Source organism: Corallococcus sp. AB032C (assembly GCF_003668935.1).
Lineage (GTDB): Bacteria > Myxococcota > Myxococcia > Myxococcales > Myxococcaceae > Corallococcus > Corallococcus exiguus.
The window spans coordinates 1-57,671 of the sequence record NZ_RAWP01000013.1; the positions used below are offsets into that span (position 1 = coordinate 1).

A 57,671-nucleotide genomic window follows, 5' to 3' on the forward strand; every position below is an offset into this window, starting at 1 on the left:
GCCCCACCCCGCTCACCCCGCGCCCGTCACGTCCACCGCCTGATCGAAGGCGAGCCCGCTCGACGCCTCGCCCCGTCCCGCCTGCTTCCGGATGCCCAGCCACACCCAGGCGCTTCCATCCGTCCAGCGCGTACGCTGGAAGCCCTGGGTGACACGGGCGCCCGCGCGGGGCACCTCCTCCTCGTGCACGAAGTACGACCGCGCGGGGGTCGCATCCAGCCCCTCGCGCATCAACGCCGTGCGCGGCTCCACCTTGAGGGGCTTCCTTGGGTCGCCTTGAAGGATGCGCGGCAGCGCCGCCCGTTGGAGCTGGACCTGCCGCACGTCGTCCGGCAGGTGCACCGGGATGAAGGGGATCCACTGCTCCGGCACCGTGTTCATCACCTGGTAGCGGAGCTTCACGCCGTCAGCCACGGGCGGAGGCGGCGGAAGCGCGCCGCCCAGCACGCGCAGGAGGTCCTGCTCCAGGAACGCCCGCAGCTCCGTGGCGGCCTCCGCGCCGGGCTTCGCGCTCCCGTCCGGCAGCCACACCGTCTTCTCCACCGCCCAGGCGGAGTTCGCCAGCTCGTCGCGCACCAGCAGGACCTCCTCCTTCGGCGCGCCCTCCTGCACCTTGTAGGCGGTGGGGAGCAGCAGCAGGCTCCTGTCCACTGCCCGGCGCGCCTGTCCCAGCGGGCTGGCGTTGAACATCGCCCAGCGCCGCCAGTCATCGCCCGCGCCGCTCCCCGTCGCCTCCACCCACGTCCGCTCGCCAAAGACGTTCGTCACCGCGAGCCCGCGCACGGACGCCACGCAGCCCACCGGGAGCGTGCACGGCACGATGAACCAGTCATTCGCATACACCAGGCCGAACTCCATCAGGAGCAGCTTGGGCAGGTCCGTGGTGTCAGGCTTGATGCCGCCGAAGTTCGTCTTCCCGTCCTCGAACGCCCACCACCGCGTGTTCGGCATGCCCTGGAAGGACACCGGGGTCGGCACCATCGAGCGCGTCTCTCCCGTGGACAACCCAACCTGCGGCGTGGCCCCGTCGGCGTCGTCCAGGGCGTACCAGTCCAGGTGCCCGTCCGCGTATGCCTCGGCGCGCAGCGTCTTCTCCCCCGCGGCAGTAGGAGCGGAGACGGCGAACTGGTACTCCAGCCGGTTCGCGACCCAGGCGTCCTCCTCCGGGGAACCGGGCTGCGTGACGAGCGCGGCGAACCAGGCCACGAAGCGCCCCGCCAGCGCGTCCGCCTCCGTCTCACGCCCCGCGAGCGCCGCGATGCCATCCGACGCCCGGCCCGGCGGAGAGGACGTCAGGTGCGCGTGCAGCGCTCCGCCGTCCAGCTTCCGGCCCGCGACCGCGGCGAACGCGGCCCACACCTCCGGGTGCGCGCAGGTGGTGGCGTCCGCCGGATTCGCGGGGTCCGGCGCCCGCACCGGGTAGCGCGCCAGGAACTGCGCCGTCGCCGCGGTCACGTCCAGTCCCGGCAGCGTGCCCAGGAGCTTGAGCCAGTAGCGTCCCAGCAGCAGGCGCACGTCCAGCGCCAGCACCTGCGCGCCCCGCGAAAGCGGCACGGGGCGCCGCTCCACCCGGGCCTCCAGGGGAACCGTCGCGTCGAACGGCTCCGCGGCGCCTCCCGCCGCCTGGTAGCCCGTCAGCGGCGACGTCTCCACGCGGAGCTTCGCGAAGATGGGCGAGCCCGCGTCGTCGCCCTGGAGCTCGCCCATCTGCCACTGCCGGGTGATCAGCCACAGCGCGTCGCGCACCTCGGCGCGCAGGGCGCGGTCGAAGCGCTCGGCGCGGGGGCGCCCCTCCAGCCGGTTCCACAGCGTGAGCGTGGGCGACTCCCGCCGCTGGAGCACGCCCACCAGGTCGGGCGTGATGAAGGGAGCCGTCACCGTCCACCTCCGTTCGCCAGCGAGAGCACACCGTTGTTGAGGGCCCACGTCGCGGAGATGGTGAGCTGATTGACCGTGGAGGCCGTCACCGTCGCGGGCAGCAGCTGCGCGTATGCAGTGCCGTCCAGGTGCACCGGCTCCACCGCGCGGCAGCGCGCCAGGTCCAGGGTGTCGTTCAGCGCGTCCACCAGGTCCGCGAACTGCCATGCCCCCCGGAACTGGGACGGGGTGACGAGCAGGAAGGACTGCGGCGCCTCGTTGTCCGGCCGGTCGAAGTGGAACGCCAGCCCCGTCGTCGCCTCCGTCGCCGGGATGACCTCCGCCCATTCATCCAGGAGCAGGCCGCACTGAGGACGGGCCTTCGCGAAGGGCGTGGAGAACCGCGCCGTGTAGAGCAGGCGATCCTGGTCCTTCGAAAGGTCGGGGGGCACCTCCAGCGCCGCCCAGCGGTCGCCCACCGACACCGGCAACTGGAGCGCCGTCAGCTCCGGCTCCGGCCGGCCGAAGGCATCCGCCAACAGCGTCACCTGTTCGAACACGCGGAGCTTCTCGCGCACGCGCGCCGCGCCGTGGAACCAGGTGTCCAGGGGGAAGTCCACCTTCACCGTGTCGGTGAGGTAGCGGAAGAGCTCCCCGCTTGCGCTGTACGCGACGGCGCGCTCCAGCTCCTCACCCTGCGCTGGCGTGAGGGTGAACTCCGGCACCACGACGAACTCCTCCCCCAGGAGCGCCTTGCCTGCCTGCACCAGCGCCTGGACGCGCGCCACGGGGTCTCCGGACGCGTCGTACGTGTCGAGCAGTGTCTGGCTTTGCGCCAGCCGCGTGTCGGCCTGGGCGATATTCACCTCGCACACCCGCACCGCGTCCGTGACGAAGCGGATGACGCGGTCGACCTCCGTGTCGAAGCTCAGCGCCGTCACGTCGAACGAGGACAGGGGAAGCAGCGCCTGCGCGTCCGCGAGCAGTGGCGCGACCTGCGTGCGCGTCGTCCGCTGGAGCGCGTCCATCGCGTTCCTCCGGTCGAAGAAGGCCGTGCGCCTCGCCGCCAATTGCGTGCGGAAGACGTCAGGTGAGCCGGGCACGGCCGCCGTCACGTCCGCGGACACGCGCCAGAAGGCCTCCCGCAGCTTCGCCAGCCGGTCCGCGTCGGAGGTTCCCGGCGGCAGGTTCGCCTCCGCCACCATCAGCGCGTCGAACTCCGCGAGCTTCGCGTCCCAGGCCGTCACGCGCTCCGCCACCTTGCCCAGGACGGCCTGGAACACCTCCGTGCGGAACGCCTGCACGAAGCCCCAGCCCGCTTGCGGAAGCGCGAACCGCGCCGCCTGGGACAGGTCCGGCACCAGCTGCTCCGCCCACCCGTCCACCGCCGCCAGGATTGCGGGGCGCTGGGCCGGCAGGTCCGCCAGGGGCGCCGCCATCGTGGCCCGCAGGCCATCCAGCGCGACGCGGGTCTCCTGCAACGCGGCGCGCGGAAGCCCGATGCGCTCCCGGGCCACCGCCGAGGCCGCGTCGTCCTGCGCCGCCGTCGCCTCGTTGGCGAGCGCCGCGTCGCTCGCGCGCAGCGGCCGGGACAGCGTCACCAGCCTGCGCAGGGCCTTCAGTTGCGGCAGCACCTCGAAGACGCTGTACGCGGCGGTCCCCTTCTCCCGGTAGCGGATGACCATGGACGTGTCGGGACGGGGCGCGAAGTGATCCGTGGCGTAGGCCAGCACGCGGTCGTCCAGCTCCGCCATCGCCTGGGAGCCATCAGCGCGCACCACCAGCACCCAGTCCAGCGGCTGCAAGCCGAGCGCATGCAGCGTCACCGGGCGCGCGACCTGGGCGCTCGTGGCCGCCTCGCGCAGCACCACCGTGCAGCCCACCTGCGCCAGGTCCGGCAGGAGCGACGCCAGCCACTGGTTCAGCGCGGGCTCCGCCTGCGACCGCGGCGTCATCGTGAGGCCCGGCACGGGCGAGGCCGAAGAATCCAGCCCGCTCTCCAGGTGGAGGCCCACGCGGTGAGTGAGGCCCAGGCCGCTCACCGGCGTCTTCACCACGTCGGGGTCCGGCGTGGCGCCTCCGGCGCTGAACGCATCGCTCGCCGCGGCCGCGCGCTCCGGATTGCCGAGCACCGTCTGGTACACGCTCTCCGCGAGCCCCAGGTCCGCCACCGCGTCCTGACTCTCCAACAAGCGCTGCACCTCCGCGGCGATGGCGGCGGTCTGCGCGGGGCTCGCGGCGGGCAGCGGCAGTCCGAACGGGTAGCTCGCGTTCCCAGTTTGCTGGACGTGCTGGACCAGCGCGAGCCCGTCCACGACGTTGCGCGCCTCCACCGCGTCGATGGGGACGTCCGGCGGCGTGGCGGTGGAGGCCAGCCGATCCGCGACCAACGGGAACGCCTTGCGCAGCGTGAAGATGAACGCGTCCACCTCCGCCAGCCCGTACCGGTCATGCAGTCCGCGCTCCAACTGGTAGCCCAGGAGGGCGCCCAGGCCCTGGCCCTCGCGCAGCCCGTCCAGCAGCGTGAGCGCCGTGCGCACGCGCTCGGAGGTGAGGTTCACCGCCAGGGCCTGCCGGTTCGTCGCGGTGGCGTTGGACAGGTCGCCGTTGCGCAGCACCGCCGCGGCGACGGCCTGGTTCTGCGAGGGCGCGTGGATGAAGCCATGGTTCGTGCTGTCACGCAGGAGCGGCGCGTCGCCCGGCCGCTGGAAGATGGCCGCGAGGTCGGGCTCCAGCTCCACCTCCGTGAGCACCTGTCCCTTGGGCCTCACGTCCTCCAGCCAGGCGTACGCGCCCAGGTAGAGGCCCTGGCGCGGGCCTGCCTTGGAGGCCAGCCCCCGCATCGTCTCCAACTGCACGTGGACCAGCCCCAGCATCCACGCATCCAGCCGGTACGTGCACAGGTCCAGGTGCTCCACGAAGGCCCGCTCCAGGCGGGAGGTGGACGCGTCGAACAGGCGCTCCAGCGCCGCGAGCTGTTCGGCGAGCTGCGCGGTGGAGGACACCTGTCCCAGCTTCGCCGTGAGCCAGTCGGTGATCAGCGCCGTGTTGCTGCCAGTCACCGCGGGCGCTGTCTTGTAGAGCATCGCGTACCGGCTCTCGCTGGCGAGCGCGGGCGCCTGGTGCACGTGGATGAAGGCGGCGTCGTTCCGGGCCGCCATCGCGGTGGTGTCGTCCAGCAGACCGGCCGCCACCTGCGCGCGCACGCTGCCGTCGTGGTAGCCCAACTGCAACGCATGGCGCAGCATCAGGTACAGGAGCGCGGCGGGCGGACTCCCATCGCTGAAGCCGTCCTGGAGGTAGAGCGCGTCCAGTGACGTGCGCGCCGCGTCGCGCAGCCACCGCAGGTAGTTCCTCCCATCCGGCGTGTAGGCCCGCACCGGGTCCTGCTCGGAGAGGGGGCGGTCGTCGATGAGGGGCCCCGTGAGCAACTCGTGGTGCCCCTTGAAGACCTTCTCCAGGAGCGGCGGGGGCGTCGTCCCGGTGTAGCCCAGCCGGGACAGCAGCGCGGGGGCGCCCCCTTGCAGCGGCGCCTGCATCACCGCCGGCAGCAGGAAGGCCGCGTCCAGGAACACCAGCTGGTTGCGCAGCTGCGTGACGCTCTGCGCGTAGCGCGTGGAGAGCTCCGCGGACGTCGGGTGCAGCCCGACGATGTCCAGCAGCGTGGCCTGTGGATCCGCGCCCGGCCGCCCGGTGAACGACACGCCCTGCGCGAGCAACGCCCAGTCCCCCTCCATCTTGCGCAGCACCGAATAGAGGCCCGGGAGGATGCGCTGCCAGCCCTCCGCCTGCCCCCACCACGCCATGCGGGAGAACGCGGTCGCCGGCAGGATGCCGTAGGGCTGCTTGCCAATGCGCAGCGCGGGCACGGCGCCCCGGCCACTCACGTAGCGCGTGAAGAACGTCCGCAGCGGATCCACCGTGGCGTCCGGAATCACGGGCTGCATCATCGTCCGCATCCAGTAGCCGAGCGTCGCCGGCCACAGCGCCACGTTCATCGCGCGCGCGTCGGACTGGTCGCGCCCCGCGGAATTCAGGGTGCGGGTGAACAGCGAGGGTGACACGCCCAGATACTCCGCGAGCCACTGTCCATCGCGCTTCTCCAGCGGATCCGTTTCGAGGGGAAAGCCCTCGCTCCCCTTGAAGAGGACGTCGAAGGTCGCATCCGCGTCGTCCACGAGCGAAGGCACGGCAGACGCATCGTCCGTGTTGTTCGTCGCCGCTCCCTGCGGCAGGAGCGACAGGCCGCTCCGGCCCAGCCGGTGGTGTTCCAGCAGCGACTCCAGCTCCGCCTGGGCCTGGGCCGGGTCCGCGCTCGAACGCAGGCCCAGCACGAGGACGCGGTCGAAGCCCCGGGAGGCCTGGGCCGGCGTGAGGGGGACGCGCAGCCCCATGCCCACCTCCACCGCGCTGGGGAAGTCCACCATCCAGCGCAGGCCCGGGGGGACCTGCATCTCGCCCCCGTCCTGCCGGAGCTGCTCGTCGGGGAGCGCATAGGGATCCGGGCCGGTCATCAGGGGCGAAGACACCGGAGCGCCCACGGCGATGACGTCCGCCTCCCCGGTGGACTGGCCGATGAAGATGAACCGGTCCGGCAACACCGTGGCCACCGGCGCGCGCGACCAGGCCGTGGGCTTCGTCGGCACCCCGTCCGCTGGAGGCAGGGCCAGCTGCACCACCGTGCAGACGACGTCCCGCCGGTCCCGGGAGCTGCCCGGCTCGGCGTCCAGGTTGAAGGGGACATAGGCCGCGACCAGCGACCGCGCTCGCACCTCACCGCCCACCGCCGCTTCCAGTTGGATCCACGCCGACCCGAGCGCCGCCGCGTCCCCTTGCGCGAGCCACACCGCGCGCCAGTAGCCCGCGAGCGCGACCTGCACCGCGCCCGCGAGCGGAACCTCCGTGGGGATGACCAGGAGGACGTCGTCGGGTGAAGCCTTGGAGGGCGCCGCGCCCACCGGACGGTACTGCTGGAGGATCCACTCCGCGCGCCCCGCGCCATGGCTGGCGACCAGGTTGCGCCAGGCCGCGCGCAGCGCCCCCTCCACGCCCCCCGCCGCCCACACCGCGCACCAGTAGCGCCGGGCGCTCACCAGCTCCCCGTCGGAGAGCGTGGGCTCGAAGGTGTCGATGTTCGCGTCGTCGGGATAGATGCGGACCCACAGCTCCGGCGGCGCGGACTCGCCCGGAGCGGCCGCCGTCTTGAAGCGCGTCTCCAGCCGCACCGGGAAGAGCAGGATGGGCAGCCCGTCATCCCACTGTCCCGCCGCGCTGCGCGGATCCGAAACCGCGCCGAAGCGGCCGACCGCCGCGGCCTCCCGCGCTTGCGCCTGCCCGAGCCCGGCCCGCGCGTCCTCCAGGTCCTTCGCCGCCCGGGCGCGCTCCGACTCCGGGTCGCGCCCACGCGACACACCCTGCCCGTCTCCAGCGCGCTGGACGCGGGCCCGTCGCGCCTCCAACCGCGCCAGCCGGTCACGCGCGTTGGCGACCGCCGCCTGTCCCGTCTCCCGCTCCGCGCGCGCTGTTCGCAGCCTGACTCGAAGCTCGTCGAACTCAGCCATGGTGGGTCCTGCCTCGTCATCATCCCGGCGCACGCCCTCGCGGGTGCGCGTCAGGACTCGCGGTTGAGCATCTCGCTCGCGTGCACTGCGACCAGCACGGGCGTCTGGAAGAGGATGTAGGCCACGTCCGCCGCGCTCATGTCGCCGCTCCACGACACGTGCAGGTCGTCCGAGTACTGCGGCAGCTTCTCCGCGGCATCGGGCCCGGTGGGTGGCACCAGCGTGAGCGTGGGCGTCGTGGAGGACACGTCGATGAAGCTGCCGGTTGGGCCCGGCTGGACGTCCTGCCACGACAGGTCGTTCCAGACGTTGAGCACCGGCTCCGCGTCCGTGTCCAACCCGAAGCGCGGGTCCCCCGGCCGCTCCTTGATGACGAAGAACCAACCCGGGTCATCGTTGGGGTTCTCTCCCGTGCCGCCCTCCGCCTCGGCCACCGTGAGGTCGAACCCGAAGAAGTAGATGTCCGGGTCCACCCGCGCGTCGTACAGCGGCGTGCGCACCTTGGTGCGCGGCGGGTTCGCAGCCTCCTCGTCGGTCAGGGTCGCCAGCTGCCGCTCCTGGCTCGGGTCGATGGAGCCGTCCGGCTTGAGCTGCCACACGGCGCGGTGCGCGTAGATGACGGCCGTGGGGTAGCGCTTGAGCAGCTCTCCCCGGATGACGAGCACGGCCTGAGCCGAGTTGTTCCCCGGAGGCGCGCGCGCGTCGTGCTCCCCCAGCTTCGACGCCAGGGGCCACAGGTTCAGCGGGGGGATGTCGCGCAGCTGCTCCCGGAGCGCCGCGTCGTCTGTCTGCTGGGGGTCGAAGTAGCTGGACACATCCCAGAACTGACGGAACGGGCTGCCGCGCTGATCCGTGGGGTACTCGCGCCACAGAAGCTCCCGGGCGAACTCGTGGTTCAGCCCCACCATGTACGCCTCGATGAAGACCTGGTTCGTCTCCAGCAGCGTGATGCTGTTGGGCGCGATGAAATTGACGTTGGGCAGGAACAGCTCGGAGGAGAGCGCCGCGAGCGGCTTGTACATGGGCGCGTCGATGACCGGATAGGCCATGACCTCGGTGAACGGATCCACCTGCTCCACGGTGATGCGCGGAGGAAGGAACACCCCCGCGAGGACTCGCCGGGGCACCGTGAGCGACGGGTCCAGCTTCGTCAGCATGCCCCGGGTGAGCGTCACCAGGTCCAACGCCGCGCGCACCGGAACGGGCCCCGCGCCGGTGCTGACCTGCATGAGCGCGAAGCCATCCCGCAGGGCCGTCTTGAAGCGCACCGCCTCCGGGTTGTCCACGCCTCCGACCGTCGCCGTCAGCGGCGCGCCCGGCTCCGTCAGCACGAAGTCCGCGCTGCCCGGGAGCCGGGCCACCGACTCAGGCGTCTGCCCAGCCTCACTGAGCGCGCCCGCGGCACGGGCAGCCCCGGCCCACCGGGCGAACACCGAACGGAGCACGACCCCCGCGACGATGAGGAGTCCCCCCAGCAACACCCCGAGCACGGGCGAGAGCGCGAACAGCAGCAACGCCAGCAGCAGCGCGAGCACCAGCGGCCCCCACTCCAGCCACGGCCACCGCACCAGCAGCGCGAGCAGCCACGCGGGGACGCCCGCCGGGCTCGCGGACGCCGCCACCTGGTCCACCGTCGTCACGCCGGGTGGCGCGACCTTGGGCGGCGCCGCGCTCACCTCCCCCGCGTTCACGCGCTCGACGAGCGCATCCAGCGGGCGCTCCGCGTCGAACGGCAGCGACCGGATGAGCCGCCCCCGGGGCCGGGCCACCCGGCGCAGGGCGGCGGAGGTCATCGTGGGCTGCACGCGGCTTCCCGCCAGCACGGCGTTGACGGTGGTGGGGCTGGCCAGCACGCGCTTCGCCAGCGGGGCCATGAGCAGGAGCGTGCGCTCGTGGCTCTCCCCCAGCAGCGGCGTCAGCTGCCGGTCGAACCAGACGAGGCCCTGCTGCAGGGCGAGGTGTCCCAGGCGGATGCGGCGGTTGGCCTCCAGCACCTGGCCCACCTGGTCCCAGGCGGCCTCCATGTACGTCTCCTGGCCCTGCTGGATGACGCTCGTGCCGAAGCCCGCGGTGACGCGGTGACGCGGATCCAGGTTGAGGCCGTGCACCCAGTTGTCCACCGGCGTCACCGGCGTACCGTCGCGGTTCGTGAGCAGCCGCTTCGTCAGCGCGTGCCACATGCCGTACAGCGGCGGCGTCACCAGCGGATCCGGGTTGTCCTCCACGCCCTCCCCCAGGCCGGTGCCCGCGTTCGCGTCCGCCGCGGCCGCCGCCGCGTAGTCGTCCGCCAGATCCACCAGCGCGGCCAGGTCCTGCTGGATGGGACGAGGAAACGGCGTGGCCCAGTTCTCGTACCGGTCCAGCTCCGCCAACTCCTCCGGCGTGTAGTCCTCGCGCGGCACGCGCAGCGCTCCGCCCAGCTTGAGCACGCTGCCCAACGTGGGGTCCACCTGTCCCCGCACGTTCGAGCCGGGGTCGGACACATCCAGGTCGCGGCGGCCCACGCGGATGTCCACCGGCCGGGCCTTGAGCAGGCGCACCAGCGTTTCGAAGTCACCGTCGGCGGCGGTGCGGAAGTACCAGCGGTAGAAATAGGGGAACAGCGTGGGCGCCTGACGCGTGCCGCTGGGATAGGCGGGGTCCCACGCGGAGAACGTCGCGTGCGGGCTCTGGGCGGGATCCAACCCCAGGCCCGTCAGCCGCCCCGACTCGAACACCGGCACGAGGAACGCGTGGTAGCCCGAGTTGCCCGACAGCTTCCGCGGACACACGATGCGCGAACAGGCCAGGTCCGGGTTCTCATCCAGCACCGCCTGGAGCCGGGGCAGCACCGCGCTCATGTCGTTCGACGTGAACTCGCCGTCGCTCCCCGCGAGCGAGCGGTTCACGTGGACATGCGCCCAGGCCCACAGCTGATCCGCGGGCGGGAAGACGGAGAAGTCCTCCACGTCGATGTAGGGCAGCGGCTTGCCCGCGACGTCCGCGCCGTCCTGGAACTCCGCCTCCGTGAGCACCACGAGCATCAACCACGGCCGCAGCCGCCCCCGCGCGGCGTCCGGGGCCGCGGGCGTGTACCGCCAGGGAAAGTCCTCGTCGTAGAACTCCACCAGCGGCAGGTGGTTGGGTTCGAAGTTGGTGATCCACGGGCGCGGGTCCGTGCGCACGATGGCGCGCGTGTCGACGCCCTGGATGTCGCCCGGACCGAACAACGCCACGTCGCGCGACAGCGGCTGCGTGACCGTCGTGCCATCCGGCCGGGTCCCCACCAGCGCCAGCCGCACCTGGACCTGGACGCGCAGCTTCTGGTTCGGGTCCTGGTCCGCGCTGGTGATTTCATTCGCCAACCCGCTGCGCAACCAGGGCAGGAACGAGTACGTCGCGAGGGGTGGGCTCATACGGCCTTCTCGAAGGTGGGGATGACGTGCACCTGGTCCGCGAGGCTCGGATCCAACGCCACCTTGCGCGCCATCCAGTCGCGCGCGCTCGCCTCGCTCTGGAAGCTCGCGGACTCGGTGGACACCGCGCGGTTGTCCAGCTGGAAGGCCACCGTGTACGTCTCCGCCTGCACGGTGATGGTGTCCGCGAACGGCCGCAGCTGGGTCCGGGTGGCCTGGGACAGCGCGGAGCGCGCCGTGCTGGAGCCGCGCAGGAAGAAGGTGAACAGCCGCGCCGTGTAGTCGAAGAACTTCCGCGCGAAGCGCTTGGAGTTCGAGTCCAGGATGATGAGCTCGTAGCGCACCACGCGCTTGACCATCCGGCTGGAGCTGAGCACCTGCCCCGCGCCCGACAGCTCCACGCCGCCCGGCTCCGGAGCGAAGGCCGGCCGCGACAGCTTGTCCGCGTCCGTCATGTCCTGGAACTGCGCGGGTGCGAACGACTCCAGCGCGTCCGCGGTCTTCGCCAGTCCACCGGAGGCCACGCTCAGCTCCACGCGGTTCACGTCCGCTGGCGTCTGGGCGCCCACCCGGTCCAGCGTCAGCGCCAGGGGTGCCAGCCGCTGGGACACCCGCAGCACGCCCACCGGGTGGAGCACCAGCCCGTCCTCGGGAGGCAGCGTGCGCAGGGAGACACGCAGGGATTTGCCGGAAGGCGGCAGCGCGCGCCAGCTGTCCACCTTGTTCAGCTCCGCCAGGAGCAGCGGCAAGAGCAGGATGGGCGGCAGGAGCGTGTCCTCGGAGCCGCCCCAGACGACCTCGACATCCACGGAGATGTCGAAGAAGAGCATCGAGATGGAAGCGCTCCCCTTCGCGCGGTAGGGATTCGGCCCCTCCAGCGAGCCCGTCAGCCGCGCGCTGAGCAGATCCAACCCCGCCACGCTGATGGAGAACGTGGCGGAGATGTCGATGGTGAAGAAGAACGGGGAGCGCTGGAACAGGGCGTCGAAGGTGATCTGCCCCTGCACCTTCGCGGAGTCCACGCCGAAGAAGAGGTCCGCCCGCGCGCCGAACTGGACCGTGTTCGGCGTGACGGCGAAGTAGCCCTGGATCTGTACCCGCGCGGTGGACGTGTTGATGAGCGTGACGGCGACGCGCTGGGGCGTGGGAAAGGGCAGCGGCGGCGGGGTGTAGCTCGGGTGGAAGCCGCCCACGCTCACGACCACGTTCCCGTCGTCGCCGTACGCGACCAGCACCCCCATCTGCCCTTCCAGGGTCACGTAGAGGATGCGGGACTCGAACAGCGACGCGAAGAAGTAGAGCCGCTGCTTGTCGAACTCGATGGCGCCCGCGAAGTTGGCCTGGAGCACCAGGAGCGGCAGGTCCTCGTGCGGCAGCGCGACCTTCAACACGCCCAGGATGGCGACGTCGCCGGGAATCTCCACGAAGACGCCCAGCGAGACGCGCAGGAGCGCGGGCGTGCCCCAGGCCAGCTCCACCATGGGCCCCACGAGGAGCGTCCCCTGCTTCTGGGGGAACAGCGTCCGCAGGTCGCTGAGGATGCGCGGCGCGTTGGCCACCACGTCCTGGGGGAACATCACGCTGTCGATGGCGCCGGACCGCACGCCCTCCATCAGCGCCTCCAGGTTCATCGTCCGGTTGAGCCCGAGCAGGCCGCCCACGCGCAGCAGCGTGAAGCCCAGGCCCAGCTGGATGCCGCTGCCGAAGTCCGCCGTCAGCAGGATGAGCAGTGAGAACCCCGGCGTGCCATCCGGGTTCTGCGTGGTGATGAGCCCGATGGCGTTCACGCCGAACAGGTCCGCGAACACCAGCTCCAGCGCGCCCGAGTACTCCCCTCGCGCCGGGTCGAAGAAGAGGGCGCCGCCGCCCTTCACCATCCCCGCGTCCACCACCAGTCCCAGGCCGTCGGGAGGCTTGAAGGCGAACGCCAGGTCCGCCGGGCCCAGGTTCCCTCCGCCATCCGGAAACGTGAACGTCGCCAGCAGGCCCATCCGGTCCACGGACACGGTCAACGGGCCCAACGTCGCCATGAACCCGGCGGACAGCTCCACCGGGATGGCGCCGTCGGAGCGCAGCGTCGCCACCAGGTAGAGGTTGAAGATCTCCAGGGGGCCCAGCGAGACGTGCGCGGGGAGCGCGACCTCCAGCGCCGCGCTGCCCGTGAACGCCACGCCCTTCGAGGGGCTCCACGACATGCCCACGTCGAAGTTCGACTCCAGCGTCCGGCCCGACAGCAGCGTCGACAGGAAGCCGTCACCGCCCTCGCCGCTGATGACCAGCTTCCCCGCGTGCAGCATCACCGCGATGCCGGGATCCACCGTGACCGGCCCCGAGGCCGCGTCCACGTGGACGTCCACCGACACGGTCGCCTGAGGCCCCTGCACCTCCAGGCGTGAGCCACCGGCCTCGCCCAGGAGGAGGAAGGGGTCGGCCCCCGGCGCGCGCGTGAAGGACAGCGCCGTGTGGACGTCCACGGTGCCGGGGTCGTCCACCGACAGGTCGAACAGGGGCCGCAGCGTGAGCGTGAAGTCCTGCGGGGACTGCACCTGCGCGTCCAGGGACAACTGCCAGTCCCCGGCGGTGGCCGTCTCCGAGCGGCTCAGCGCGCCCGGGACTCGCACGCTCAAATCCAACCCTGGTGGGCTGAGGGCGGGGTTCACCTCCGCGCTGAAGGCGAAGGCCTCCAGCATGGCCGGCTGTCCGGGCGGCTGGAGCAACTGCGCGGGAATGCCGAACTGCGTCTCCAGCAGCGCCTGAAGCGCACCGAAGAGCGCCAGGCCGTCGAAGTCCGGGGCGCCCCACTTGTGCACGTCCCGGAGCAGGCCCACGGGGTCCGTGAAGAGCCGCGCCATCCGGTCGAAGTGCAGCGCCTTGCGGGTGTAGGCGCCCTGGAGCGTGCCGGGAGGCCCCGACTCCACCTGCTCGATCTCCATCGCCCCCGTCGCGAGCAGCGGAATCGCGAGCTGGGGGAAGCGGTCCTCCATGTAATCGACGAGGAGCCGCTGAAACAGCTTCGACGCGAACGCGGTGGCGAACGCCGCCAGCTCCGCGCGCTGGGCGGGCGTCAGGGTCGCCGCGCTCGTGCTGAGCGCCCCGAGCGCGGTGGCGGTGGTCCGCGACGCCTGCACCAGCAGCCCGATGCGCTCGACGAGCGCCCGGCCCGTGGCCTCCACCGCGACCGGGTCCTCCGCGCCAATGGCGTCGACGAGCTGCTCCACCAGCGTCGGCAGGTCCGTGGCCGCCGTCATGAGCGAGCTGACGGCGGCGCTCAGGTCGTCCGTCTGCGAAAGCCCCGGCGGCCGGCGCAGGCCCAGCCACTCCAGGACGGAGTCCGCCGTGCCCGCCTCCGCGCGCAGTGCCAGCGGGCGGAAGATGCGCGCCAGCTCCGTCGCGAGCAGCTCCAGGGTTCCCGAGGCGTCCTGGCTCACGAAGCCGCCTCCAGCGCCTGGGCCTGCACCCGCGCGGCCAGGGGCATGCGGAGCAGCGCGAACACACGCTCCCGGTGCTGCTCCAGGCTCCGGCGCAGCTTCGGTGTGCCGTAGCGCGTGAGCAGGCCGCACCAGCGCTCCAGGTACTCCCGCTGGGACTCCGTCTCCAGCGCGGGCGGCGCGTCCGCGTCCAGCGCTCCCTCCAGCAGGCATCGCAGCATCCGGGGTCCACTGCCCCGGTGCCACAGCGTGGCCACCCGCCGGTTCGTGTCGATGAGCCGCCGCACCTCGCTGAAGTGCCGGCTCACCACCGACGCCAGCACCTCTCCCTCCGGCAGCGCGAGCAGCCGCGCCCTCACGATTCGCAGTGAGGGCGGCAGCGACACGGCCGGGCGAGGCCGCTCCGAAGGAACCGCGCGCAAGCCGCCGCCTCCCCCTCCGCCGCCACTCTCCGCCCAGACGCGCTCCATCGCGGCCTGCACGTCGAGCTTGCCCACGCCCCACGTGTCAGGCGTTCCCCCGGGAGGGGGCGGACGCGCGGACACCTTGAGGTACTTGAAGATGTCCTCGCGCTTGAGCCGCGGGTTCAACTCCAGCATCAGCGCGATGGCCCCCACGACGTGCGGTGTCGACATGCTGGTGCCGCCCAGCTCCTCGTACAGGCAGCAGCACGCGTCAGGGCAGCAGGAGCAACAGTTGCCCTGGAGGTTCGCGGCGTCCGCCTTCGCGGACCGGATCTTCAAGCCCGGCGCGGCGATGTCCGGCTTGGGGTTCGCGGCCGCGTTGCGCGCCACGGGACCCCGGCTGGAGGACGGTCGGATGTCCGAGGAGGGAAAGCAGTCGAAGAAGCTCGTCCGCGACTCATGGTTCGCGACGCAGAAGGCCGTCAACGCCGTAGAGGGAATCGTGAGCGTCGATGCCTTGGACGCCCGCACCTTCCCATCCGGCGGGTCCACGGGATCCAGGAACACGGGCTGCTGGGTGGCGCTCTCAATCCAGCAGTGGAACGTCACCGCGGTGCCGGAGGGATTGATGAGGTTGAGCTTCCAATCCCCCGCCGGGATGTTGCCGGAGATGGGCCGCTGCATCCGGATGCGGAAGTTGTTGTCGCGGTCGTTCGCGCCGTTGATGGTGCCGAAGGTCGTCACCGCGAAGCGGCGGTCCTGGCTGTCATTGGCGTTGGCCAGGGCGACCCGGTTCGCCCCATGGTTGGCGGTGCCCAGGGAGTGGGGCCCCGGCTCGATGAGCTCCAGGTTCAGGGTGCCCGCGCGCGCGTACCAGACGTCCAGCTGCGCGTAGCTCTCGTACCCATCCCGGGTGGAGAACTCGACCTCCAGGTTGCCGTTGGCGGGCACGGTGCCCTGGACGTGCGTGCGCTCGTCGGACTCGTTGCCGGCGGCCACCACCACCGCGCGCCCCTCCTTGCCGGACACCAGCGCGTCAATGGCCAGCTCCAGGTTGGACGTCCCGTCGTGCGGCCCCAGATTGGCGCCCAGGCTGATGTTGACCACCGCGGCCTTGCCCACGCTCTGCGCGAACTCGAAGATGAAGCCCACGGCTTCGGCCATCAGGACGTTCGCCCCGAACTCGGGGCCGGTGTTCAGCGGATAGCGCACGAGGACGATGTCCGCTTCGGGCGCCACGCCGACGAAGGTCTTTCCCAACGGATGACAGCAGGTCGCGGGGCCGCCATTGCCCGCGGCGATGCCCGTGACATGGGAGCCATGGCCGACCTCATCGTCCCGCGCGTCGAGACTGCGCACCTGGCCCAGGTCGCCGTGGACCGCCTCGTTGATGCGGGCATTGTCGTAGAGGACGCCCACGCCAAAGGGCCCCGGGCTCTCCGTCCCCGTGGGCGTGAGCCGCGTGTCCCATAAGGCGAGGACGCGCGTGTCCCCCCCGGGCGTCACGAAGCCCCGGTGACGCCAGTCGATGCCTGAATCGATGACCCCGACGATGACGCCCTTGCCCCGGTACTGCACCGGACCGATGTGCACCCCGTCCGCATGGATTTCGGGAACGCTGTAGTTGAGCTTGGGGTGCATCCGGACGGAGCCTTCCAACTGCGACACGTGCTCGATGGCGGCCAGCGCCTCCAGCTGCTCTGGCGGCGCCGTGCCCGTCGCGATGGTGTAGCCCCGGGTCGCATGGGGAAAGACGCCGCGCACCTGGAAGCCGGCAGCCCTCAAATCCTCGATGGGGCCGGTGAACTGGATGGAGAGCAGCACCGGACCGGGTGCCTCACCCCGTGCGGCCAGCGCACGCGCGGCATGCGCCTGCACGTGGTGGCGAAGTTCGGGTGACAGCTTGGAATTCATGATGCCCCCCACGCGCCGGGTCCGGGAAAAAGAATGAAGATCCGAAACCCAGAGGGTCAAGGCCCCCGCGCGCCAGTCAACTCAAGGCGCTGCCCTGGAGGGCCGGCGTCTGTCTGGCATTGAGCGCGCCGACCCGCGCGGCCAGGGGCGAGCGGAGCAGCGTGAACACCTGCTCCCGGTGCTGCTCCAGGCTCCGGCGCAGCTTCGGCGTGCCGTAGCGCGTGAGCAGGCCGCACCAGCGCTCCAGGGACTCCCGCTGCGACTCCGTCTCCAGCGCTGGCGTCGCGTCCGCGTCCAGCGCCCCCTCCAGCAGGCTGCGCAGCATCCGCGGTCCACTGCCCCGGTGCCACAGCGTGGCCACCCGCCGGTTCGTGTTGATGAGGCGCCTCACCTCGCTGAAGTGCCGGCTCACCACCGACGCCAGCTCCTCTCCCTCTGGCAGCGCGAGCAGCCTCGCCCTCACGATTCGCAGCGCGGGGGGAAGATCGGCGGGAGCCCGCGTCAGCCGCCGCACGGGAGCGCTGTGCGGACCGCCTCCGCCCCCACCGCCCGCCGGCTCGGGCACCCGGTCCATGGCGGCCTGCGCGTCGAGCTTGCCCGCGCCCCACACCTGAGGAGGCTCGCCGTCCGGAGGTGGACGCGCGGACTGCTGGAGGTGTTCGAGGATCTGATCGCGGGTGAGCGTGGGGTTCTTCTCCAACATCAGCGCGATGGTCCCCGTCACATGCGGTGCCGACATGCTGGTGCCGGAGTCGTCCCTGTACAGACAGCAGCACGCGTCGGGGCAGCAGGAGCAGCAGTGGCCCGGCTGGTTGGCGGCGTTGGCCTTCGCCGACGTGATCTTCAAGCCCGGCGCGGCGATGTCCGGTTTGGGGTTGGTGTTCGCGTTGCGCGCCACGGGCCCCCGGCCCGACGAGGCGGAGATCCCCGAGGAGGGAGAGAAGTCGCACCAGCCCGTGCGCGAATCATGGTTGGCGACGGTGATGGCGCTCACGGAGGTGGAGGGAATCGAGAGCGTCGAACTGGGGGACGCCCGCAGCTTGTCGTCCGGCGGGCTCTGGATGCCCAGGAACCGGGGCGCGTGCGTACCCCGGTCGATCCAGGCATGGAACCGCACCGCGCCCGCGTTGGGATGGGTGAGCGTGAGCTTCCAGTCCCCGGCCGGGAGGTCGCCGGAGTCCGGCTGGGTGAGCGTGATACGGAAGTTGTTGTCCCGGCCGTGCGGTCCCTGGGCGTTCCCGGAGATGTCCACCACGACCTGCCGGTCCTCGGGATCATCCGGGTTGGCCACGAAGGTGGCGTCATCGCCGTGGTTGACGGTGCCGCTGGAGTGATTGCCAGGAGCGACGACCTCCAGGTTCAGCGTGCCCGCGCGCGCATACCAGAGGTCCAGCACGGCATCACCGGAGTGTCCGTCCCGGACCGTGAACTCGATGTCCTGGGAGTCATGTCCGGACACGCTCCCCCGCACGTGCCAGCGCTTGTTGGCGGCGTTGCCGGCCGACACCACCACGACCCGCCCCGTCTGGCCCGCGAGGTGCGCGTCGATGGCCCGCTCCACGGGGCTGGTGCCGTCATGCGCGCCCAGGTTGTCCCCCTGGCTGATGTTGATGACGGCGGCCCGCCCCGCGCTCGTGGCACGGGTGAAGATGAAGTCGATGGCGTCGATGACGCTGTCATTCGAGCCCAGGTCGGGCTCGTCCTGATCGCTCGCGTACCTCACGATGATGAGGTCCGCCTCCGGCGCCACGCCGACATAGGTCCCCCCCAGCGGATGGCAACAGGACGCGGCGGCGCCACTGCCCGCGGCGATGCCTGCGACATGGGTGCCGTGGCCCGATGAATCCTCGGTGCGCGCCTGGCCCGTGTCGTTCGCGAGCGCCGCGGAGAGGAAGTCCCGCTCATAGATGACGCCCAGGTCGTCGGGGCCGGCGGTCTCCGTCCCCTTCGCGGTGAGCCGCATGTCCCACAGCGCGAGGATGCGGGACTTGTTCCCGTCCGCCACGAAGCCGCGATGACGCCAGTCGATCCCCCCGTCAATGATGCCCACGATGACGCCCTTGCCCGTGTACGGCGGGGGCCCTGTGTGGACCGCGTCGGCGTGAATCTCCGGGACGCTGTAGTCCAACTGAGGCCGCATCCGGCACCCGCCATCCACCTGCACCACGTGCTCGACGGCTCCCAGGGCCTCCAGCCTTTCGGGGGGCAGGGAGCCCGTCGCGATGCTGTAACCCTGCGTCGGGTGGGTGACGACGCTGCGCACCCTGAGGCCGGCGGCCCGCAGGTCCTCCAGCGGGCCGGTGAACTCGACCGCGAGGCTGACGCGCTTCGGCTCCTCCGCCAGCCCCCTCCGGGCGGCGGCGCTCCGCGCGTGACGGCGGAGCTCGGGTGACAGCTTGGAGTTCATGACGCCCCCGGCGCGCATGCGGCCGCCCACCGCGCGGACCCACGCGTCCCCTCGAAGATGGAGGTCACGCTCCCGCAGTTGCAAGGAGCCCACCGGACCAGGACCCGTCGTGCGGAGGTTGGCATGACGGGAACGGCTCGCGCATCTACGCCGCGGGAAGCTCCACGATGCCTCTGGCTTCATCCGTGATCCGAATGGCTGTCTGCTCTCTCTACGATAGAACGGGGGCTTCTTCCCGCACCGCACCCTTGAGATGACCCATCCCGATACCTCCGTCATGGCCCTGCGGGCCCGCGTCTACGACTCCCGCAACAGCCACTTCGATGCGGAGGGCCGCTACAGCCATCGGATCCCCTCCACCTTCACGGAGGCGGAGCATCAGCAACTGCGGGACACCGGGTTGGTACCCAATGTCTTCATCCAGTGGGGACATGACGAGGTCATCACCCGGTTGCGCAAGTCCGCCGCGGCGTTCGACCTGCGTCCCGCGGCCGATGCGTTCGTGGCCTCGATGGGGTCCGCCGACCTCGCCTGGTTGACCGTACTGCCCGCCGCTGTCCTCGGACGCGCCATGCCGGTCCACGCCGAGGACCCCATGGGCGGCGGCAGCTGCCGTGTCTGCTTCTTCAAGGCGGACGCCATCGACACCACCCAGGCCGCGTACTTCCGTCACCTGGAGGGCGCGGGCTGGGGTGACGCCCAACCGGCCGACGGCGTCCTCGCACTGAACGCCGCCATCGCCAGTCCACCGTCCGACTGGCCGAAGCCCACGCCGCGAGACGTCTGGGTGTTCCACCAGGTGCTCGACCTGCTGCGCGGCCTTCCCTCCACGGCACGCTACAGCCAGGCGCGCACCGCGCTCCACAAGGCCGGGCTTCTGAGCGCCGGCCGTCCCTCGCGCTGCGGGACCGTGCTGGAAGCGCTCGCGTTCATCGGCATCCTGCAGACACCCGAGCACCCGGGCCTGATGACCCGCTTCACGACCGCCATCGAGCGCGACCAGCGCCCATCGGTCCGCGTGGAGGTGCCAGCGCCGCTGGCGTGGTGGTCGGCGAAGGAGGGCCTCCAGGAGACGTTGGTGACCACGCTGTTCGGCCATCTCGAGCGACCGAGGGCGGAGCCCACCCCGCCGCCAGCAGCGCCTACCGCGCGCCGCAAGACGGCCAGCCCGGCCGGCGCCCGGCCCAAGTCCATCCCCGGCCCGCCAGCCCCGGGCAGCGTGTATGCCATTCGCTTCCGCGAGGACCTGTGGGGTGCCGCCTATTGCCATGAGGTGCGCACCGACGGCCGAGGCCGGATGGAGTTCCTCGACCTGCTCTCCCCCACTCCGCCCACGGCGGACCAGCTGACAGGCATCGGTTTCCGGGACCGCCTGAATGGCGAGCGCTGGCAGACCTGGTGCGGCGGTCTCGACAAGACTCCTGGGGTCAAACGCATCGCGACGGATGTACCTGCCCCCGCGCACGGCCAGCCCGTGCCGGAGCGCATCCCCAACGGCGGCGCCCGCGACCTGCAGCACCTGGCCGGGTGGAACTTCAGATTCTGAGCGCGTTTCCCGCGCAACTTCCGCGCGCGGTCCGGGTTCATGGGGGCTTTCCTGGAGGAAGTCCCCATGAAGCGAAGCGGAACGACGCAGTTCATCTGGGCGTGCGCGCTGTGGGCCCTGGGCACCGCCGGCTGTGGAAACCCGGAGGACACGCTCGACTCCGGTGATGGCGTGACCTGGGGAACGTCCCAGGCGGCCCTCACCGTGTATGAGCAGGCCGCGCTGGATACGGCCAACAACGCGGCGGGCTGCAAGTCGCTCGGGAACTTCTACTGGGAGATTGGCAACGGGTCCGGGCTGCTCTACGGCCTCACGAAGGGCAGCGGCGTCACGGCCACGACGGTGATGCCCATCGCGTCCGCGAGCAAGTGGCTGTACGTGGGGGCCTACGTGCAGTCCAAGGGCTACGCGAACCTGACCTCGGACGACAAGAAGCGGCTCAACTTCACCAGCGGCTACATCGACGAGAACACCACCCTGTGTGACGCCGCCGGGACGACCGTCTCCGCGTGCTACGGGCCGTCCTTCAAGGACGTCACCTATCGCCCGCTCCAGAACGGCCGCTTCTTCTACAACGGCGGGCACATGCAGAAGCTGGCCCTGGATGACATCGGCGCGCGCAAGGGCACGGGTCTCCTGAGCGTCATGGATTGGCTCAATCCCTTGCTGGGCACCACCTTCCCGGAGTCCGACAGCGACGTCGCCGTGGCGGGAGGTTTCTCCGGCAGCGCGGCGCAGTACCGCGTCTTCCTGCTGAAGATGATCAACAGCCAGTACGCGCTGTCCTCCAAGCTGGCCGTGGACTCCGTGCCCGCCTGGCCGGGAGGCCCCAACGTGGCCTACACGCCGTGGAGCGCCGCAGGCGAGGCGTACTACGGGCTCGGGCACTGGATCGAAGGAGAGACCGTCGGCAGTTCCTGGACCGTGACGGGCCATTCGTCGGCGGGGGCGTTCGGCTTCTATCCCTGGGTGAACGCGGCCAGGACCCAGTACATGGTCCTGGCGCGCAGCCGTCAGCTCGGCAGCGAGGAGGGCGAGAAGTCACGCGCCTGTGCCCAGACCGTCCGCAAGGCGTACGAGACGGGCGTGGCGCAACCGTGATCAGGGCATCCTGTCCTTGCGCATGAACACCCGCCGGCTCTCGTCGAGCCCCCGTGCAAGATGCTCGGCCCGGATGACCTCCAGGGCCGGCGTCAGGGTCTCGACGACCCGGAAGCCCAGCCGCGCGTAGTAGGGCGCGTTCCACGGCACGTCTCGGAAGGTGGAGAGCAACAGGGCGGGCCATGCCGGCTCGAGGGCCGAGATAAGCGCGGCGCCCAACCGCCGTCCGGCATGGGTCGGCAGCACGTCCAGTTGCTCGATGTAACCGCAACCCTCCACGGGTCGAGCCATCAGGAAGGCGACCGGACTCCCATCCTCCCCTTCCGCGACGGTCAGCCCACCCGTGGCGATGCGGGCCGCGAGCGTGGCCGCGTCGGTGGGTTCATCCTCCACCAGGGCCGCGAGGTCCGTGCCCAGGAAACGGCGCGCGGAGAGACGCTCGATTTCGCGCACACGCGCGATCTCGTCGAGGCGGGCGGGGCGCAGGCGCGCAGAGGGATGCACAATCATGGGACAGGCAGTGTGCCCCCGCTCGCAACACCGCGGGCGAACATCCGTCCCAGCCACGCGTCGCGCGTCGCAATGCAGGCGCGCGCCACGTCGGACTGGGGGGCGATGTCGTAGAAGCCATGGAAGGCTCCGCCCCAGACGTGCAGTTCGCACTCGCCGCCCGCATCGAGGATGCCGCGCGCATAGGCGACGGCTTCATCCCGGAACGTCTCCCCTGCCGCGACGTCGATGAAGGTCGGCGGCAGCCCCCGCAGGTCCGTGGCGCGCGCGGGCGCTGAATAGGGAGACACGTCCGGGCCCCCACAGCGCTCGCCCAGCACCGCGCGCCAGGCCGTCAGATTGCTCGTGCGGTCCCAGACGCCGACGCCGTCATACCGATGGGCGGATTCCGTCTCGTTGCGGTCATCCAGCATCGGGCATTGCAGCAGTTGGCCCAACAGCTTCGGGCCGCGCCGATCCCGGGCCAGGAGCGTGGTTCCCGCCGCGAGCCCGCCACCGCCGCTCCCGCCGAAGATGACCAACTGCTTCGGATCAAACCGCAGCCGCTCGGCGTTCGCCGCCATCCAGAGCAGCCCGGCGTAACAGTCCTCCACCAGGGTCGGTGCCGGATGCTCGGGCGCCAGCCGGTATTCGACCGTCACGCAGACCGCGTCATGACGGAGCGCCCAGTCCACGAGCGGCTTCGCTCCCGCGAAGCGGGTCCCCATCACCATCCCGCCGCCATGGATGAAATAGACGGCAGGCCCCGGGACCGAATGGCCCTGCCGTGCAATGACGGAGACCGTGATCTCGGCGCCTTGATAACCGGGGATGCTGTAATCGACGCAGTGGACCTTCGCGTCGCCAAGCAGGTCCTCCCGGGCCACGCGGCTCAAGCCACGGAAATGTTCCAGCTGTGCCAGCGTCATCTGCCGGGGCACATACCCCTCCAGCGCGGGCAGGAGGGCGGCCAGCTGTGGGTCGAACTCAATGGGGTGAGCGCTCATCCTCGAAGAGGATCAAGCCTCGACGCTCGCGTCAAACGATCTCTGCATCTGAACGCTGGGCCGAGAAGCGGGGGTTGCTCTTCTTGTTCACGAGGAGGCGCCTTACGCGTCGCTGAAGCGCGCGGTCACGGCGTGGTGGTCGGAGGCCGTGCCTACGTCCACCACTTGAGCCGCGAGCAGCCGCCAAGCCAACCTGGGCGAGGCGAAGACGAAGTCCGTGCGGAAGTCGATGACCTCCCCCTCGCGTTGGCGCCGGGCGGTAACCCACTGGGAATCGGCCGGCTTGAGGCGAAGTGTGTCCAGCCAGCCGAAGCCCTCCAGGTCGTCGACGACGTCGAAGCGTGGCGGATGTCCGTACTTGTCCACCCGCGCACGGCGGACGCGGTCGGCCAGGTCCACCGGGTAGGGATCCGCGCGGGACAGGGAGTTGAGGTCCCCGGCCAGGATGAAGGCCCGCTCACCGAAGACCGTGGGCTCGATGAGGGAGCTCAGATAGCGCGCCTCCACGAAGCGCAGGGACTCATGGTGGGAGTCGAAGTGGGCGGCGAAGAGGGTCAGCGGCTCCGCGCCCGTCTCCAGTTCACACTCAAGGAGGCAGTGGCCGATGAAATGGGCATTGGCGTGGGCGCGGACCGAGCGCAGGGGCAAGCGGCTCGCGACGGCCACGTGGTAGCGGCTGCCGCTGGGACGGGGACGCGCGATGCCCAGTCTCACGTGGGCGTCGGTGGCGGGGAGGTTGAGCGCGGCGGCGACCTGACGGAGCCGCTCGCCGTCCTCCCAACCCAGGCACTCCTGCAGCACGAGCACGTCCGGGCGCTCACGGGCGATGAGGGCCAGGAGCAGCGGCATCCGCTCCTCGCCTCCCATCAGGGTGTTGAGCGTCATCACCTTCAGCGGCATGCCGGACAGACTACCTCCGCAGGCATCGCGGGGGCTTTCGTCTACGGCGCGTCTCTCTATACCCACCCCACCATGAGTCCAGACAGTGACTCACATCGCAAGGGACAGAAAAGGGGTGGTACCATGGCGATGAACCATACGACCACTGGCGGATGCCATGCCATTTGAAGCCCAGCAGCCCACCACGTATCCCTGGCCTGGCAAAGTCATTCCTTGGAGTGCCGCGCTCAGGCACGGGCCGGCCAAAAGCACTCGTACGCTGGCGGATCTGCCACATGGAGAAAACGTCCAGATCGTTTCCAGCTCGGGTGGCTGGCTTTACGTTGAGTGCCGTCACGAAAGCCGAATGCCCTTGAAGGGATACGTGTCACGTGAGCTGATCAAGCACGCCCAACCCACACACTCGTCCGCGGCCGACTCTCAGAACGCCAAAACGGTCGTCACACCGCAGCACTTTGGTTCCCCCCGTCCGGCAAGATTACAGTCCGGCTCACGACCCCTCTGTCGCATTTCAACTAACCCAACCGAAGATCATCGCCATCGCCACGGACACATATTTAAAGCCTACGCATTTCATTGCGGACCCAAAGCTTCCGGGCAAACACGTACTGGGGTTCGGCCAGGACCTTTCGTTCGCAACGGGACGTGCGCAGCCTTATGGACCCAGCGTGGGTACAACTCCCGCTGCCCTGGATGGCAAGATGCGCCGCCTGCTGAAGGAGTTCGCGGGCAATGACACCCGAGGCAAGGCCCGGCGGCTGTTTGATGCCTTTCTCAAGCCACAGCGCGCCTTGCTCTTCTGGAGTGACTCTGGCCTCACCGCGGATGCTGAGGTTCATCCCAACATCACCACCTTCGTCCATCGAGCACTGTCCGCACCGAATTCGCCGGAGCGCACAGCGGGACAGGTGCGAATCCATCAGGCGCTCGAAAAAGTGGGCTGGAACATCAATGCGGTCACGCCCATAAAAGGGTTGGGCGTACCCGCGTTCAACGAAGGCAGCCCCGCTTGGCATACAGGTGATTTCAGCAATGGGCTGGGGGTGATGATCAATGGCATCCAGCACGTCGTCGTCGTCGCAAAGGAGTACCGGTTCGACCGACCCAAGAGCGAGTACACCATCAAACTAGAGTATGTCTTCTACGACGTTTTCGGTCTGGATGATGACGACCTGCAAGAGTATGGCGCGGATGGCGGATTCGACAGCGACGCGTCACAGGGCATTACGGCCTGGTGGCAGCTACAGTTCCAACATGGGTATGTACCGCTCATCACCCGAATCGCCTTCGAGCGGGAGTTCACGGTTCCCGTTCCCGCCGCAGGAGCCGCACGCCGATGACCGCCGCACGTTGGAAGAACCCGGGCGCGATCGGACTCGGTGCGCTGCTGTCGGGCCTGCTGGCCGCGCCTTGGGTTTATGTCGTCGCCTTCAATGCGCTCTTCGCGTTTCCACCACCCTTTGCCTTGATGGTGGCCCCCCTGTTGCTCGTAGCGACACTGGATCTCGGACTGGAGGCGTTCGCACGGCTCCATGGGTTCACGCGGCTCCGGCGACTGGGAGCGGCCCTGTCGGTAGGTAGTCTGCTCACGAGCCTCTGGGTACTGTCGGGCTTCACGCTGATGACCGATTCCGAGCGGCTGGGATTGCTGGCCACTGTTTGGCTCGGGGCCTCACTGGCCTGCCTCATCATCTGGTTGGCAATCGGCGTTACTGGCCCCGCGGTGCTCCTCCATTCGCGCCTGGATTCACCACTGAGACGGCGAGCCGCGCTGGCCGTGGCGTTGCTGCTGTTCGGTAGCCTTTTCGCGCTCTGCCTTCACTACTTGTTGACGCCCGCGAGCTTCATCGGGGGTCCGCCTTCGCCAGTTCCCATCGGATGAAGGACTCCGCGGGCCACCTCCCCTTCCGCCCGCTTCTCCATGACCCGTCGGTGGGGTCCAGCTGGGTCTTGAGGCACGTGCTCCGCCATGGAAGGCTCGATGGATGGAAACCCAGGAGAACAGCAGCCTTCGAAGCGTGTTGCTGACCCAGTTGGACACAGCCTGGGCGCTCACCCAATACCATCTCAACGGACTCACCACGCAGGAGTGCCTGCTCCGGCCCGCACGAAAGGGCCTGCACGTGGAGCAAGGCACGGACGGCGTCTGGCGCGCGGAGTGGCCGGAGTCAGAGGGCTATGACATCGGGCCCGCGTCCATCGCCTGGCTGACCTGGCACATGGGGTTCTGGTGGTCGATGGTGCATGACCACTCGTTTGGTACCGGCGCACTGAAGCGCGAGGACGTGCACTGGCCTGGAACCGCCGAGGGCGTGCAGGCGTGGATCCCACGCCTGCACGCCCAGTGGCGAAGCGCCGTCACGGGGCTGGACGACTCCGAGCTACACGCGTCGACGCGCACCCGGTGGCCCCTGGAGGGCAGGCCCTTCGCGGACATCGTCGCGTGGGTGAACCTGGAGCTGATGAAGAACGCGGCGGAGTTGGGCTACGCGCGCTTCGTCCTGGCCGTGGCGGACAGATAGCTGAATCAGACGTCGCCGCTGGCGGAGCCCACGATGCGGATATCGCTCGACCCCGGATTGCTGCACGTCGCATCAATGCTGACCCGCCAACTGGGAACATCCGAATGGACGATGAGCGTCCCTCTCCATGCGGAGCAGGCGATCGTGGCGCTGCCGGAATGAATGATGACTCTCGAATCCGGCAGCGTCACGACTTGTCCAGCCAGCGGAAGCGGGCGGCCGATGATGACATGGACGGAGCGGCCGACCATCTCCGGGCAGCTTCCCGTCGTCTTGGGCGGAGCAATGTAGAAGGTGAAACTGTTCTGGTCGCAGGTCGAAGGCGCCACGCAATAGTTTTCCTTGTCCCTCTTTTCATCGAAGACGTAGGTCTGACCCGAGATGGCGGGGCTCGTGAACGACCAGTCACAAGTGGCCTTCGCGGGCCGGCAGCAAGCCGTGGCACCGCCGGAACAATCCGTCGTGAAGCAGCCCACCGGGTTGTTGTCCGAGCCTCCAGCACAAGCCCCAAGGCTGAACGCATCCCTACCGGATCGGCTGCACGAGAACAGGTGCGCACCGTCGCAAAAGGCCCTGCCGGGCTCGCAGACAACCGCGCCCAGGAGGCTGTCGGAAGCGGCGACCAGGGGCTCGGGAGACATCTGGGGTCCCAGGGACCCTTCATCCCCCAGACAGGCAGTGACGAGAGACAGGAAGACACACAATGAAACGACGACAAGGGAGCGCGTTCGCATGGCCGGACAAATAGGCCTCCGCACCCTCTCCGGTGAATCCCTCCGGAGGGGTATGCTCAGTCCGGCTCAACCAAGGTCATGCGTGGGGGTGTCATGCCGAAGCAACACAACGGAGCGGATGATCCGAACGCCGCTGGGTACTCCGTCCGCCGGCCCGGAGAGAGCGCACGCGAGAAGCAGAACGCGCTCGCGAAGGCCGCGCCGATCAAGACCTTCTTCACGCGGCTCTTCGGAATGCACACCGATGAGCGTGCCTGGGGGCGCGGCGCCGAAGGCGAGGAACGCGTAGGCCGGTTGCTCGAACCCCTGCGAGCGCAGGGCTGGTTCATCCAGCACGACGTCAGGATTGGCCAGAACGGCGCGAACGTGGATCACCTCGTGATTGGCCCGCCGGGCGTCTACGTCATCAACACCAAGTTCCTCCGCCAGAACGTGTGGGTCGCCGGGAACGTCATCAAGGTCGGCGGCTCCAACAAGGACTACGTGAGGAAGGGCGAAGCAGAGGCCAAGCGGGTCCGTGAGAAGCTGCTCGCGGCGACGCGACTCCGCTCGCTCTGGGTCCAAAGCCTGCTGGTCTTCGTGGACGCGGAGCTCGTGGTGAGGGAGCCACCGAGGAACGTCCCGGTGCTCGGAGATCACGAACTGGTTACGGCCCTGCTCGCCCAGGAAGTCACGCTGGGGCGGGACGAAGTCATGGCGCTCGCCAGGGCCGCCCAGCAGATGGCGACCTGGGGCTGAGCGCCCCGCGCTTGACTATCCATAAGCCTCAACTTATGCGTCGCGCATGCAGCGCGTGGCCGTGGCCGAGAACAAGATCTTCCAGGCGCTGGCGGACCCGAACCGCCGGGCGATTCTCGTGTCACTCACGCGTGGCGAAGCGGCGGTGAAGGACCTCACGGCGCGATTCGACATCTCGCAGCCCGCGGTCTCCCAGCACCTCGCGGCCTTGAAGGGCGCTGGCCTGGTGAAGGGCCGGCGTGAAGGGCGTTGCACCTACTACCGGGTGGATCCACGCGGAATGAAGCCGCTCATCGACTGGATCGCGCACTACCGCGCGTTCTGGTCGGAGCACGTCGACCGCCTCGAACAACTGCTGGAGAAAATGGACCCATGACCTCCTCCGACAAGACCACCGCTCAGCGCCGTTCGAGCCCCGCGGACAGCCATGACCTGATCCGCGTCCAGGGCGCTCGCGAGAACAACCTGAAGGACGTCAGCGTGGAGCTGCCCAAGCGGCGGCTCACCGTCTTCACCGGCGTCTCCGGCTCCGGCAAGTCGTCGCTCGTCTTCGGCACCATCGCCGCGGAGTCGCAGCGGTTGATCAACGAAACCTACAGCGCGTTCGTCCAGGGTTTCATGCCCACGCTGGGCCGCCCCGAGGTCGACGTCCTGGAAGGACTCACGACCGCCATCATCGTCGACCAGGAGCGCATGGGCGCGAACTCCCGCTCAACGGTCGGCACCGCGACGGACGCCAACGCCATGCTGCGCGTGCTGTTCAGCCGCCTGGGCAAGCCTTACATCGGTTCGTCCAACGCGTTCTCCTTCAACGTCCCGTCGGTCCGCGCCACAGGTGAGATGACCGTAGAGAAGGGCGAGGGCAGCAAGACCGAGAAGAAGGTCTTCAACGTCACCGGCGGCATGTGTCCGAAGTGCGAGGGCATGGGGCAGGTCAGCGACATCGATCTGACCCAGCTGTATGACGACAGCAAGTCGCTCAACGAGGGCGCCCTCACCATCCCCGGCTACAACGTGGACGGCTGGCTCGTGCGCATCTTCGGGGCCTCGGGCTTCATCGACCCGGACAAGCCGATCCGCAAGTACACCAAGCAGGAGCTCCACGACTTCCTCTACAAGGAACAGACCAAGGTGAAGGTCGACAAGATGAACCTCACCTACGAGGGGCTCATCCTGCGGATCCAGAAGTCGTTCCTGTCCAAGGACGTGGACGCGATGCAGCCGCACATCCGTGCGTTCGTGGAGCGCGCGGTCACGTTCACCTCCTGCCCCGAATGCAAGGGCACCCGGCTCAGCGCGCCCGCCCGGTCCTCCAAGATCAAGGGCATCAACATCGCCGACGCCTGCGCGATGCAGATCAGCGACCTGGCCGAGTGGGTGCGCGGCCTGGACTCGCCGTCCGTGGCCCCGCTGCTGGCGTCGCTGCGGCACACGCTCGAATCGTTCGTGGAGATCGGCCTGGGCTACCTCAGCCTCGACCGGCCTGCCGGCACGCTGTCGGGCGGTGAGGCGCAGCGCACCAAGATGATCCGCCACCTCGGGTCCTCGCTCACCGACGTGACCTACGTCTTCGACGAACCGACGGTCGGACTGCACCCGCACGACATCCAGCGGATGAACGAGCTGCTGCTGCGGCTGCGTGACAAGGGCAACACCGTGCTCGTGGTCGAGCACAAGCCGGAGATGATCGCGATCGCCGACCACGTCGTCGACCTGGGACCCGGAGCCGGCACCGCTGGCGGCGAGGTGGTCTTCGAAGGCACCGTCGAGGCGCTGCGCGCGAGCGACACGCTCACCGGGCGCCACCTGAGCGACCGGGTCGCCCTGAAGTCGTCCGTGCGCAAGCCGTCTGGCGTGCTGAAGGTGCGCGGCGCCGGCACGCACAACCTGAAGAAGGTCGATGTCGACATCCCGCTCGGCGTGCTGGTGGTGGTGACGGGCGTGGCCGGGTCCGGCAAGAGCTCGCTGATCCACGGCTCGGTGGGAAACCGGGACGGGGTGGTGTCCATCGATCAGGCTCCGATTCGCGGCTCGCGGCGGAGCAACCCGGCGACGTACACCGACATGTTGGAGCCGATCCGCAAGGCGTTCGCGAAGGCCAACGGCGTGAAGCCCGCCCTGTTCAGCGCCAACTCCGAAGGCGCCTGCCCGACCTGCAACGGCGCCGGCGTCATCTACACCGACCTGGCGATGATGGCCGGCGTCAGCACGGTCTGCGAGGACTGCGAAGGCCGGCGGTTCCAGGCGTCGGTGCTGGAGTACAAGCTCGGCGGGCTCAACATCGCCCAGGTGCTCGACCTGCCCGTGAAGGACGCGGTCGCCTTCTTCGGCTCTGGCAAGGCGCAGACGCCGGCCGCGTCCGCCATCCTCCAGCGCATGGCCGATGTGGGCCTCAGCTACCTCCGGCTCGGCCAGCCGCTCACCACGCTGTCGGGTGGCGAGCGGCAGCGGCTCAAGCTCGCGACGCACATGGGGGACGAAGGCGGCGTCTACGTGCTCGATGAGCCGACCACCGGTCTGCATCTGGCCGACCTCGAGCAACTGCTCGGGCTGTTGGACCGGTTGGTCGACGCCGGGAAGTCCGTCATCGTGATCGAGCACAACCAGGCGGTGATGGCGCACGCGGACTGGATCATCGACCTGGGGCCGGGCGCGGGCCACGACGGCGGACGCATCGTGTTCGAAGGCACCCCGGCCGACCTGGTGGCGGCGAAGTCGACGCTGACCGGTAAGCACCTGGCGGAATTCGTCAGTGGCGCTGCGAAGGCTGCCTCGGGGAAGGCATCTGAGCCGACTCGGGCTCGTTCCCAGAAGAAGTCTTAGCAAGACGGGCCTCCGAGCCCCCCGCGCGACGGAATGGTAGCCTCTCCCCGGCAGTCGTCCTGACACCGGGGAGAATCTCATGGCAATCACGATGTCACCGCAGGAGTACGCCACGGCGTTCCGCATTCTCGCGGCGTCCGCAAGGCATCCAACGAACCTCCACCAGATCGTCACGGAGAGACTGCTCCCAGGTCTCTCCAAGCACCCCACCCTGCTGGACGTCGGAGCGGGGGCGGGCAAGGTCGCGGAACGGCTCGCGCCGCACTTCGACTCGCTCACCCTGCTCGAACCCCACCCCGAGCAGAGCTCCGGCTTCCATCATGAGAAGGCGACGGTCATCCCTGTCCCCCTGGAGCGGTACGCTTCCAATGACAGATATGACCTCGTCGTCTGCTCGCACGTCCTGTATCACGTCCCTGTGTCTGAATGGGGCGGCTTCATTGACAGACTGCTCGGCTTCGTGCGGCCCGGCGGCAGTTGTCTGATTGTGATGGCCGCCGCCCGCGGGCCGACCCATGCGATGTGCCGTGAGTTCTCCGACACCCTGCATTTCAGCGAGGAGGTCGTCGCCGAAGTGCAGCGGAAGCACTTGCCCCACGAGACGATCCCGACGATGAGCGGGTTCGCCGCGCAGACCTTCGAGGAGATGTACACGCTCTGCCGCTTCCTCGTGCTGGAGGGGTGTTACACGGCCGCGCAGTTGGCGGTCCTGAACCCGGACGAGGCGGGAAGGCTCGATGCGCGAATCCGTGCGCATGCCGAGCGTTGCCAGCAGCCTGACGGAACGTACCGGCTGGAACAGGATGAGGATGTGATCCTCATCTCCCGGTAGCCGTCACGCCCACCTTGGAGGCGACGTCTTCCAGGACGTCGCGGGGCAGCGTCAGGGACTGCCTGAACTCCGCCTTCACGGAATCAGGCACCGGAGGCTCGCGTGCGTCGAGCGCAGCGAGCACCCGCTCCGCCCACGCGAGGAACGCAAGCCCCTGCCGCGCCAGGGACTGGGCGAAGGGAAGAAACGCCACTTCCACCCGGGGCGAGAGGGGTTTCTCCGAGGCGCTCCGGTCCTCCATGCTCAAGACGTCCCCCTGGCGCCAGAGCCGCATGTGTGACTCTTCCCAGGGGTTGGCGCCCGTCTCCGCCGCGCCATCGAGCAGCGCCTTCAGCGCGAAGAACCAGCTCCAGGTCATCCAGAACTCGTCCACCGAGCCATCATCGCTGAAGGGGTGGCCGCCCACGTCGATGAAGAACCCGCCCTGGAAGCTGCAGCAGGTCACGGACGGGCGACGGAGGTACATGTCCACCGCTTCGGCCTCCAGCCCCTCCAGGAACGGGAGCGGCACCCAGTCCGGACCGATGAGAACGCGGAACTCCGCCTGGAAGGGTGAGGGAGCCATGGGGAAGAGCGTAACGCATCCCCCTGCATGGACAGTGTCTGGAGGGGAGCCGGGGTGATGGCGGGGCTCCCGCGTATGTTGGCGCGATGAACGCCCTTGCCCTGCTCGCCCTGATGATCCCAGCCGCGTCGACTCACTACGACGGCTCGCCGCAACCCTGGTTCACGGTGGGCCCGCTGCTGAGCGTGAGCCGCCGCCAGGAGGACACCACCTGGGGCGTGGGCCTGGAGTCCACGCTCAACGTGGCGATGCACAACAACAGCATGAGCTCCTTCAGGTCGGGCGCAGTGGGCGTCTTTGGACAGGGGCAGTGGATGGACGGCGACCATGCGCGGCTGTGTGGCGGAGTCCAGGGCACCTTCCTGCTCTTCGGACTGGAGACCGGCGTGGCCCACGAAACGGGGACGGCGGCCCACCGGCCCACGACGTCGCTCCACGTGGCGCCCTTCCTCGGCTTCGTCTACGGCTCCGTGGGCCTCCGCTTCAACGTCCCCTTCCAGGACGGGCGGGACCTGTCGGGCCGCCTCCCGTATGGCCGGGAGATTGGCCTCACGCTGACCCTCAAGAAGCCTTTCTCCCCCATGCTTTGATCGTGCCCCCCATACGTCCTGGAGGCCTGGGGACTCCAACCCGCCGAGCCAGGCCTCTCCCCGCCCGAGCCCGTGGGGGAGTCAGGCCTGCTGTTCGCAAGCGACGTGGACGGGCCCGGCCTGCGCACCCAGCTGCTCGATGAGGCGCGACGACAGGGCGCCCAGGTCGCCGCCACTCAGCTGCGGGTGCGGATCATCCGCCCCGGGCAGACCTTCCCGGATTGGACCTGGGATGTGCTCTGGGCACGGCGGGACTGACGCCATCCACGGTCGCAGGTGCTTGAGCACGGCGCAGAGCACGTCCGCCTGCGCGAATCGCTCCGCGGGGTCCTCCGCGAGACAGCACGCGATGACGGCGGCGAAGCCCGGATTGATTCCAGGGATCCACTCCGTCAACAGCGCCGCCGGGCCACGCCGCGCCGGAGGCAACCGGCCCGTGCACAGCTCGAACAACAGCAACCCCAGCGCGTGGAGGTCACTCCGCGGGGTCGCGGACTCGCCCATGCGGATCTCCGGCGCCAGGTAGCGCGGCGTCCCCACCACCTCCCGCGCCACTCGCGGCGCCGTGACTCCGCGCCCCACGAACGTCGCGAGCCCGAAATCGATCAGCTTCACCGTGCCGTCGGGTTTCAGGATGGCGTTGCCGGGCTTGAGGTCGCGGTGCAGCACCCCACCCTGGTGCGCGGCGCGCAGCCCTGACGCGAGCCCCTCCGCGATGTCGAGCACCCGCTGCCATGGCAGTGGCGTCCGCAGCTCCGCCAGGCTCTTTCCGTCCACGTACTCGTAGACGAGGTACGGCCGCTCGTCGAATTCACCCGCGCCATACATGGTCACCACGTTCGGGTGCTGGATCCGTGCGATGGCGCGCGCCTCGGTCGCGAAGCTCGCGAGCATTCCCGCATCCGGCTGGAGCGCGACACACACCTTCAGCGCCACCCGGCGCTCCCCCGACGCGTCCCGCGCCAGGTAGACGGCCCCCATGCCCCCCCGCCCCAACAGCCGCTCCAACCGGAACCCGTCCAGGACCTCCGGTGGCGTCCAGGTGGCGCCTGTCACGCAAGGTCGACGCGAACAGCGCCCTCCTCCCTCCAGCGGCTGGGCCTCCGGCGGAAGGGCGTCTCCATGCGCGAGCGTCACCAGCAGCGCCCGGCACGCGGTGCAGCGAGCCGCATGATGATGCGCCAGGACGTTCGCCGTCACCGGCAGCCGGCCCTCGAACAGGGCCACCACGTCCTCATCGCATAGGCAATTGGACGGCAATCTCATCCCCCCCTCGAAACAGCCAGCGGCAGCCTCGCATGTAACGTTCATGTTCCGGATCCATCGCGATGTTTCGTGGTTCCAGAGGGCCATGACCATACGACTAGCCTTAAAACGAGAACTCAAGGCATAATCAGGTCGTCGTGTGAAGGGGGGGAGCATGAAACTCGCACCAGCGTTCCTGTCGCGCGCGGGTTGGCACGTCGAAGAGGCAGCACAACTTGAAGCCCTGGAGGGCGTGCTGCTTCGGGTCTGGGCGGAAGGATGTCGGCCCTGGCCGGACATTCCCCTCTCCCAGGATGCCTTTGTTGCTTCCCTGGCCACACACACACCCAGTCCGTCTGTCCGAACCGGCATCGCGGGGCTTTTCGCTCAACTCACGCCTGGCGACCTCTACCTGGCCTGCGCCTGCGCCGAGGGCCTCCCCGCGGCGCTTGCCGCGTTCGAGCGGCGCTACATCGCGAACATCCCGGCGACGCTGGGTCACATGAAGTTGACGGAGGCCGTGCTGGATGACGTCCGGCAACAGGTGCGTGAACACCTGCTGGTGCGCACCAACAGGCCTCCGCGGATTTCGGAGTACTCCGGCCGCAGCCCGCTCGCCAACTGGCTGCGCGTCGTGTCCGTGCGCACCGCCCTCAACCTGCTGCGCACGGCGCGCGAGGAGGACGCGACGGGCGACGAGGCCATCCTCGAGTCGCTGCCCGCCTCCGTGGGAGACCCTGAGACGGAGGCCATCCAGCGGCGCTACGAGGGCGAGTTCCGCCAGGCCATGGAGGACGCCTTCGCCGCCCTGTCCAGCAAGCCCCGGTACCTGCTGCGCCTCCACTTCGTGGACCGGCTGTCCACCACCAAGATTGGCGCCCTGTTCAACGTCAACCAATCCACCGCGTCCCGGTGGCTCCAGAGCGCCCAGCAGGACGTCCATGACGAGACGCGGCGCCTGTTGAAGGAACGCATGGACCTCTCCTCCCAGGATTTCACCAGCGTCCTGCGCTCCGTGGAGAGCCAGCTCGACTTGAGCCTCAGCCGCATCCTCACGGAAGCCTGATGCGGTTTTCCACGATGCGGCGCCGCACAGCCACGCAATAACAATTCACTCCTCGTGAATTCTGATAAAAATTGCATAGCTTGATTCCGGGTCGTGTCTTTAAGACGCGAACACCCGGTCTGTGCCGGACAGCACACAGCATCGCCCTGGTGGAGCACGGCACCCGCCCCTGCCCCACCGCACCCATCACCCACCTTCCGCCCGAGCGCGTTCGGCCCCCACGGCCACGACGCCGGAGGCACATCCACACCTGCAGCACAGGAGGCCACATGCCGACAAACCAGACACGCACCAGCCGCGCCACCGCCATGAGAAGCCAACTCCTGCCCTGGATGGGCATGCTCACGCTGGCGCTGGGCGGATGCAGCGACCCGGGCGCCCAGGACGTCGGCACGCCGCCGCCGGCGAAGCTCATGAGCCGCGTGGCGCCCCTGAACGCGGCGCCTCCGGGCCTGGCCATCTCCGGTGAGTACATCGTGGTCTTCGAGTCGGAGGTGAACACGTCCGCCATCGACACCGCGGTGGCGGAGGTCGTCCAGGCGGGCGGCGCCAACGCGCTGATGCACCAGTACTCCATCGTGCCCGGGTTCTCCGCGAAGCTGGACGCCACGGAGCTCGCCAGGCTCCGCGGCAACCCGGCCGTCGCCTATATCGAGGAGAACGCGGCCGTCAGCATCAACACCACCTTCCCCAGCCCCGCGGACGGCACCGACCGCGTGGATCAGCGGCTGGGCCGCGACGGCATCTACAACGACCACGGCCGCACCGGCTTCGGCGTGCACCTCTACGTCGTCGACACCGGCATCAACTCGACCCACACCGAGTTCACCGGCCGCATCGGCAACGGCTTCAGCGCCATCAACGACGGGCGCGGCGTGGAGGACTGCCACGGCCACGGCACGCACGTGAGCAGCACGGCCGCGGGCACCCAGTACGGCATGGCCAAGAAGGCCCGCATCCACCCCGTCCGCGTGCTGAACTGTGGCGGCGGCGGAACGTGGGAGGGCGTCATCGCCGGTGTGGACTTCGTCCGCGCCAACTGCGCCACCCAGAACGGCCCCTGCGTCGCCAACATGAGCCTGGGCGGCGGGGTGTCCCCCACCGTCAACGCCGCCGTCACCAACGCCATCAACGCGGGCGTGACCTTCGTCGTCGCCGCGGGCAATGAGTCCACGGACGCGTGCACCCGCTCTCCGGCGAGCACGCCCGGGGCCATCACCGTGGCCGCCACGGACGACAGTGATCGGCGCGCGTGGTTCTCCAACTTCGGCAATTGCGTGGACATCTTCGCGCCGGGCGTAACCATCCTCGGCGCCTGGATTGGGAGCACCACCGCCACCAACGTCATCGACGGCACGTCCATGGCCAGTCCCCACGTCGCGGGCGTCGCCGCGCAATACCTGACGGACCACCTCAACGCCCGCACCACCCAGGTGGAGGCCAACGTCAAGGGCTCCGCGAGCCTGGAGTGCGTCACGGACACGCGCGGCTCCCCCAACACCTTCCTCTTCAGCGACCTGAACCAGGGCAACTACACCTGCAGCAACACGGTCGCCAGCTGCAGGGGCCTGTGCGGTGGCCCCGGCTACGGCTGCTTCTGCGAAGAGAGCTGCGTCCAGTACGGCGACTGCTGCCCGGACTACGCCGACGCCTGCCAGTGACCTTCAAGCCGTCTCGTCTCTCGCGTCCCTACCCCATCGTCTGAAGCAAGGAGGATGCAACATGATGCGCATGCGTCGTTATCTGGTGCTCGCGGGCACCGGCCTGAGCCTGCTGTCCGGCTGCACGTCGAACCCCCAGGAGTCCACGCCGGAGTTCCACGGCCGCAACCAGCAGGGCCTGGGTGAACCGGGCCGGCTGAGCCGGGCCGAGTGGACCACCTACCTCTCCGACCAGAAGTACCTGCACTCCATCGCGAAGCCGGACGTGCGGATCCGCCTGAACCTGGCGGACCCGGCGCAGCACCGCTTCGCCCTGTCCCGCCTCAAGCTCGCGGGCAAGACGCCGGAGAACTCGCCCTACCTGTTCAAGGCCCTGGAGCAGCGGCGCCAGGACCAGGTGGCCCGTGGCTACGCGCCCGGCCTGCTGCCCCCGGAGGCCAACAGCCTGGTGGGGACCGCGGACCGCCAGGAGATGCACCTCATCGAGGAGGCCAGCACGGGTGAGACGACCGCGGTGGCCAATGACGGCCTGGGCACCGCCAGCTCCACCTTCCCGGGCGGCGCCATCTACACCTACGTCGACACCAGCTACTCGGACTCCAGCGGCAACGCGCTGGGCGACCTGGCGTGGCGCGAGGAGTTCGACGGTGGCTACAACGTCACCATCAACGCCACGGGCAACCTGGCGCTGACGACCCTCAAGCGCTACCGCGTGTCCTCCTACAAGGTCGAGGAGTCCGCCGGCCAGAACGTCATGGACTCGTACATCTTCACGGAGATGGGCGTCGAAGGCGGCCCCGTCGTCAACGAGGCGCCCCGCCTGGGCGGCCTCACGGTGCTCGCGCCGCTCGACGTCGCGTTCAACGACAACCTCATCTCCGTGTGCCTCAACCGCACCTGGACCCAGGACTGCGACTACGACCTGACGGGCAACCTGAACTCCGTCAAGCTGCCGCTGCAGGGCTCCATCTCCGTCACCAGCAGCCACGTCTTCGACGACGCCGTCATCACCCAGCTCAAGGCGGACCTGAACTCGGGCGTGGCCCGCCCGGACGCCGGCCACCTCAAGCTCATCCTCACCAACACGGGCGGCGGCTGCGACGTCACCGACGGCAACACGCTCGTGGGCAAGATGAACCAGTTCTGGAACCGCGTCACCCTGAGCACGGACAAGAAGACCTTCTCCTGGGACCTCACGGGCACCAACGCCGCCTTCTTCGATGACGGCTGCCGCCAGATGCAGGACTCCGCGAAGTTGACCGCGCTCATCTCCCTGCCGCTCATCTCCGCGGGTACGAAGTACCGCTCCTCCATCACCCTGAGCAACGACCCGGCCGCCGTCCGCCCGGACTACGTCTTCAAGAAGATCACCGTCACCAACAGCTGCCTGGCCGAGGGCACCGAAATCGCCATGGCCGAAGGCAAGCCGGCCGCCATCGAGTCCCTGAAGGCCGGTGACCACGTCACCAACCCCTACAACCCGTCCCTCACCATCATGGACACGGCCGTCGGCATCGAGACGACCCCCATGGTGCGCATCCACGACGAGGCGGGCCGCAGCCTGCTGATGACGGAGATGCACCCCATCCAGGCCGTGGCGCGCGGCATGGTGCAGGCCCGCGACCTGCGCACGGGGGACCTGGTGATGACCCGCACGGGCCCCAGCAAGCTCACCGCGGTGACCCGCGAGGCGTTCACCGGCAAGGTCTACAACGTCAAGGTCGGCTCCAAGACGGAGAAGGCCCTGCTCGGCGAGGACCAGACGGCGGTGTACGCCAACGGCTTCCTGGTGGGCGACGGGCAGATCCAGAAGAAGTACGAGGCCATCGCGCAGCAGCCCAAGACGGGCGACATGCTGGCCCGGCTCCCCAGCCGCTGGCACCGCGACTACCAGCTGTCGCTCCAGCGCAAGTAACCCCAGCCCCCACGGCATGGCTGATGCGGCCACCCCACGGCTTTCGAGCGTGGGGTGGCCGTGCCGTTGCCGCCGTGGGGACGCCCTTCCCTTTTCGCGAAGCACCCACGCGTTCAACGTCACGGAGTGAACCCGATGCAGCCGTTCAAGACCTACCTGCTCCCGCTGTTCGTCGCCCTGGCGTCATGCGGAGATCCTCCCGAGCCCACCACTCCCGAGAAGCCCCTCCGGGTCTTGAGCGCGGAGGCCCTGGCCGAGCGCCAGCGCATCGCGAAGAAGGCCCTGGCGAAGCCAGGCACCGTCAAGGCCTCGCTCGCCACCATCGCGGAGGTCAACTCCGCGCTGGACCTGCCGGTGGGAGTGGTGGCGAGCGCGTCGCTCACGAGCCCCAATCCGCAGGGGGCCATGGTGGCGCCTTCCTACGGCAACATCCTGCCGCGCAAGGGCAGCTCGCTGTTCATCATGAGCACGGGCAACATCAACGTCGCCAACCTGCCGGAGCCGGGCACGGACTACCCGCCCGAGGGCGTCGAGGGCGACAAGGTCCTCTACCGCGTCACGCTCAACGTGCCGGCCAGCAGCAACCGGGTGACCTTCGACTTCCGGTTCCTCAGCGCCGAGTCCCCCGAGTATGTCGGGACGCAGTACAACGACACGTTCACCGCGCGCGTCATCGACGGGCTGGGCACGCGCACCGTCGCGGACTCGTCGGTGAACAGCGCGCAGTTCTTCGACGTCTCTTCCACGCGCGCGGCGGGCACCGGCTACGACACGCTGTTCTCTGACGACCCGTCCGGGGTGGACTTCTTCCCGGCCACCTACCCGCCTGAAATCATGCTGTTCCCCGATGCGGGCATCACTGACTTCCGCACCGTCAACTTCGAGGTCCTGCGCGGCGGGCAGGTCACCATCGAGTTCGAGATCAGCGACCTGGGCGACGGCGTCCTCGACTCCGCGGTGGTCATCGACAACATCACCTTCTCCAGCATGGAGGTGGTCAACCCGAACCCGACCCTCATCCACCCGTATACGGGCGCCGTGGTGACGGACGTCACGCAGCTGTCCGCGCCGTCTTCCGCGGCGATTCCCCCGGTCCAGGGCGTGGCCGCGGACGGCGTGACGCAGGTCCTGGTGCGCGCCAAGATGCCCTCCGCCGGGTCCATGACCTTCTCACTCAGCGGGACCAGCCCGGCCAACGGCGGCCTGGGCGCGGTCGGGACCACCACCCGGGCGGCCTCCGTCACCGTCCCCACCGTTCCCGTGGGCGGCGTGCACTACGCGTTCGCGCTCTACACCAGCCCCCCGGACTTCAACAGCGGGGGCTTCGAGACCGCCACCTCGCGCCTGGTGACGCTCTCCGGCATCTACACACCCGCGTCGGGAGCGAGCTACACGTCGACGGTCGAGCTCTCCATCGTCCGGCCGCCGCTGGTGCTCGTCCACGACCTCTGGTCCTCGTGCGCCGCCTGGCAGGCGACGGATGGCCTCGCCGCGAGCAGCCTCTTCCAGACGACGTGCGCGGACTACTCCGCGACGAGTTCGGCCAGCTTGACCCTGGAGGCCAACGAGCTCGCGGTCCCCAACGCCATCTACTCGGCGCTGACCAAGATGCGTCAGGGCCAGAACGCCGTCACCCAGGTGGACGTCGTCGCCCACGGCGCGGGCGGCCTGCTGACCCGCAAGTACGTCGACTCGGCCAACTACCGGAGCGTCGCGACCTTCAAGGAGGGGGACATCAACCGGCTCATCAGCCTGAACACGCCCCATGAGGGGACGCGCATGGCCACCGAGCTCGTCCGCATGCGCGACATCCTCAAGGCCGAGCCCTCCGGCCCCTGGGGATTGGTTCGGGACGCCCTCGCGATACCCCACAAGATCTCGCTCGACGTCGATGGCGGCTCGGCCATTGACGACCTCAAGGTGGGCAGCGCGCTCATCAACAACCTCCGGCAGACGGACGTCCCCACGCACTTCATCACCGGCCAGGGAGCACAGCCGCTGCAACGGACCGCTACGTTGGGCCTCCTTCCGGACGGCATCAAGGTGCTCTACCAGCAGATGGAGACCTACCATCCGGACTCCCGCGGCCAGTCCCTGCAGCTGCGGCAGAAGCTCATCCTGGGTCCCGACAGCACGCTGTTCTGCAACGACCCGCACGACATCTTCGCCGGGACCGCGGAACAGCAGGGCGGCGCCGTGACGGGCAGCACGGCCATCACCCCCTTCACCGTGACGCTGGCGAACCGGAACACGGAGCACTTCAAGGTCCAGATCAACGCGGGCCACCGGGATCGGATCCTCCAACTGCTCAACAGCCCTGTGGGAGGACCGCTCTTCGCCACCTCCATCCCCAGGCCGAGCACGGTTCCCACGGTGAATGGCTGCGCGGGCTTCACCGCGCTGCCAACCCCGCAGCGCGCCCGTGAGGCCATCGCCACCGCCGCCACGGGCACCGTGGTCATCACGTCCCCCCAGCCCGGCACCGTGGTCTCGCCGGGCGGCACGGTGACGGTGAGCGTCGCCGGGGCGGTGGGCTTCCAGCCAGAGACCGTCCTCATCCTGACCGAGGGCGCGGCCTCCGTCCTCGAGTCGGGGCCGTTCACGACCCAGTTCCGGATTCCGGCGCAGGCGCTCGGCGCGTTGACGCTCGTCGCGTTCGGCATCGACAGCCAGGGTCGGATGGTGCGCTCCGCCAGCCTCCCCCTGACCGTCAGCAGCTCCGCCCAGCTGAGCTCCATCCAGATTCTCAACGGGGATGCCGTCCTGAGAGGCCCCGGCGCGAAGCTGAAGCTGGTGGCGAACGGCCAGTACACGGACGGCGTGGTGAGGGATATCTCCGCGCCCTCGAGAGGCACGCTCTACTCGGTCTCCAACACGAGCATCGCCACCATCACCCCTGACGGCACGCTGACGGGCGTCTCCAAGGGCATGGCCACCGTCATGATCCGCAACGGCACGGTGCTCACCAGCATCACCGTCACGGTGGGGGACGAAAGCTCCGCGTCCTGCATCCCGATCCGGCTGGGCGAGTACAACCTCTTCGTGCTGGAGGACTACCAGCAGGGCAACGAGGTCCAGGGCAAGCTGGCCGCGGGCCGCAACATCTCCCTCCTGAACTTCTCCGTGGGAGAGAAGCTGCCTTCGACCGACACGGCCAACGTCCTGGTCGCGGGCGGGACCCTCTCCCTGTCCAATGGCTATGTCTGGGGGGATGCCCGGTACGGCGGGAAGCTCGCCCAGGAACCCAACGTCTTCTATCCCCGTGGGAACGTGGCCCGGGCGACGCCCATCAACTTCACCAACCAGGGCAGCGCCCTGCGGGCACTCTCCGCTGAACTGGGCGCCCGGCCCGCCAACGGCACCGCCACGCGCGAGTCCTGGGGTGGCGTCATGCTCACCGGCACGGACAAGCAGGTGAATGTCTTCGACGTCAAGGCCTCGTACTTCACCGGCGCCACGCTGCTGTCCATCAACGCGCCCGCCAACAGCCTGGTGGTCATCAACGTCCGGGGCACGTCCGCGACCTTCACCAACTTCGGACACGCCTTCAGCGGCGGCATCGACGAGCACGGCGTCCTCTTCAACTTCCCGGATGCCACCAGCCTCACTGCCTATGACTATGGCTTCTACGGCACGGTTCTTGCCCCGAATGCCAACGTCAACTTCTCCGGCGGGAGCTGGGTGGGTGGAATCTACGCACGCTCACTGAAAGGCAATGCCGTCGGACAGCTCAGCCGGCTGCGGGATACCGACATCTGCGATTGATGGCAGGATTCACGCGTCCGCGAAGAACCGCGACATGGGGGGCCCAAGGTGCTCAAAAATCTGAGGAGCCGCACAGCCACGGGAGGAATGTTGCTCGCCTTCTGGATGGGCTGCGCGGCGGAAGCCCCCGCTGACAAGGTCCCCGGCCTGGGAACGCAGGCCGGGGACGTCACGGACGCATCACAGCCTCTCACCGTCGTCGCCAGGGACGCGGAGCGCGGCGTCCCGACGATGGCGTGGGCACCGCTGGGAGCACCTGCCGCCCGCCCTGGGCAGAAAACGCCTGAAGCCGCCGCGCGGCGGTACCTGGAGCAGCACGCGTCCCTGTACCGGCTGTCCCCCACCGCGCTGCAAGCCGCCTTCGTGCACCGGGTCCACGACACGGGCCGCGGCGGCATCATCGTGGCCTTCCGCCAGCGCGTGGGCGGCATCGACGTGGTCCGCAACGAGCTGAAGGTGTTGATGACGCGCGACCTGTCGCTCGTCGCCATCACCGGCAACCTGCATGACGGCGTGGAGGGTGCACGGGCGACAGCCCGGAGCGCCTTCCGGACGTCCGCAGCCCAGGCGGTGGCCGCCACGCTGGGAGACCTCTACGGCATCACGCTGGAGGACACGGCCGTGGTGGCCCGGGCGGAGGCAACGACGCCGGGCCGCCAGCGGTTCGACCTCGCTTCCGGCCGGGGCGTGAAGCGCGCGGGCGTCTCATTGGTCGTCCCCGCCGAGGTCCGGCAGGTGTACTTCCCCCAGGCGGACCGGCTCGTGCCCGCCTGGTCCGTGGATGTGCTCGCGGAGCGAATCGGGCAGGAAGGCCGGCGCGGCTACGAGTACCTGGTGGATGCCGACCAGGGTGGCACGCTCCAGCGCAGCAATCGCATCTTCCATGACAGCTATTCCTACCGCGTCTGGGCGGACGCGGACGGAACGCCCCAGGACGGTCCCCTGCGGGACTTCACGCCGTATCCCAATGAAACTCCCAACGAGACGTTCGAGTCCCCGCGAAACATCACCGTGGACGGACGCGCCCATGCGGGCGGAGTGGATTCCTGGCTGCCTCCGGGCGCGACCACCACCTCCGGCAACAACGTGTCCGCCTATGCGGACCACTCCGACCCGGATGGCTATACCGAGGGCTCCGACACCTGGGCCTTCGTGAATCCCGCCACCCGGGACTTCCATTACGACTACGAGCCCACGCTGGGCCCCCTGGCCCGGCCGTCGCAGACGCAGGCCGCCATCACCAGCCTCTTCTACACGACCAACTGGCTGCACGATTACTACTACGCGTCTGGCTTCAATGAAGCCAAGGGCAACGCGCAGCGGAACAACCACGGCCGGGGCGGCCTGGAGGGCGACGCGCTGCTCGCCGAGGCCCAGAATCAGGGGCCCAACCCACAGGTCCGCAACAACGCGGCCATCTACGTGCCGGATGACGGGCTGCCTCCCCGCATGGAGATGTACCTCTTTGAGATGCCAGAGACCCGGTCGTTCCAGGTCGCGGAGGTGGACTACGCCACGGGCCGGGCCAACTTCGGCCCACGCACCTTCCACCTGGACTCGCTCCGGCTCGTCCTGGCGCAGAGCGGCTCCGCGTCGGTGACCACCGCGTGCCAGGCGCTGACGAATGATGTCTCGGGCGCCATCGTCCTGGCCGACCGGGGCGGCAACTGCTCCTACGAGCTCAAGGCGGTGAATGCCCAGGCCGCGGGAGCGGCCGGCCTCATCGTCCTCAACCACACCGAGGGCGCCCCTCCTCCCAACATGTTCGAGTCGGATCCGCTGCTCGATCCCACCCTTCCGCTGATGTCCGTTTCGTATGAGACGGGGCAGACCTTGAAGGGCCTGCTCGCCAATGGGCCGGTGGCGGGGACGATGAGCATCACGTCAGACCCTGAACGGGACGGGACGATTGACAACACCATCGTGTCGCACGAGTGGGGACACCTGCTCCACCTGCGGCTGGTGGATTGCCACCTGCCCGTGTGCCTCGCGCAGAGCGAGGGCTGGGGGGACTTCATCGCGCTCCACCTGATGGTCCGGGAGAAAGACGCCTTCAACTACAACGGCACGTATGGGATTGGCGGATATGCCGCGCATGTCCTTGGCGACAGCCTCTATTACGGCATCCGCCGGGCCCCCTACTCCCGCGACCCCACGAAGAACGCGCTCCGCCTGCGCCACCTCAGCGACGACGAAACCCTTCCCGTGGAGCCCCCGCTCCGTGACAACGGCGGGTTCAACTCCGAATCGCACAACGCGGGCGAGGTCTGGGCCTCGATGCTCTTCGATGGCTACCTGGCGCTGCTCGACGAGGCCGAGAAGACGGGCTCGACCTTCGCGGAGGCGAAGCGGCGCATGGCGGACTACGTCGTCGCCGGGATGGTGGCGGCGCCCGTGGACCCCACGCTCACGGAGCAGCGCGACGCGTTGCTCATGGCGGCTGGCAGCCAGGACCCGCGCGACATGGACCTCCTGGCCCAGGCCTTCGCGGGGCGGGGCGCGGGCACCTGCGCCCGTTCCCCTCCACGCAGGTCCCTGAACTTCACGGAGGTCCACGAGGCCTATACGGTCCAGGCGGACCTGAGATTCGAGTTCGTGAAGGTGGATGATGCCCGCCGCACGTGCGACGCGGTGCCGGATGGCATCCTCGATGCCGGGGAGGCGGGTTCACTGCACCTCAAGATCACGAACCTGGGGCCCGTCAAATCCGAGGGGACCCCCGTGACCGTCGTCAGCAACCGGCCCGGCGAGGTGATCCTCCCCACGGACGATTTGTGGGTCCCCTCGGTGCCGCCCTTCGGGTCCATCTCCATGGCCATCCCCATCGAGTTGGCCGTCGCTCCCACGCGCCCCCGGGACCTGGAGCTGACGCTCACTCCGAGCGGCTCCGGTTTCTGTCAGGCCCCGGTTCCGCTCCGGCACGTCCTCAAGGTGGACCACGACGAGGAGGCTGCCACGACGGACACCTTCGAGAGCCCCTCGACGGCGTGGAGCACGGTGGTGCTGAAGGGGGCCGCGGACCAGGCGTGGCAGCGGGTGCTGGCCCCGGACAGCACGGTGGATGCGGCCAACCATGTCTGGTTCATCGCGGACGGCCCGGACCTCGCGGACACGGCGCTGGTGTCGCCCCGCCTCACGGTGTCGGACTCAGCACCCTTCACGGTGACGTTCGACCACCGGCATCGCTTCGCCTTCGACGTGGACTCCTGGACGGGCCAGAAGACCTTCTGGACGGGCGGCGTGATCGAGCTCACCCAGGACGGTGGCCAGACCTGGGAGGACGTGAGCAAGCATGCCGAACCGGGGTACGGGGGGAAGCTCGACTCGACCACGAGCAACCCCCTGGGCGGACAGCAGGCATACGTCGCGCAGAGCAGCCTCTGGCCACGGATGAACCAGGGCACGAAGTTGGATTTCGGCTCGCGGTTCGCCGGGAAGACGGTCCAGCTGCGGTTCCGGTTCGGCTCCCCCTGGTACGTGGAGTCCCATGGCTGGGAGGTGGACAACGTCGTGCTGTCGGGCGTGGTCGGCAAGCCGTTCAAGGCCGTCATCCCCAACGCGGGCACCTGTATGCCGAGCGCCAACGCCGGTGAGGATCAGCTCGTCGAAAGTGGCGCGGCGGTCACGCTCCAGGGCTCGGGACACTCGACCGCGTCGGGGACCGTGATGACGTACACGTGGCGGCAGCTCGATGGTCCGCCCGTGGAGCTGACGGGCGGAGGCACCGCGTCCGCGTGGTTCCTGGCGCCCATCGTTTCGAGCGAAACGCCGATGCACTTCGAGCTGACCGTGAGCGTCGGTCCGCTGCTCGTTGACACGGACACGCTGGAGATCCGGGTCAAGCCCGAGGACCCGACGACGGATCCCGACCCGGATCCGGATCCGAACGTGGGGGGCGGGGGCTGCGCCAGTGCATCCCCTTCCTCAGAGCCCTCCGCCGCCTGGGTGGGGTGGCTGGTTGGAATGCTCGCGGCCCGGCGCCTTGCCTTGCGCCGGGCCGGGCGTTGAGGGGCTCAGTCGCGTCCTCCAGCAGGGCCATCAACGTGTCGGACGCATTATCCAGGCGCTCAACCACGCCACGTGCCAGGGCGCCAGCGCGGTGAATCCGGACGGGCCAATCTTGGTCATGGAAAGGCAGACAACCCCCGTCCAAAGCAGCGCCTGCGCCAGGATGAGCGACCAGCCGGTGTTCTGGAGCCACCTGCGCTTCAAGGCATGGCCGCCCAATGAAACCAGGGCCGGCAACAAGCCGCTCAGGGTGAACAGCGCCCACGGCACCACGCGGTCTCGCGTGAGCTGCTCGGGCGGGCGGTGGCTGGAGTGCTGGTTGTGCACCACGCCGTCGTGCAGCAGGAACGCGTAGAAGAGGCCCGACTGGTAGAGCATGGAGGCCGTCGCGACGGCGACCCCGAACCCTCCGAGTCGCGTCCGGCGCCGCGCTTCCCGAGCCAGCACCTCCGGCGGCAACTCCAGCGCGTAGGGATGGCCCAGATCCAACAGGGCGTCCTTCGCCGCCTGCCGCACCGTCACCCCTTCCCGGCCCGCGCGGTCGCCCAGCGGGTGGTCCGGCGCCAGCAAACCCAGCAGCAGATCCGCCCGTGCCCGGGGCGTCTCCTCTTCCGTGGGGGCCCGTCGCAGCGCCGCGATGAGCAGATCGGTGTCCGCCCGGGTCGCGTCGGGTGAGCGCACCGCGTCCGTCATCGCTTCGAGGGAAGGCTGCGCGGGACGTGGCTGCGACCGTGACATGGTGTGCGCTCCCTCGGCTCGCTGACTCCGGTGCGAGGCCCCGAGGATAGGTGAGTGCCGCCCGGCGGCCCACCCCGGGGGCGCGGTGGTGGAGCTGGAGACGCAGGTCCACCGCGTCGACGACGGCCGCGTGCGCCCCCTACCGCTCCCCCCCGGGGCGCCTGGCTGCGCTTCCTGCGCCTGGGCTCGAACGTGCCCGGGCCGCGGAACGTCCTGCCCATGATGGCTCATGTCTCGACCGCTCCGGGGAGCTGAGCCAACCCGCGGTGCACGCGGTATCCTCGTGGGATGTCTGATCTCTACGCGGTCCGAGTCCTCGGTGTGTCCCGGCAGGCCGTCCGCCTGTCGGTGGCGCGCGTTCACCCTGACGCCGGGAAGCCCGCGCCGCACGCCGTGTTCGCATTCATGTTGATCTACGACCCCATCGAGAAGGCGGAGGACGCCGAGTTCAGCAAGTACCGACAGCTGAAGGACGCGGCGCTCGTGCGGGAGGTGGGGGGGCGCAAGGTCTTCACCAGCGAGTGGATGAACGCGAACGCGCGGGCCTTCGTGTCGAAGGTGACGCGGTCCGGCCCCTTCCTGGACATCCAGCTGACGCACCCGGCGTGGGGGGAGCACCTGCGCCCGCGTATGGCCTGGCGGACGACCGCCTACGACGTCGGCCCGGGCCTGCCCGCCGAACCTCGGGTGCCCGCGATGGAACAGGCGACCGTCCCGCGCTCACCGGGTGAACGGACTCCGAAGGCCGTGGGCGCAGGAGCGAAGAAGGCAGCGAAGGCGAAGAGCCCCGCGAAGAAGGCCGTGACGGTGAAGAAGACCGCCGTGAAGAAGACCGTGGCGAAGAAGGCCGCGAGGGCGAAGCGAAGCGGCTGAGGCCCCGGCGGCGTCTGGCCCCGGGCCAGCACCTTCGGTAGGAGCAGCCGGGCATCGCGGCGCGCACGGGCCGGTGACATTCAGTCCCGTGCCTGCTTCAGGCATGCGGAACCCGGGGCCTCATCCCGTATGCTCCGCGCCCCATGTCCCCGTCCCTGAACGCCCGAAGCGCGCTCGCCGCTGCCTCGCTCCTGCTGACGCCCCCGGCGCTGGCACAGGCACCGCAGGCCGGCGCGCCGCCCGCGGAAGCGGCCCCGCCCGCGCAGGCCCAGCCCGTCATCACCAAGCCTCCGGAGCTGCTGCAGCAGGTGGAGGCCACCTACCCTCCCGAAGCGCTCGCGGAAGCGGTCACCGCCTCCGTGCGCCTCATCATCACCATCGCCGCGGATGGCTCCGTGTCGGAGGTGTTGCCCACGGAGCCCGCGGGCCATGGCTTCGACGAGGCGGCCATCGCGGCGGTGCGCCAGTTCCGCTTCTCGCCCGCGGAGGTGGACGGTGTGCCCGCGCCGGTGCAGGTGGAATACATCTACCACTTCACCCTCAACGCCCCTCCGGAGGAGGCCCCTGGAACCGACCAGGCCCAGGTGGCGCGGAAGGCCACGCTCAAGGGCCAGCTGATTTCGCGCGGCAGCCGCTCGCGCGTGGCCGGCGCCACGGTGCGCTGCGGTGACGACCCGGAGGCGCCCGAGGCCCTCTCCGACGCGGACGGCCGCTTCAGCCTCGATGTGCCCCCTGGCGAGTGCGCGGTGCGCGTGGTGGCGTCCGGCTACCAGCTCTACCAGACGAAGGAGCTGCTCCAGGAGGACGAGACGACGGAGGTGAACTTCTTCCTCGCGCCCACCGGCGGCGCGCTGGAGACCGTCGTGCGCTCCGACCGGCCGAAGAAGGAGGTCGTGCGCCGGACCATCACGCGCCAGGAGGCGCAGCGGACGCCGGGCACCTTCGGCGACCCCATCCGCGTCATCCAGACCCTGCCGGGCGTGGCGCGCGCGCCCTTCATCTCCGGCCAATTGCTGGTGCGCGGCTCCAACCCCGGCCAGACGGCGACGATGATGGACGGGGTCGGCATCCCCCTCCTCTTCCACCTGCTCGGCGGGCCCTCGGTGGTGAACGCGGAGTTCATCGACCAGCTCGACTTCTTCCCGGGCGGCTACGGCAGCCAGTACGGCCGCGCGGTGGGCGGCATCGTGGAGGTCGGCACGCGCAAGGGCGCCGCCGACACGTTCCATGGCTCGGTGAAGGTGGACCTGCTGGACGCGGGCTTCTTCCTGGAAGCCCCCGTGACGGACGGCATCAGCGTGGCCGCCGCCGCGCGCCGCTCGTACATCGACACCATCCTCCCCGCCGTCCTCCCCAAGAGCGAGGGCAGCACCCTGTCCGTGGTCCCCAAATACTGGGACTACCAGCTGCGCGTGGACTTCGGCGCGAAGCGGGACGCCCGTTCGGAGGAGGAGGCCCAGTCCCTGGCGGGCAGCGCGCGCAGCACCGGCTACGTCATGGCCTTCGGCAGTGACGACCAGCTCCGCCTGGTGACCGGCGGTCCGGAGACGGAGCGCGACCTGACGGTCGACACGCACACCCTCTTCCACCGCATCAAGGGTGACTGGACGTACCGCAAAGGCGCGCTCACGTCCGTCTTCACGCCGTACGTGGGCTACGACGGCACCAGCTTCAAGTTCGGCGCCGCGAAGCAGGACGGCGTGGGCTACACGGTGGGCGCGCGCGAGGTGCTGGGCCTGGAGCTGTCCTCCAGCCTCACCGTGCGCACCGGCCTGGACCTCGTCTACGAGCACCAGTCCTTCGACGTGGAGTTCCCCGCCCCAGAGAACTTCGAGTACGTGGCCTTCCCTGGCGCCGAGTCCGTGGGCGAGCTGCTGGTGGAGAAGATTGGCCTGGGCTCCTTCGACGGCGCGCTCTTCGTGGAGGCGGACCTGAAGGTGGGTAGGTTCACCTTCACCCCCGGCGTGCGCGGCAACTTCCAGCGCGCGGGCGACGCGCGGAACGTGGCGTTGGACCCCCGGCTGTGGGTGAGCTTCGCGGCCACCGAGCGCACCCAGCTCAAGGGCTCGCTCGGCCTCTACAGCCAGCCGGCGGAGACGTTCCGCTTCATCTCCCTGCCGTACGGCAACCCGGACCTGGCCTACCAGCGCGCGTTCCAGAGCAGCCTGGGCGTGGATCACCGGCTGACTGACGTGCTCAACGTGGACGTCACGGGCTTCTTCAACCGCCGCTTCGACAACATCGCGGCGCCCGGCGACATCCTCTCGCTCCCGGGTGGAGGCGTGGTCCAGCTGCCGTACTCCAACCAGGGCATCGGCCGCGCCCTGGGCTTGGAGGTGATGGTGAAGAAGCAGCGCGCGTCCGCGACGGACAAGTGGTCCGGATGGCTGTCGTACACCTTCAGCCAGTCACTCGACGGGCGCACGGGCCGCGCCCCCGAAGGGAATGGTGGAGACTTCGGCGGGGGCTTCGGTGGCAGCGGCGACGAGACGTATGGCCTCAGCCCCTTCGACCAGACGCACATCCTCACGCTGGTGAGCACCTACGTGCTGGGCAACGGCTGGGAGCTGGGCGGTCGCTTCCGCTACACCACCGGCCGCCCGACGACGCCGCTCAACCACACGTTCGACCAGTACCAGGTGGACAGAAACCGCTTCAACGGCACGTACGGGCCCTACGCCTCGGCGCGCACGTCCGGGTTCCACCAGCTCGACATGCGGCTGGACAAGAGCTGGCAGTTCCAGAGCTGGACGCTGGGGGTCTACCTGGACGTGCAGAACCTCTACAACGCGGAGAACGTCGAGTTCACCTTCAACGACTACCGGCAGCGCCGGGAGTACGAGGTGCCCGGCATCCCCATCCTCCCCGTGGTGGGCGTGAAAGGAAGCTTCTGACATGAAAGCCCTGCTCAACACCGGAAGCCTGCTGCTGCTGGCGCTGACGGCCCTCGCGTGCGTCGAACCCGAGGACAAGCCGTCGAGCGTGCACGACCTCCGCGTGCTCGGCGTGTCCACGGAACGGCCCGAGCTGATCGCCTCCACCTGCGACCAGACGCCGGAGGCCTTCGACGAATTGGCGGAGGAGGTGACGTACCGCGCGCTGGTGGTGGACCCCGCCGGCGCGGGACGCCCCATCCAGTACCAGCTGTGGGCCTGCGCGGATCAGGACGACCGCACGTGCGCGACGGAGGCGGACCGCGCCCTGCTCGCGGAGGGCACCACGACCGCGGGCGAGCTGACGCTCCCCATCCGTCCCGGCGCGGCCCGCGTCTCTCAGGACAAACTCCTGCTGGAGCGCGTGCTGGCGGAGGACGCCTACAAGGGGCTGGGAGGCATCCGCATGCCTCTCGTCCTGAGGGTGTCGGCGGGCGACGAGGAGATCTACGCGCAGAAGCTGATGGTCTTCTGGTGCCCGGTGGTGGAGGGCATGAAGGCCAACGAGCAGCCCGTGCTTCCGGGCCTGCGGGTGGACGACGTGGTCTGGCCGGAAGGTGAGCCCCTGGAGCTGAGCGGTCCCGGGCCCTTCGTGATGACGTCCGAGGACGTGTCGGACCGCGAGGAGAACTACATCGTCCCGGGCCTGCGCCTGCAGGCCGTGAACCTCAAGGAGGCGTGGGAGATCGCCTGGTACACCACGCTGGGAGAGTTCAACCTGTCGGAGACGGGCGGCGCGGACTTCGGTGGCCAGCAGGGACGCCACCGCGTGGAGTGGGAGCCGGCGGAAGGCGCGGCGGCCCAGGAGGTGACGTTCTGGGCCGTGGTGCGCGACGGGCGCGGCGGCAGCTCATGGGTGGTGCGCCGGGCTCGCTGGAGCCCCTGAGCACCGCCGTCCCTCCCGGGAACCGAGCTCAGCGCGGCGCGGCGCTGGCGATGAAGTCGTTGATCAGCTGAGGACTCTTGATGAGTTCTCACTGGGAGCGCACACGAGCCCCCGAGGCCAGGCGTTGCCAGCGAAGCAACATCCACGCGGGCTTCGTAGCCTCCCGGGCCACGGGAGAGGTGGACGCCGGGACGTGATTCCGCGCGGTTGAACGCGGCCATTTCCTTGCAGCGCCTCCGGGCGCTCCCACGGAGGTCCACGCATGAGACGCAACCGACTCATTGCTTCGTTCCGCCTTCCCCATCTCCGCCCCGCCCTGGGCACACTGGTTCTCGCGGCGTCGCTGTGTACGGCGACCGCCGAAGCCGCGGCCCTCCGGGTCATGCCCCTGGGGCTTGGCTCCGGCACCGTCACGGGCACAGGCATCAACTGCACCAACATCGTCGGCAGCGACTGCGATGAAACCTATGGCGCCAGCGCGTCCGTGACCCTCACCGCCACGCCGTCCGCGGGGTCTTCCTTCCAGGGATGGAACGTCGACCTGGACGCGGACCTGTTGTCCACGCCGGACTGCACGGGGACGACGCCCACCTGCACCCTGTCCATGGGCGTGGCGCGGTCCGTGAAGCCTGTCTTCCGGCTCGCGGCGGGCACCGTCAATCCCATCCCCGTCGTCAACACGAGCGCCATCACGCCCGAGGAGATCGAGGCGTATCTCAACAATCCCGCCAACGCGGCCACGAACACCGTGGCCCGCTTCATCAGCGCGCTGCCGGCAGAGTACAGGGCCAGCCCCATCCTGATGGCGCGTTCAGAGAGCCTCCAGACGGGCACCGCGGAGCACCCGCGCCTGCTGCTCTCCAGCCAGACCGCCCGGTCCGTCTTCTCCATCGGGCCCGCGCCGCATGCGTCCTATCCAGGCTCGCATCCGGACGTCATCGAATACATGCAGTGGGACGAGGCGACGAAGAACTTCCGCTTCCACGAAATCATCCTCACGACCATCCCCCAGATGGGCTCCATCCCTCCGCGCTCGCGCCACATCGAGAAGGATGATGGGAAGTGCGCGGCCTGCCATTCGACGCGGAACGTGCTGAACCTCACGGGCATCCCCGGCACGACTGGCTTCCCGGTGGGCGTCATCAAGACGAAGAACAAGCCCAACTGGGACCCCTACGACAGCTGGGGCGGGATGCTCCCCTTCAACCGGGATCGCCTCTACCAGGGCTCCGTGGACACCGCCGCGTTCCGCAAGCTCTTCAACCCCTGGACGTGGCGCACACAGCCCGAGGTCCGCCGGCTCATCGAACAGCTTCGGCTGCAACCGCCCGGACGGCTTTCGGCGGGGAGCCCCCACCTCATCACGCGCTTCCGGGGCGGCCCCAACGACGGGACGCCGCGCTTCAGCTTCGACCTGACGCCCCCGGTGACGACGGAGCCCGTTCCGTCGGGGACCGCCACCATCGCGACGGCGTATGCCTTCAACGCCCAGCCTGGCTCGGGCGCGCTCACCTCCGTCACCCGGGGTGGCCCGTCCGTCACGCTGTTCCATGACTCGCTCATCTCCGGGGACGAGGGGCGCGGCGTCCAGCTGTTCGACCTGCTGGGCGGCTTCGATGGCAGCCTCAACCAGCGGCGCATCGCGGACGAGCTCGCCAGCCACCGCTGGGCGACCGGCAGCGTGTACGTCGACCCGCGCCCGGTGGCCCTGGCCATCACCAAGGGCTGCCTCACCATCAACAGCTCGCTGAACACGGTGCAGAGCAGCCCCTCGGGTCTGGCGGTGAACCTGCCCTTCTTCACGTCGCGCAACGGCATGGGCATCAACGCCCTGCGCGACGACACCCTGGCGCGCACCCAGAGCATCCCGCGCCGCAAGGCCGACATCGAGAAGCTCAACTTGAGCCGCGCGGGCGACCCCTATCTGATGACCGGGACGACCGTGAACGGCCTCATTCCGCAGTACGGCGCCGCGACCAGCGCGTCGACGGACGTGTCGCTGACCCGGCTGCGGCAGGAGGTGTTCCGCCGGCCCATCGACAACCCGGCCCCGGACTCGACGGTCATGGGCGGCATCCTCGTGGACCGGGAGAACTACAGCCCCAACACGAACCTGGTGGCCCTGTACCGGTACTTCCTGGAGCCGCTCGGCGTGTCGGTGGACAAGTGGTCCCTGGGCGTGCGCGGGCGCTCGCGCGCCTATGGCTTCGCCGACGTGTTCAGCACGTACACCGGCGCGCTCCAGACGGAGTTGGAGGCCAACCTGACGGCGGACCCCATCCCCGGTCTGGCGACGCCCTTCTCCTGCGCCAGCCTGATTCCAGCGGTGAACACGACGCTGGCCTCGCTGCCGCCCGTGGGCGATTACCCGACGTACACGGACGTGCAACGCATCTTCAACAAGGCCTGCATCGAGTGCCACGGCGGCCTGGACTACCCGCCGTACAAGAACTTCGGCACCTACCTGAACCTGGCCGAGGACCAGAGCGCCCCCGGAGTGAATCCGCTCACGGCGTCGTATGACATTGCCGCGCCCATGGCCACCAGCCAGACGGGGCCGCTGTTCGACCGCATCACCCGCACGTCCGAGGACTGCCCGAACGGGATGATGCCGTGTGGCGGACCGCCGCTGAGCCAGACGGACGTCGAGACCCTCCGGCGGTGGATCATCGGCGGCAATCCCTCCCTCTGGGGCGACCCGCACCTGACGACGATGGACGGCGTGCGCTACGACTTCCAGGGCGCCGGTGAGTACGTGCTCCTGCGCGACCCGGGGCTGGAGCTCCAGGCGCGCCACACGCCCGTGCAGACCGAGCAGCCCGTGGGGCCGGATCCGCACACCGGCCTGACGGCCTGCGCGAGCATCACGACGGCGGTGGCGGTGCGCGTCGGCCCGCATCGCGTCAGCTATCAGATGAACGCGGAGAAGCCGGAGCTGCTGGTGCTGCGCGTCGACGGCAAGCCGGTGACGCTGGAGAAGGAGCTGCTGCTCCCCGCTGGAGGACGCATCACGTCCACGGGGACGAACGGCGGCATCCGCATTGAATCCGCGGGAGGCACGCGCATCACCGTCACCACGGATTGGTGGGCGCACTACGGCCTCTGGTACATGAACATCGACGTGCGGCAGGCGCGCGCCAGGGAGGGCCTGCTGGGCCCCATCGCTCCGGGCAACTGGCTGCCCGTGCTGCCGGACGGCTCGCAGCTGGGGGCGCGGCCCTCGGACCTGGGGGACCGCTACGTCGGCCTGTACGAGAAGTTCGGCGAGTCCTGGCGGGTGACGAAGGACACGTCCCTCTTCGACTACGCCTCCGGCTACTCCACCGAGTCGTACACGCTGCGCGAATGGCCCGGATACAAGGCGGACGTCTGCCGCATCGAGAAGGCGCCGCCCGGCATCCCGGTGGTGGAGCCGCTGAAGGCCATTCCGCTGGAGCAGGCAGAGGCGCTGTGCAAGGGCGTCTCGAAGGAGCGTCTGCGCGACTGCGCGCAGGACGTGGCCGCGACCGGGGATCCGGTCTTCGCCAAGACGTTCGTCACGACGGAGAAGCTGGGCCGCAACCTCGCACCCGAGACGCTGGAGCTGGTGACGCCGAAGGAGAACGCCGTCACCTCGTCGAGCGTGACCTTCGAGTGGAAGGACGCGTACGACAAGGACGGGGACGCCGTCGTCTACCGGCACTGCGTCTGGAACGTGAACACCCGCTTCACCTACGCGGCCTGCACGAAGGGCGTGCCCGAGCAGTCCAGGACGGTGAAGCTGGAGGGCGGCAGGGACTACTTCTGGAAGGTCCTCGCGGAGGACGGCCGGGGTGGCACCACGGAGAGCCGCACCTGGCGCGTGACGGTGAAGTAGCCACACGTCGCGGCTGAAAGGACGGAGGCCCCGGATTGCCTGCGAGCATCCGGGGCCTTGTCGTGTGACGCCGCTGTTTGCCCGGGCAACACAAGGCGCCTCCTGGCAAGGTCCCTTGCCATGCCCAAGAAGCCCAACACCGCCGCGCTGATGAAGAAGGCGGACGCGTTGCTGGATGAGATGCCGCCTCAGTTGGACCAGGCCATCACGCTCCTGCGAGAAATCGTGGAGGCGGATCCGGAGCACCTGCTGGCGCTGCACTCGCTCAACTGGGCCCTGGACCCGACGCGGCGCTTGGAGCCCCACCGCTGGGAGCGCGAGGTGAAGGCCGAGCACTGGCGCGTTCGCGACCGCGTCCTTGAATTGACCCGAGGGACGAAGCCCGGCGGAAAGCTGTCGACCGGGCAGAAGGCGCGCGCGCTGGCGTTGAGCCAGTGGGCCGAAGACCTGTTGCGGCGCGTGCCGACGGACGCGCAGATGCAGCAGGCGGAGGCCGCGCTGGTGGAGGCCGAAGGCCTGCGTGACATCGCGGACCACGCCCGCGCACGTCGGGGACTGGAAGCGTGGCACGCGCTGCGGCGGGGCCCTCCGGAGCCGGGCTACCGGAAGCTGCTCGCCCTGGTGGAGGCGGCGCCCGATCCGCGCGCCAGCGACGACGAGGGCAACGAGGATCCGTTCGCCTTCCAGGGCCTGGAAGGTGCCTTCTCCGACGAGGGCTTCCACGCGTGGCTCCGGAAGCAGAAGCCCGCGGCGCGTCCCCCAGCAAAGAAGGCCAAGGCCCTGGACAACGGACTCCTGCAGGCGGCGGGGCTCGACGCGGCCCCCTTCTTCGGCCCTGGCTTCGAAGGGGAATGGCGCACGGGCCGGGTGCTGGCCCTGATTGCGCTGGGGGCCGACCTGGAGGCCCGGGACAAGACCCACGGCGGCGTTCTCCACCTGGCCGCTCGGGTGGAGGACGCATCGCTGGTGAAGGAGCTCCTGCGGCTGGGAGCTCCCGCCGACACGACCGATTCAGCGAAGGCAACGCCCCTCCACGCGGCGGCGGAACACGGCTGCACGGCCTGCATCGCCCTGCTGGCGAAGGGCGGCGTTCCCGTGGACGCGCTCGACAACGCGGGACGCACGGCGCTCTTCAACGCGCGGCGGGCGGACGTGACGCAAGCGCTCATCGACGCGGGCGCCAACCCCAACGCGGGCAAGGGCTGGACGCCGCTGCACCAGCACGCGCGCGTCAAGGAGCGGGGGCCCGTCATCGAGGTCCTGCTCCAGGCCGGGGCGGATGTGAATGGCAAGAACTCAGCGGGACAGACGCCCGTGAAGGAGGCGCTGGAGCACGGCAACGCGCACCTCGCCCAGCTCATGGGCGCCAGGGCGCCCTCGGGGAAGAAGGGGGCGCTGGACGTGCAGCCGATGCTGGACGCGCTGGCCCGCGAGCGGAAGGCGTTGCTCAAGGCCTGGTACTACGAGGACAAGGACGTGGACGCCGTCGAGCAGGTGCTGAATCGGCTCGCGCTGGAAGGCGCCACGTCGTGGGACGCGCTCGCGGCGGCGGTGCAAGGAATGCCTCCCTGGACGGCCATGGCCCTGGTGGTGCTCGCCCGGGAAGCGCTCCCGGCCGAAGCGAAGGCGCCTTCCCTCTCCAAGCTCCCACGCTTCGTTCGCGGCGACCTGGTGGTGAAGGGTGACGTGCACGTGGACGGTCCCTTGCTGGTGACAGGGAACCTCACGGTGGAGGGCGTGCTGAGCAACGCAGGGCCTGAAGGCCTGCTCGTGGTGGGCGGCTCGCTGCGCGCCAGCGGCGTGGACACGGATGGGGAGCTGGTCGTGGGCCAGGACCTGGAGGCGCAGGTCGTCTGGGGGCACGGCAACGACGCGACGCTCCGGGTCGGCGGCGTGCTGAAGGCCGAGGCGG

At 69.4% G+C, this 57,671-nt stretch carries 33 protein-coding genes (1 of these 33 running past the window's edge); 20 read left to right on the forward strand and 13 right to left on the reverse strand.

Annotation, left to right across the window (positions count from 1 at the left end; all coding sequences use genetic code 11):
- Nucleotides 1-12: 12 nt before the first annotated feature.
- From D7X99_RS07965 to D7X99_RS07990, 6 genes are all read right to left on the reverse strand, one after another.
- Entirely contained in the window at nt 13-1,878 is a 1,866-nt protein-coding gene (locus D7X99_RS07965) for a hypothetical protein (RefSeq protein ID WP_121777236.1), read from the reverse strand.
- Nucleotides 1,875-7,418, reverse strand: coding sequence for a hypothetical protein (locus D7X99_RS07970; protein WP_121777237.1), 5,544 nt, complete (start codon nt 7,416-7,418; stop codon nt 1,875-1,877). Before D7X99_RS07970 ends, D7X99_RS07965 begins: the two co-directional genes overlap by 4 nt.
- A 50-nt stretch (nt 7,419-7,468) precedes the next feature.
- Nucleotides 7,469-10,813 carry a hypothetical protein gene (locus D7X99_RS07975; protein WP_121777238.1) on the reverse strand — a complete coding sequence of 1,115 codons (3,345 nt, stop codon included), beginning with the start codon at nt 10,811-10,813 and terminating at the stop codon, nt 7,469-7,471.
- On the reverse strand, nt 10,810-14,241 hold the full coding sequence (locus D7X99_RS07980; RefSeq protein ID WP_121777239.1) for a DUF6603 domain-containing protein: 3,432 nt from the start codon (nt 14,239-14,241) through the stop codon (nt 10,810-10,812). Before D7X99_RS07980 ends, D7X99_RS07975 begins: the two co-directional genes overlap by 4 nt.
- Nucleotides 14,238-16,559 carry a S8 family serine peptidase gene (locus D7X99_RS07985; protein ID WP_147476065.1) on the reverse strand — a complete coding sequence of 774 codons (2,322 nt, stop codon included), beginning with the start codon at nt 16,557-16,559 and terminating at the stop codon, nt 14,238-14,240. Before D7X99_RS07985 ends, D7X99_RS07980 begins: the two co-directional genes overlap by 4 nt.
- A 76-nt stretch (nt 16,560-16,635) precedes the next feature.
- Nucleotides 16,636-18,966 carry a S8 family serine peptidase gene (locus D7X99_RS07990; RefSeq protein ID WP_158626950.1) on the reverse strand — a complete coding sequence of 777 codons (2,331 nt, stop codon included), beginning with the start codon at nt 18,964-18,966 and terminating at the stop codon, nt 16,636-16,638.
- 277 nt (nt 18,967-19,243) lie between these two features.
- Here D7X99_RS07990 and D7X99_RS07995 point away from each other — a divergent pair, with 277 nt between their 5' ends.
- Together D7X99_RS07995 and D7X99_RS08000 are read left to right on the forward strand one after the other, a co-directional pair.
- On the forward strand, nt 19,244-20,512 hold the full coding sequence (locus D7X99_RS07995) for a hypothetical protein (protein ID WP_233613190.1): 1,269 nt from the start codon (nt 19,244-19,246) through the stop codon (nt 20,510-20,512).
- Nucleotides 20,513-20,578: 66 nt separating this feature from the next.
- Nucleotides 20,579-21,613 carry a hypothetical protein gene (locus tag D7X99_RS08000; protein ID WP_121777243.1) on the forward strand — a complete coding sequence of 345 codons (1,035 nt, stop codon included), beginning with the start codon at nt 20,579-20,581 and terminating at the stop codon, nt 21,611-21,613.
- Here D7X99_RS08000 and D7X99_RS08005 read toward each other — a convergent pair whose 3' ends face one another.
- The 3 genes from D7X99_RS08005 to D7X99_RS08015 form a co-directional block, all read right to left on the reverse strand.
- On the reverse strand, nt 21,614-22,123 hold the full coding sequence (locus D7X99_RS08005; protein ID WP_121777244.1) for a GNAT family N-acetyltransferase: 510 nt from the start codon (nt 22,121-22,123) through the stop codon (nt 21,614-21,616).
- On the reverse strand, nt 22,120-23,109 hold the full coding sequence (locus D7X99_RS08010) for an alpha/beta hydrolase (protein WP_121777245.1): 990 nt from the start codon (nt 23,107-23,109) through the stop codon (nt 22,120-22,122). Before D7X99_RS08010 ends, D7X99_RS08005 begins: the two co-directional genes overlap by 4 nt.
- A gap of 102 nt (nt 23,110-23,211) precedes the next feature.
- On the reverse strand, nt 23,212-24,009 hold the full coding sequence (locus D7X99_RS08015; RefSeq protein ID WP_121777246.1) for an endonuclease/exonuclease/phosphatase family protein: 798 nt from the start codon (nt 24,007-24,009) through the stop codon (nt 23,212-23,214).
- A 701-nt stretch (nt 24,010-24,710) separates the two neighbouring features.
- Between D7X99_RS08015 and D7X99_RS43095 the strand changes: the two genes are divergently transcribed.
- From D7X99_RS43095 to D7X99_RS08030, 3 genes are all read left to right on the forward strand, one after another.
- Complete coding sequence (locus D7X99_RS43095; protein WP_199756326.1) at nt 24,711-25,349, forward strand: hypothetical protein; 639 nt, start codon at nt 24,711-24,713, stop codon at nt 25,347-25,349.
- The gene (locus D7X99_RS08025; protein ID WP_121777247.1) at nt 25,346-25,891 is read left to right on the forward strand and encodes a hypothetical protein; all 546 of its coding nucleotides are present in this window, start codon (nt 25,346-25,348) and stop codon (nt 25,889-25,891) included. The genes D7X99_RS43095 and D7X99_RS08025 overlap by 4 nt, the downstream gene beginning before the upstream one ends.
- Nucleotides 25,892-25,994: 103 nt before the next feature.
- The gene (locus D7X99_RS08030) at nt 25,995-26,531 is read left to right on the forward strand and encodes a DinB family protein (protein ID WP_121777248.1); all 537 of its coding nucleotides are present in this window, start codon (nt 25,995-25,997) and stop codon (nt 26,529-26,531) included.
- 5 nt (nt 26,532-26,536) lie between these two features.
- On the opposite strand, the gene D7X99_RS08035 is transcribed toward D7X99_RS08030, so the two are convergent.
- Nucleotides 26,537-27,172, reverse strand: coding sequence for a collagen-like protein (locus tag D7X99_RS08035; RefSeq protein WP_121777249.1), 636 nt, complete (start codon nt 27,170-27,172; stop codon nt 26,537-26,539).
- Nucleotides 27,173-27,358: 186 nt separating this feature from the next.
- On the opposite strand from D7X99_RS08035, the gene D7X99_RS08040 reads away from it, so the two are divergent.
- The 4 genes from D7X99_RS08040 (at nt 27,359) to D7X99_RS08055 (ending at nt 31,658) form a co-directional block, all read left to right on the forward strand.
- On the forward strand, nt 27,359-28,003 hold the full coding sequence (locus D7X99_RS08040) for a nuclease-related domain-containing protein (RefSeq protein WP_158626951.1): 645 nt from the start codon (nt 27,359-27,361) through the stop codon (nt 28,001-28,003).
- Between the two features lie 46 nt (nt 28,004-28,049).
- Nucleotides 28,050-28,379: a helix-turn-helix transcriptional regulator gene (locus tag D7X99_RS08045; RefSeq protein WP_120595786.1), complete on the forward strand. Its 330-nt coding sequence runs from the start codon at nt 28,050-28,052 to the stop codon at nt 28,377-28,379.
- The gene (locus tag D7X99_RS08050) at nt 28,376-30,826 is read left to right on the forward strand and encodes an excinuclease ABC subunit UvrA (RefSeq protein WP_121777250.1); all 2,451 of its coding nucleotides are present in this window, start codon (nt 28,376-28,378) and stop codon (nt 30,824-30,826) included. The genes D7X99_RS08045 and D7X99_RS08050 overlap by 4 nt, the downstream gene beginning before the upstream one ends.
- 79 nt (nt 30,827-30,905) lie before the next feature.
- A complete protein-coding gene (locus tag D7X99_RS08055) occupies nt 30,906-31,658 on the forward strand; it encodes a bifunctional 2-polyprenyl-6-hydroxyphenol methylase/3-demethylubiquinol 3-O-methyltransferase UbiG (protein WP_121760363.1) in 753 nt (250 codons plus the stop codon).
- Here the strand turns inward: D7X99_RS08055 and D7X99_RS08060 are convergent.
- On the reverse strand, nt 31,645-32,223 hold the full coding sequence (locus tag D7X99_RS08060) for a hypothetical protein (protein ID WP_121777251.1): 579 nt from the start codon (nt 32,221-32,223) through the stop codon (nt 31,645-31,647). The two genes, D7X99_RS08055 and D7X99_RS08060, sit on opposite strands and share 14 nt — an antisense overlap.
- An 86-nt stretch (nt 32,224-32,309) precedes the next feature.
- On the opposite strand from D7X99_RS08060, the gene D7X99_RS08065 reads away from it, so the two are divergent.
- Nucleotides 32,310-32,813 (forward strand): hypothetical protein, encoded by a 504-nt coding sequence (locus D7X99_RS08065; protein ID WP_147476066.1) that lies wholly within the window; start codon nt 32,310-32,312, stop codon nt 32,811-32,813.
- An 81-nt stretch (nt 32,814-32,894) separates the two neighbouring features.
- On the opposite strand, the gene D7X99_RS08075 is transcribed toward D7X99_RS08065, so the two are convergent.
- Nucleotides 32,895-34,040 (reverse strand): serine/threonine-protein kinase, encoded by a 1,146-nt coding sequence (locus D7X99_RS08075; RefSeq protein WP_158626952.1) that lies wholly within the window; start codon nt 34,038-34,040, stop codon nt 32,895-32,897.
- 193 nt (nt 34,041-34,233) lie between these two features.
- Here D7X99_RS08075 and D7X99_RS08080 point away from each other — a divergent pair, with 193 nt between their 5' ends.
- The 5 genes from D7X99_RS08080 to D7X99_RS08100 all read left to right on the forward strand — a co-directional run bounded on the left by D7X99_RS08080 (nt 34,234) and on the right by D7X99_RS08100 (nt 46,473).
- Nucleotides 34,234-35,124, forward strand: a complete 891-nt coding sequence (locus D7X99_RS08080; protein ID WP_121777253.1) for a sigma-70 family RNA polymerase sigma factor — start codon at nt 34,234-34,236, stop codon at nt 35,122-35,124.
- A gap of 269 nt (nt 35,125-35,393) precedes the next feature.
- Entirely contained in the window at nt 35,394-36,785 is a 1,392-nt protein-coding gene (locus D7X99_RS08085; protein WP_233613192.1) for a S8 family serine peptidase, read from the forward strand.
- Nucleotides 36,786-36,846: 61 nt separating this feature from the next.
- Nucleotides 36,847-38,700, forward strand: coding sequence for a Hint domain-containing protein (locus D7X99_RS08090; protein WP_121777254.1), 1,854 nt, complete (start codon nt 36,847-36,849; stop codon nt 38,698-38,700).
- Between the two features lie 135 nt (nt 38,701-38,835).
- A complete protein-coding gene (locus D7X99_RS08095) occupies nt 38,836-42,465 on the forward strand; it encodes a choice-of-anchor A family protein (protein ID WP_121777255.1) in 3,630 nt (1,209 codons plus the stop codon).
- A gap of 87 nt (nt 42,466-42,552) precedes the next feature.
- The gene (locus tag D7X99_RS08100; protein WP_121777256.1) at nt 42,553-46,473 is read left to right on the forward strand and encodes a M36 family metallopeptidase; all 3,921 of its coding nucleotides are present in this window, start codon (nt 42,553-42,555) and stop codon (nt 46,471-46,473) included.
- 30 nt (nt 46,474-46,503) lie between these two features.
- On the opposite strand, the gene D7X99_RS08105 is transcribed toward D7X99_RS08100, so the two are convergent.
- Nucleotides 46,504-47,211 (reverse strand): hypothetical protein, encoded by a 708-nt coding sequence (locus tag D7X99_RS08105; RefSeq protein ID WP_147476068.1) that lies wholly within the window; start codon nt 47,209-47,211, stop codon nt 46,504-46,506.
- 393 nt (nt 47,212-47,604) lie between these two features.
- Here D7X99_RS08105 and D7X99_RS08110 point away from each other — a divergent pair, with 393 nt between their 5' ends.
- The 5 genes from D7X99_RS08110 to D7X99_RS08130 all read left to right on the forward strand — a co-directional run.
- Nucleotides 47,605-48,084 (forward strand): hypothetical protein, encoded by a 480-nt coding sequence (locus tag D7X99_RS08110; RefSeq protein WP_158626953.1) that lies wholly within the window; start codon nt 47,605-47,607, stop codon nt 48,082-48,084.
- A gap of 143 nt (nt 48,085-48,227) precedes the next feature.
- Nucleotides 48,228-50,978, forward strand: coding sequence for a TonB family protein (locus D7X99_RS08115; RefSeq protein WP_121777259.1), 2,751 nt, complete (start codon nt 48,228-48,230; stop codon nt 50,976-50,978).
- Nucleotide 50,979: 1 nt separating this feature from the next.
- On the forward strand, nt 50,980-51,903 hold the full coding sequence (locus tag D7X99_RS08120; RefSeq protein WP_121777260.1) for a hypothetical protein: 924 nt from the start codon (nt 50,980-50,982) through the stop codon (nt 51,901-51,903).
- A 262-nt stretch (nt 51,904-52,165) separates the two neighbouring features.
- Nucleotides 52,166-55,759 carry a VWD domain-containing protein gene (locus D7X99_RS08125; RefSeq protein ID WP_147476069.1) on the forward strand — a complete coding sequence of 1,198 codons (3,594 nt, stop codon included), beginning with the start codon at nt 52,166-52,168 and terminating at the stop codon, nt 55,757-55,759.
- A 120-nt stretch (nt 55,760-55,879) separates the two neighbouring features.
- Nucleotides 55,880-57,671 carry the 5' portion of an ankyrin repeat domain-containing protein gene (locus D7X99_RS08130; RefSeq protein WP_121777262.1) on the forward strand. 194 nt of this gene lie beyond the right edge of the window, so only the first 1,792 of its 1,986 coding nucleotides appear in the window; its start codon is at nt 55,880-55,882; its stop codon lies off the right edge, out of view.

Bases quoted from the DNA above. Each gene is read 5' to 3' on its own strand.
- D7X99_RS07970 (WP_121777237.1), bottom strand. From the start codon at position 7,418: ATGGCTGAGTTCGACGAGCTTCGAGTCAGGCTGCGAACAGCGCGCGCG.
- D7X99_RS07975 (WP_121777238.1), bottom strand. From the start codon at position 10,813: ATGAGCCCACCCCTCGCGACGTACTCGTTCCTGCCCTGGTTGCGCAGC.
- D7X99_RS07985 (WP_147476065.1), bottom strand. From the start codon at position 16,559: ATGAATTCCAAGCTGTCACCCGAACTTCGCCACCACGTGCAGGCGCAT.
- D7X99_RS07990 (WP_158626950.1), bottom strand. From the start codon at position 18,966: ATGAACTCCAAGCTGTCACCCGAGCTCCGCCGTCACGCGCGGAGCGCC.
- D7X99_RS07995 (WP_233613190.1), top strand. From the start codon at position 19,244: ATGGCCCTGCGGGCCCGCGTCTACGACTCCCGCAACAGCCACTTCGAT.
- D7X99_RS08000 (WP_121777243.1), top strand. From the start codon at position 20,579: ATGAAGCGAAGCGGAACGACGCAGTTCATCTGGGCGTGCGCGCTGTGG.
- D7X99_RS08005 (WP_121777244.1), bottom strand. From the start codon at position 22,123: ATGATTGTGCATCCCTCTGCGCGCCTGCGCCCCGCCCGCCTCGACGAG.
- D7X99_RS08010 (WP_121777245.1), bottom strand. From the start codon at position 23,109: ATGAGCGCTCACCCCATTGAGTTCGACCCACAGCTGGCCGCCCTCCTG.
- D7X99_RS08015 (WP_121777246.1), bottom strand. From the start codon at position 24,009: ATGCCGCTGAAGGTGATGACGCTCAACACCCTGATGGGAGGCGAGGAG.
- D7X99_RS43095 (WP_199756326.1), top strand. From the start codon at position 24,711: ATGCGCCGCCTGCTGAAGGAGTTCGCGGGCAATGACACCCGAGGCAAG.
- D7X99_RS08025 (WP_121777247.1), top strand. From the start codon at position 25,346: ATGACCGCCGCACGTTGGAAGAACCCGGGCGCGATCGGACTCGGTGCG.
- D7X99_RS08030 (WP_121777248.1), top strand. From the start codon at position 25,995: ATGGAAACCCAGGAGAACAGCAGCCTTCGAAGCGTGTTGCTGACCCAG.
- D7X99_RS08035 (WP_121777249.1), bottom strand. From the start codon at position 27,172: ATGTCTCCCGAGCCCCTGGTCGCCGCTTCCGACAGCCTCCTGGGCGCG.
- D7X99_RS08040 (WP_158626951.1), top strand. From the start codon at position 27,359: ATGCCGAAGCAACACAACGGAGCGGATGATCCGAACGCCGCTGGGTAC.
- D7X99_RS08045 (WP_120595786.1), top strand. From the start codon at position 28,050: ATGCAGCGCGTGGCCGTGGCCGAGAACAAGATCTTCCAGGCGCTGGCG.
- D7X99_RS08050 (WP_121777250.1), top strand. From the start codon at position 28,376: ATGACCTCCTCCGACAAGACCACCGCTCAGCGCCGTTCGAGCCCCGCG.
- D7X99_RS08055 (WP_121760363.1), top strand. From the start codon at position 30,906: ATGGCAATCACGATGTCACCGCAGGAGTACGCCACGGCGTTCCGCATT.
- D7X99_RS08060 (WP_121777251.1), bottom strand. From the start codon at position 32,223: ATGGCTCCCTCACCCTTCCAGGCGGAGTTCCGCGTTCTCATCGGTCCG.
- D7X99_RS08065 (WP_147476066.1), top strand. From the start codon at position 32,310: ATGAACGCCCTTGCCCTGCTCGCCCTGATGATCCCAGCCGCGTCGACT.
- D7X99_RS08080 (WP_121777253.1), top strand. From the start codon at position 34,234: ATGAAACTCGCACCAGCGTTCCTGTCGCGCGCGGGTTGGCACGTCGAA.
- D7X99_RS08085 (WP_233613192.1), top strand. From the start codon at position 35,394: ATGCCGACAAACCAGACACGCACCAGCCGCGCCACCGCCATGAGAAGC.
- D7X99_RS08090 (WP_121777254.1), top strand. From the start codon at position 36,847: ATGATGCGCATGCGTCGTTATCTGGTGCTCGCGGGCACCGGCCTGAGC.
- D7X99_RS08095 (WP_121777255.1), top strand. From the start codon at position 38,836: ATGCAGCCGTTCAAGACCTACCTGCTCCCGCTGTTCGTCGCCCTGGCG.
- D7X99_RS08100 (WP_121777256.1), top strand. From the start codon at position 42,553: ATGTTGCTCGCCTTCTGGATGGGCTGCGCGGCGGAAGCCCCCGCTGAC.
- D7X99_RS08105 (WP_147476068.1), bottom strand. From the start codon at position 47,211: ATGTCACGGTCGCAGCCACGTCCCGCGCAGCCTTCCCTCGAAGCGATG.
- D7X99_RS08115 (WP_121777259.1), top strand. From the start codon at position 48,228: ATGTCCCCGTCCCTGAACGCCCGAAGCGCGCTCGCCGCTGCCTCGCTC.
- D7X99_RS08120 (WP_121777260.1), top strand. From the start codon at position 50,980: ATGAAAGCCCTGCTCAACACCGGAAGCCTGCTGCTGCTGGCGCTGACG.
- D7X99_RS08125 (WP_147476069.1), top strand. From the start codon at position 52,166: ATGAGACGCAACCGACTCATTGCTTCGTTCCGCCTTCCCCATCTCCGC.